This is a genomic window from Nitrosopumilus cobalaminigenes (assembly GCF_013407145.1).
GTDB classification, from domain to species: domain Archaea; phylum Thermoproteota; class Nitrososphaeria; order Nitrososphaerales; family Nitrosopumilaceae; genus Nitrosopumilus; species Nitrosopumilus cobalaminigenes.
In genome coordinates, this window is sequence record NZ_CP026993.1 from 569,012 (window position 1) to 626,682 (window position 57,671).

General features: G+C 33.3%; 63 protein-coding genes and 2 rRNA genes (2 of these 65 running past the window's edge). 37 read left to right on the forward strand and 28 right to left on the reverse strand.

The genetic code is table 11. From position 1 onward, the window contains the following. The 4 genes in view from C5F47_RS03425 to C5F47_RS03440 are tightly spaced (at most 59 nt apart) and all read right to left on the reverse strand, a layout consistent with a single transcriptional unit that may run on beyond the window. Nucleotides 1-18, reverse strand: partial view of a DnaJ domain-containing protein gene (locus tag C5F47_RS03425; protein WP_246271173.1) — the 5' portion only. The gene continues 660 nt to the left of window position 1, outside the view; the window shows 18 of its 678 coding nt (coding positions 1-18); it begins with the start codon at nt 16-18; its stop codon lies off the left edge, out of view. Between the two features lie 59 nt (nt 19-77). Continuing rightward, entirely contained in the window at nt 78-440 is a 363-nt protein-coding gene (locus C5F47_RS03430) for a cupin domain-containing protein (protein WP_179361503.1), read from the reverse strand. 5 nt (nt 441-445) lie between these two features. Further along, the gene (locus tag C5F47_RS03435; RefSeq protein ID WP_179361504.1) at nt 446-901 is read right to left on the reverse strand and encodes a cupin domain-containing protein; all 456 of its coding nucleotides are present in this window, start codon (nt 899-901) and stop codon (nt 446-448) included. A gap of 1 nt (nt 902) precedes the next feature. Then, entirely contained in the window at nt 903-1,268 is a 366-nt protein-coding gene (locus tag C5F47_RS03440) for an SHOCT domain-containing protein (RefSeq protein ID WP_179361505.1), read from the reverse strand. A gap of 77 nt (nt 1,269-1,345) precedes the next feature. On the opposite strand from C5F47_RS03440, the gene C5F47_RS03445 reads away from it, so the two are divergent. Beyond that, nucleotides 1,346-2,053: a hypothetical protein gene (locus C5F47_RS03445; RefSeq protein WP_179361506.1), complete on the forward strand. Its 708-nt coding sequence runs from the start codon at nt 1,346-1,348 to the stop codon at nt 2,051-2,053. Nucleotides 2,054-2,067: 14 nt separating this feature from the next. Here the strand turns inward: C5F47_RS03445 and C5F47_RS03450 are convergent, their stop codons facing one another. Then, nucleotides 2,068-2,406 (reverse strand): hypothetical protein, encoded by a 339-nt coding sequence (locus tag C5F47_RS03450; protein WP_179361507.1) that lies wholly within the window; start codon nt 2,404-2,406, stop codon nt 2,068-2,070. A gap of 80 nt (nt 2,407-2,486) precedes the next feature. Here C5F47_RS03450 and C5F47_RS03455 point away from each other — a divergent pair, with 80 nt between their 5' ends. After that, nucleotides 2,487-3,122 carry an N-acetyltransferase gene (locus tag C5F47_RS03455; protein ID WP_179361508.1) on the forward strand — a complete coding sequence of 212 codons (636 nt, stop codon included), beginning with the start codon at nt 2,487-2,489 and terminating at the stop codon, nt 3,120-3,122. Here C5F47_RS03455 and C5F47_RS03460 read toward each other — a convergent pair. After that, on the reverse strand, nt 3,119-3,922 hold the full coding sequence (locus C5F47_RS03460; RefSeq protein ID WP_179361509.1) for a helix-turn-helix transcriptional regulator: 804 nt from the start codon (nt 3,920-3,922) through the stop codon (nt 3,119-3,121). The genes C5F47_RS03455 and C5F47_RS03460 overlap by 4 nt on opposite strands. Nucleotides 3,923-3,976: 54 nt before the next feature. Further along, nucleotides 3,977-4,252, reverse strand: a complete 276-nt coding sequence (locus C5F47_RS03465) for a hypothetical protein (RefSeq protein ID WP_179361510.1) — start codon at nt 4,250-4,252, stop codon at nt 3,977-3,979. 149 nt (nt 4,253-4,401) lie between these two features. Between C5F47_RS03465 and C5F47_RS03470 the strand changes: the two genes are divergently transcribed. From C5F47_RS03470 to C5F47_RS03485, 4 genes are all read left to right on the forward strand, one after another. Continuing rightward, nucleotides 4,402-5,256, forward strand: coding sequence for a hypothetical protein (locus tag C5F47_RS03470; protein ID WP_179361511.1), 855 nt, complete (start codon nt 4,402-4,404; stop codon nt 5,254-5,256). Nucleotides 5,257-5,393: 137 nt separating this feature from the next. After that, on the forward strand, nt 5,394-5,909 hold the full coding sequence (locus tag C5F47_RS03475; RefSeq protein WP_179361512.1) for a YkgJ family cysteine cluster protein: 516 nt from the start codon (nt 5,394-5,396) through the stop codon (nt 5,907-5,909). Further along, on the forward strand, nt 5,906-6,757 hold the full coding sequence (locus tag C5F47_RS03480) for a fatty acid desaturase (protein ID WP_179361513.1): 852 nt from the start codon (nt 5,906-5,908) through the stop codon (nt 6,755-6,757). The genes C5F47_RS03475 and C5F47_RS03480 overlap by 4 nt, the downstream gene beginning before the upstream one ends. Continuing rightward, the gene (locus C5F47_RS03485) at nt 6,754-7,473 is read left to right on the forward strand and encodes a tetratricopeptide repeat protein (protein WP_179361514.1); all 720 of its coding nucleotides are present in this window, start codon (nt 6,754-6,756) and stop codon (nt 7,471-7,473) included. The genes C5F47_RS03480 and C5F47_RS03485 overlap by 4 nt, the downstream gene beginning before the upstream one ends. Nucleotides 7,474-7,478: 5 nt before the next feature. Here the strand turns inward: C5F47_RS03485 and C5F47_RS03490 are convergent, their stop codons facing one another. Then, on the reverse strand, nt 7,479-8,660 hold the full coding sequence (locus C5F47_RS03490; protein WP_179361515.1) for an adenylate/guanylate cyclase domain-containing protein: 1,182 nt from the start codon (nt 8,658-8,660) through the stop codon (nt 7,479-7,481). Nucleotides 8,661-8,752: 92 nt separating this feature from the next. Between C5F47_RS03490 and C5F47_RS03495 the strand changes: the two genes are divergently transcribed. From C5F47_RS03495 to C5F47_RS03505, 3 genes are read left to right on the forward strand one after another with little or no spacing between them, the layout of a single operon-like run. Next, on the forward strand, nt 8,753-10,687 hold the full coding sequence (locus tag C5F47_RS03495; protein ID WP_246271175.1) for a flavin monoamine oxidase family protein: 1,935 nt from the start codon (nt 8,753-8,755) through the stop codon (nt 10,685-10,687). Continuing rightward, entirely contained in the window at nt 10,684-11,298 is a 615-nt protein-coding gene (locus C5F47_RS03500) for a hypothetical protein (RefSeq protein WP_179361517.1), read from the forward strand. Before C5F47_RS03495 ends, C5F47_RS03500 begins: the two co-directional genes overlap by 4 nt. A 6-nt stretch (nt 11,299-11,304) precedes the next feature. Then, nucleotides 11,305-12,465, forward strand: coding sequence for a hypothetical protein (locus tag C5F47_RS03505; protein WP_179361518.1), 1,161 nt, complete (start codon nt 11,305-11,307; stop codon nt 12,463-12,465). 30 nt (nt 12,466-12,495) lie between these two features. Here C5F47_RS03505 and C5F47_RS03510 read toward each other — a convergent pair whose 3' ends face one another. Next, the gene (locus C5F47_RS03510; protein ID WP_179361519.1) at nt 12,496-13,317 is read right to left on the reverse strand and encodes a tetratricopeptide repeat protein; all 822 of its coding nucleotides are present in this window, start codon (nt 13,315-13,317) and stop codon (nt 12,496-12,498) included. 294 nt (nt 13,318-13,611) lie between these two features. On the opposite strand from C5F47_RS03510, the gene C5F47_RS03515 reads away from it, so the two are divergent. Both C5F47_RS03515 and C5F47_RS03520 read left to right on the forward strand, forming a co-directional pair. After that, on the forward strand, nt 13,612-14,637 hold the full coding sequence (locus tag C5F47_RS03515) for a ligand-gated ion channel (protein ID WP_179361520.1): 1,026 nt from the start codon (nt 13,612-13,614) through the stop codon (nt 14,635-14,637). A gap of 41 nt (nt 14,638-14,678) precedes the next feature. Continuing rightward, on the forward strand, nt 14,679-15,029 hold the full coding sequence (locus tag C5F47_RS03520) for a hypothetical protein (RefSeq protein WP_179361521.1): 351 nt from the start codon (nt 14,679-14,681) through the stop codon (nt 15,027-15,029). Here C5F47_RS03520 and C5F47_RS03525 read toward each other — a convergent pair. Next, nucleotides 15,026-16,324: a hypothetical protein gene (locus tag C5F47_RS03525; RefSeq protein ID WP_179361522.1), complete on the reverse strand. Its 1,299-nt coding sequence runs from the start codon at nt 16,322-16,324 to the stop codon at nt 15,026-15,028. The genes C5F47_RS03520 and C5F47_RS03525 overlap by 4 nt on opposite strands. 96 nt (nt 16,325-16,420) lie before the next feature. Between C5F47_RS03525 and C5F47_RS09865 the strand changes: the two genes are divergently transcribed. Both C5F47_RS09865 and C5F47_RS03535 read left to right on the forward strand, forming a co-directional pair. Then, entirely contained in the window at nt 16,421-18,283 is a 1,863-nt protein-coding gene (locus C5F47_RS09865) for a tetratricopeptide repeat protein (protein ID WP_179361523.1), read from the forward strand. A 37-nt stretch (nt 18,284-18,320) separates the two neighbouring features. Beyond that, on the forward strand, nt 18,321-19,394 hold the full coding sequence (locus tag C5F47_RS03535; protein ID WP_179361524.1) for a tetratricopeptide repeat protein: 1,074 nt from the start codon (nt 18,321-18,323) through the stop codon (nt 19,392-19,394). Here the strand turns inward: C5F47_RS03535 and C5F47_RS03540 are convergent. After that, nucleotides 19,375-20,673 carry an aspartate aminotransferase family protein gene (locus tag C5F47_RS03540; RefSeq protein WP_179361525.1) on the reverse strand — a complete coding sequence of 433 codons (1,299 nt, stop codon included), beginning with the start codon at nt 20,671-20,673 and terminating at the stop codon, nt 19,375-19,377. The genes C5F47_RS03535 and C5F47_RS03540 overlap by 20 nt on opposite strands. Nucleotides 20,674-21,035: 362 nt before the next feature. On the opposite strand from C5F47_RS03540, the gene C5F47_RS03545 reads away from it, so the two are divergent. Beyond that, nucleotides 21,036-22,506, forward strand: a 16S ribosomal RNA gene (locus C5F47_RS03545). A gap of 149 nt (nt 22,507-22,655) precedes the next feature. After that, nucleotides 22,656-25,652: ribosomal RNA gene (locus tag C5F47_RS03550) — 23S ribosomal RNA — on the forward strand. The 16S and 23S rRNA genes sit together here, the layout of an rRNA operon. A gap of 256 nt (nt 25,653-25,908) precedes the next feature. On the opposite strand, the gene C5F47_RS03555 is transcribed toward C5F47_RS03550, so the two are convergent. Continuing rightward, on the reverse strand, nt 25,909-27,771 hold the full coding sequence (locus C5F47_RS03555; RefSeq protein WP_179361526.1) for a fibronectin type III domain-containing protein: 1,863 nt from the start codon (nt 27,769-27,771) through the stop codon (nt 25,909-25,911). A gap of 291 nt (nt 27,772-28,062) precedes the next feature. Between C5F47_RS03555 and C5F47_RS09655 the strand changes: the two genes are divergently transcribed. Then, a complete protein-coding gene (locus tag C5F47_RS09655) occupies nt 28,063-29,193 on the forward strand; it encodes a two-component system sensor histidine kinase NtrB (protein WP_246271177.1) in 1,131 nt (376 codons plus the stop codon). Between the two features lie 157 nt (nt 29,194-29,350). Here the strand turns inward: C5F47_RS09655 and C5F47_RS03570 are convergent, their stop codons facing one another. Beyond that, entirely contained in the window at nt 29,351-29,836 is a 486-nt protein-coding gene (locus tag C5F47_RS03570; RefSeq protein ID WP_246271179.1) for an RDD family protein, read from the reverse strand. Nucleotides 29,837-29,933: 97 nt separating this feature from the next. On the opposite strand from C5F47_RS03570, the gene C5F47_RS09735 reads away from it, so the two are divergent. Continuing rightward, nucleotides 29,934-30,065: a hypothetical protein gene (locus C5F47_RS09735; RefSeq protein WP_281361092.1), complete on the forward strand. Its 132-nt coding sequence runs from the start codon at nt 29,934-29,936 to the stop codon at nt 30,063-30,065. A gap of 40 nt (nt 30,066-30,105) precedes the next feature. Further along, nucleotides 30,106-30,939 (forward strand): class I SAM-dependent methyltransferase, encoded by an 834-nt coding sequence (locus C5F47_RS03575; protein ID WP_246271180.1) that lies wholly within the window; start codon nt 30,106-30,108, stop codon nt 30,937-30,939. On the opposite strand, the gene C5F47_RS03580 is transcribed toward C5F47_RS03575, so the two are convergent. After that, nucleotides 30,940-32,064 (reverse strand): hypothetical protein, encoded by a 1,125-nt coding sequence (locus C5F47_RS03580; RefSeq protein ID WP_246271181.1) that lies wholly within the window; start codon nt 32,062-32,064, stop codon nt 30,940-30,942. It abuts the gene before it with no gap. A 154-nt stretch (nt 32,065-32,218) separates the two neighbouring features. Here C5F47_RS03580 and C5F47_RS03585 point away from each other — a divergent pair, with 154 nt between their 5' ends. The 3 genes from C5F47_RS03585 to msrA are packed head-to-tail and all read left to right on the forward strand — an operon-like array spanning nt 32,219 to nt 34,187. Next, nucleotides 32,219-32,596 (forward strand): DUF6659 family protein, encoded by a 378-nt coding sequence (locus tag C5F47_RS03585; RefSeq protein ID WP_179361527.1) that lies wholly within the window; start codon nt 32,219-32,221, stop codon nt 32,594-32,596. 57 nt (nt 32,597-32,653) lie between these two features. Further along, the gene (locus C5F47_RS03590; RefSeq protein WP_179361528.1) at nt 32,654-33,685 is read left to right on the forward strand and encodes a hypothetical protein; all 1,032 of its coding nucleotides are present in this window, start codon (nt 32,654-32,656) and stop codon (nt 33,683-33,685) included. A 46-nt stretch (nt 33,686-33,731) separates the two neighbouring features. After that, nucleotides 33,732-34,187 (forward strand): peptide-methionine (S)-S-oxide reductase MsrA, encoded by a 456-nt coding sequence (gene msrA, locus C5F47_RS03595; protein ID WP_179361529.1) that lies wholly within the window; start codon nt 33,732-33,734, stop codon nt 34,185-34,187. A 1-nt stretch (nt 34,188) separates the two neighbouring features. Here msrA and C5F47_RS03600 read toward each other — a convergent pair whose 3' ends face one another. Continuing rightward, entirely contained in the window at nt 34,189-34,620 is a 432-nt protein-coding gene (locus tag C5F47_RS03600) for a universal stress protein (protein ID WP_179361530.1), read from the reverse strand. Between the two features lie 109 nt (nt 34,621-34,729). Between C5F47_RS03600 and C5F47_RS03605 the strand changes: the two genes are divergently transcribed. Genes C5F47_RS03605 through C5F47_RS03615 form a run of 3 tightly spaced genes read left to right on the forward strand, consistent with a single transcriptional unit; the run spans nt 34,730 to nt 36,428 of the window. After that, nucleotides 34,730-35,542, forward strand: coding sequence for an alpha/beta fold hydrolase (locus C5F47_RS03605; RefSeq protein ID WP_179361769.1), 813 nt, complete (start codon nt 34,730-34,732; stop codon nt 35,540-35,542). 35 nt (nt 35,543-35,577) lie between these two features. Beyond that, entirely contained in the window at nt 35,578-36,003 is a 426-nt protein-coding gene (locus C5F47_RS03610) for an AbrB/MazE/SpoVT family DNA-binding domain-containing protein (protein WP_179361531.1), read from the forward strand. Continuing rightward, on the forward strand, nt 36,000-36,428 hold the full coding sequence (locus C5F47_RS03615; RefSeq protein WP_179361532.1) for a hypothetical protein: 429 nt from the start codon (nt 36,000-36,002) through the stop codon (nt 36,426-36,428). The genes C5F47_RS03610 and C5F47_RS03615 overlap by 4 nt, the downstream gene beginning before the upstream one ends. A gap of 31 nt (nt 36,429-36,459) precedes the next feature. On the opposite strand, the gene phaC is transcribed toward C5F47_RS03615, so the two are convergent. Beyond that, nucleotides 36,460-37,524 (reverse strand): class III poly(R)-hydroxyalkanoic acid synthase subunit PhaC, encoded by a 1,065-nt coding sequence (gene phaC, locus C5F47_RS03620; protein ID WP_179361533.1) that lies wholly within the window; start codon nt 37,522-37,524, stop codon nt 36,460-36,462. After that, a complete protein-coding gene (locus C5F47_RS03625; RefSeq protein WP_179361534.1) occupies nt 37,517-38,092 on the reverse strand; it encodes a poly(R)-hydroxyalkanoic acid synthase subunit PhaE in 576 nt (191 codons plus the stop codon). Before C5F47_RS03625 ends, phaC begins: the two co-directional genes overlap by 8 nt. A 53-nt stretch (nt 38,093-38,145) precedes the next feature. Here C5F47_RS03625 and C5F47_RS03630 point away from each other — a divergent pair, with 53 nt between their 5' ends. Beyond that, nucleotides 38,146-38,538 carry a DUF6659 family protein gene (locus C5F47_RS03630; RefSeq protein WP_179361535.1) on the forward strand — a complete coding sequence of 131 codons (393 nt, stop codon included), beginning with the start codon at nt 38,146-38,148 and terminating at the stop codon, nt 38,536-38,538. Between the two features lie 37 nt (nt 38,539-38,575). Further along, nucleotides 38,576-38,986: a phosphoribosyltransferase gene (locus tag C5F47_RS03635; protein WP_179361536.1), complete on the forward strand. Its 411-nt coding sequence runs from the start codon at nt 38,576-38,578 to the stop codon at nt 38,984-38,986. A gap of 7 nt (nt 38,987-38,993) precedes the next feature. Here C5F47_RS03635 and C5F47_RS03640 read toward each other — a convergent pair whose 3' ends face one another. Both C5F47_RS03640 and C5F47_RS03645 read right to left on the reverse strand, forming a co-directional pair. Further along, nucleotides 38,994-39,905, reverse strand: coding sequence for a transcription initiation factor IIB (locus C5F47_RS03640; RefSeq protein ID WP_179361537.1), 912 nt, complete (start codon nt 39,903-39,905; stop codon nt 38,994-38,996). Nucleotides 39,906-40,025: 120 nt separating this feature from the next. Beyond that, nucleotides 40,026-41,462, reverse strand: a complete 1,437-nt coding sequence (locus tag C5F47_RS03645) for a M57 family metalloprotease (protein WP_179361538.1) — start codon at nt 41,460-41,462, stop codon at nt 40,026-40,028. Nucleotides 41,463-41,589: 127 nt separating this feature from the next. On the opposite strand from C5F47_RS03645, the gene C5F47_RS03650 reads away from it, so the two are divergent. Then, nucleotides 41,590-41,931, forward strand: a complete 342-nt coding sequence (locus tag C5F47_RS03650) for a hypothetical protein (protein ID WP_179361539.1) — start codon at nt 41,590-41,592, stop codon at nt 41,929-41,931. Nucleotides 41,932-41,933: 2 nt separating this feature from the next. Here the strand turns inward: C5F47_RS03650 and C5F47_RS03655 are convergent, their stop codons facing one another. After that, the gene (locus C5F47_RS03655) at nt 41,934-42,941 is read right to left on the reverse strand and encodes a biotin--[acetyl-CoA-carboxylase] ligase (RefSeq protein ID WP_179361540.1); all 1,008 of its coding nucleotides are present in this window, start codon (nt 42,939-42,941) and stop codon (nt 41,934-41,936) included. A 36-nt stretch (nt 42,942-42,977) separates the two neighbouring features. Then, nucleotides 42,978-43,484 (reverse strand): winged helix-turn-helix transcriptional regulator, encoded by a 507-nt coding sequence (locus C5F47_RS03660; protein ID WP_179361541.1) that lies wholly within the window; start codon nt 43,482-43,484, stop codon nt 42,978-42,980. 87 nt (nt 43,485-43,571) lie between these two features. Here C5F47_RS03660 and C5F47_RS03665 point away from each other — a divergent pair, with 87 nt between their 5' ends. Genes C5F47_RS03665 through ychF form a run of 3 tightly spaced genes read left to right on the forward strand, consistent with a single transcriptional unit; the run spans nt 43,572 to nt 45,593 of the window. Next, entirely contained in the window at nt 43,572-43,985 is a 414-nt protein-coding gene (locus C5F47_RS03665) for a CoA-binding protein (protein ID WP_179361542.1), read from the forward strand. Further along, nucleotides 43,982-44,347 (forward strand): hypothetical protein, encoded by a 366-nt coding sequence (locus tag C5F47_RS03670; RefSeq protein WP_179361543.1) that lies wholly within the window; start codon nt 43,982-43,984, stop codon nt 44,345-44,347. Before C5F47_RS03665 ends, C5F47_RS03670 begins: the two co-directional genes overlap by 4 nt. A gap of 34 nt (nt 44,348-44,381) precedes the next feature. Beyond that, a complete protein-coding gene (gene ychF / locus C5F47_RS03675; RefSeq protein ID WP_179361544.1) occupies nt 44,382-45,593 on the forward strand; it encodes a YchF-related putative GTPase in 1,212 nt (403 codons plus the stop codon). A 178-nt stretch (nt 45,594-45,771) separates the two neighbouring features. On the opposite strand, the gene C5F47_RS03680 is transcribed toward ychF, so the two are convergent. After that, nucleotides 45,772-46,683 (reverse strand): transcription initiation factor IIB, encoded by a 912-nt coding sequence (locus C5F47_RS03680; protein WP_179361545.1) that lies wholly within the window; start codon nt 46,681-46,683, stop codon nt 45,772-45,774. 150 nt (nt 46,684-46,833) lie between these two features. On the opposite strand from C5F47_RS03680, the gene C5F47_RS03685 reads away from it, so the two are divergent. The 3 genes from C5F47_RS03685 to C5F47_RS03695 are packed head-to-tail and all read left to right on the forward strand — an operon-like array spanning nt 46,834 to nt 49,046. Then, nucleotides 46,834-47,193: a hypothetical protein gene (locus C5F47_RS03685; RefSeq protein WP_179361546.1), complete on the forward strand. Its 360-nt coding sequence runs from the start codon at nt 46,834-46,836 to the stop codon at nt 47,191-47,193. Between the two features lie 26 nt (nt 47,194-47,219). Next, nucleotides 47,220-47,645 carry a hypothetical protein gene (locus tag C5F47_RS03690; RefSeq protein ID WP_246271184.1) on the forward strand — a complete coding sequence of 142 codons (426 nt, stop codon included), beginning with the start codon at nt 47,220-47,222 and terminating at the stop codon, nt 47,643-47,645. A 54-nt stretch (nt 47,646-47,699) separates the two neighbouring features. Next, nucleotides 47,700-49,046, forward strand: a complete 1,347-nt coding sequence (locus C5F47_RS03695) for an FAD-dependent oxidoreductase (RefSeq protein ID WP_179361548.1) — start codon at nt 47,700-47,702, stop codon at nt 49,044-49,046. On the opposite strand, the gene C5F47_RS03700 is transcribed toward C5F47_RS03695, so the two are convergent. Then, nucleotides 49,047-49,889, reverse strand: coding sequence for a cobalamin B12-binding domain-containing protein (locus C5F47_RS03700; protein WP_179361549.1), 843 nt, complete (start codon nt 49,887-49,889; stop codon nt 49,047-49,049). It lies immediately after the preceding gene. Nucleotides 49,890-50,109: 220 nt separating this feature from the next. Next, nucleotides 50,110-51,045 (reverse strand): cobalamin-binding protein, encoded by a 936-nt coding sequence (locus C5F47_RS03705; protein ID WP_179361550.1) that lies wholly within the window; start codon nt 51,043-51,045, stop codon nt 50,110-50,112. A 98-nt stretch (nt 51,046-51,143) separates the two neighbouring features. Between C5F47_RS03705 and C5F47_RS03710 the strand changes: the two genes are divergently transcribed. Further along, nucleotides 51,144-52,301 carry a hypothetical protein gene (locus tag C5F47_RS03710; protein ID WP_179361551.1) on the forward strand — a complete coding sequence of 386 codons (1,158 nt, stop codon included), beginning with the start codon at nt 51,144-51,146 and terminating at the stop codon, nt 52,299-52,301. Here the strand turns inward: C5F47_RS03710 and C5F47_RS03715 are convergent. After that, nucleotides 52,298-52,840 (reverse strand): DUF1722 domain-containing protein, encoded by a 543-nt coding sequence (locus tag C5F47_RS03715; RefSeq protein ID WP_179361552.1) that lies wholly within the window; start codon nt 52,838-52,840, stop codon nt 52,298-52,300. The two genes, C5F47_RS03710 and C5F47_RS03715, sit on opposite strands and share 4 nt — an antisense overlap. A 143-nt stretch (nt 52,841-52,983) precedes the next feature. Here C5F47_RS03715 and C5F47_RS03720 point away from each other — a divergent pair, with 143 nt between their 5' ends. From C5F47_RS03720 to C5F47_RS03730, 3 genes are all read left to right on the forward strand, one after another. Continuing rightward, nucleotides 52,984-53,886 carry a peptidase gene (locus C5F47_RS03720; RefSeq protein WP_179361553.1) on the forward strand — a complete coding sequence of 301 codons (903 nt, stop codon included), beginning with the start codon at nt 52,984-52,986 and terminating at the stop codon, nt 53,884-53,886. 82 nt (nt 53,887-53,968) lie between these two features. Next, the gene (locus C5F47_RS03725) at nt 53,969-54,724 is read left to right on the forward strand and encodes a DUF432 domain-containing protein (protein ID WP_179361554.1); all 756 of its coding nucleotides are present in this window, start codon (nt 53,969-53,971) and stop codon (nt 54,722-54,724) included. Nucleotide 54,725: 1 nt separating this feature from the next. After that, nucleotides 54,726-55,550 carry a mechanosensitive ion channel family protein gene (locus tag C5F47_RS03730; RefSeq protein WP_179361555.1) on the forward strand — a complete coding sequence of 275 codons (825 nt, stop codon included), beginning with the start codon at nt 54,726-54,728 and terminating at the stop codon, nt 55,548-55,550. Here C5F47_RS03730 and C5F47_RS03735 read toward each other — a convergent pair whose 3' ends face one another. The 3 genes from C5F47_RS03735 to C5F47_RS03745 form a co-directional block, all read right to left on the reverse strand. After that, complete coding sequence (locus C5F47_RS03735; RefSeq protein ID WP_179361556.1) at nt 55,551-55,832, reverse strand: hypothetical protein; 282 nt, start codon at nt 55,830-55,832, stop codon at nt 55,551-55,553. Between the two features lie 129 nt (nt 55,833-55,961). Further along, nucleotides 55,962-57,338 (reverse strand): NAD-dependent epimerase/dehydratase family protein, encoded by a 1,377-nt coding sequence (locus C5F47_RS03740; protein ID WP_179361557.1) that lies wholly within the window; start codon nt 57,336-57,338, stop codon nt 55,962-55,964. Further along, nucleotides 57,319-57,671 carry the 3' portion of a hypothetical protein gene (locus C5F47_RS03745; RefSeq protein WP_246271185.1) on the reverse strand. Its footprint extends 328 nt past the window's final position, so only the last 353 of its 681 coding nucleotides appear in the window; its start codon lies off the right edge, out of view; its stop codon occupies nt 57,319-57,321. The genes C5F47_RS03740 and C5F47_RS03745 overlap by 20 nt, the downstream gene beginning before the upstream one ends.

Genomic DNA, 57,671 nt, shown 5'->3' on the forward strand with positions numbered 1-57,671 from the left:
TGCTTGGTAAGTATTCACTAGCATTAGAGATTTGTCATATGTTAAAAATAATTGCATCTGATTTTGAGTTTATTTGATTATTCTAGTATGGTTTCATCATCTGCTTTCCATGCTGGTTCTACAATACACAAAAATCTCAAATCCACATCTCCTGTGTTTTCAATATGTTGTTTAGAATTTGGTGGAACATATGCTGAATCATTTTTTCCTAGAAAATGTACTTCTTCGTTTATTGTGAGATTGCCTGTGCCTTCCAAAATATAATATATTTCAGACGATTTTATTTGATGAAGTTTTGATTTTTTTCCAGGCTCCAGTGTAAATTGTGCTAAACTATAGTTAATCCCATTTAGGGTGTTATGTGGATGAAAATATTGTTTAATTTTAGTACCTTCATCACCATCAATAGAATCTATTTCAGAATTTTTTCGTAATGACATCTTTTCTAAATGATTTTTGAAACTATTGTTTTAAAATCAGATTCATACCATTCTGTTTTGTAAACTGCCTTTTTTCTTGGCAGAATATTTATTGCAATATGTGAAAATTCTTTTTTCTTGTCTACAGAACCGTGCGTGTGAAGGGTTTTTGCTGGAATGTGTACAATGTCTCCTTCATTGAGGCTAATTTTTTCAATTTTTTTAATTTTGAAATTATTTTTACTCGTGCCATATTTTCTAAAAATCTCTAAACTTCCTTTTCCCTTCACTCCGATTAATACTTGATTTCCGTTATGTTGATGAAGTTTTGTTCTGGATCCTTTTTCAAAATGAACGTGATAGATGTCTTGATCTTTTGCTTTTATTTTCTCTGAAAGAACTTTCATCCATGTCTTACCTGTAAACCAATCATGATTTACGTTTCTCTTATCTCCTGTACCTGAAATATTGGATTTGTTCATTTTAAATCCTAGCAAGTATTTTCTTTTTCTTCTCTTGAAATTCTTTTTCAGTTATAACTCCTGCTTTTCGTAGTTTTCCAAGTTTCTCAAGTGTTGCTAAATCTTCTTCTTTTTTACTTGTCGCATTTTTTGCAACAGCAATTCCATCGTTAATTTTTTTAACTCCTCTTGATTTTATTTGCTCTTTTTCTTTTAATGCTTTTTTAGTCAACTCTTCGCTAGTTTTTTTTGCTTGAGATGCTGCCATTTCACCAAATTCCACTGCGTCTTCTAGTGCTTCGTCCGCTTTTTTGATTCCTTCATCAATTGCTTTGTCTGCTTTTTTTAGAAATCTCTCAATGTATCCTGCTTTCTTTTTTCCTGCCATACTATCTTTACTGGTTTCTATTATTTAATTCCTAGTCGAATTGATTTAATAGATAGAATTGCGTAATCAGAATAGTTTTGGTTCAATCTTCTTATGATGTAAAGACTATAGTCCTGAGAAAAAATATTAATGAATCTGAGGCAATGCGTATTGTTGAAGAAAAGAAGACAAGTCCTTTCAAATCTTTACTTTCTCGTCCAAAAAAAGAAGATGTTCATGTACATTCTCTAAAATTATACTATGAATGCATTCTAATGGTTTCAGGAAAATATGTTGCAGACTATTTTAGAAAAGCAACCCATTCAATTTCGGTTGATTCTAACGTATCTGAAGTTTTGTTGGGAGATGGATTATTTCCAGTACGCTCAAAATCAAGTATTACCAAGGCTTTTGTTGGAAAACGAGGAAAAAATAAAATTGATTTCAAATTAGATGAGCATGTATTTGTTGAAGAAGAGGATGAATTAACCTTTGATCATCATGGCAGGGATATTAAATTTCCATTTAAAATTAATTCAAAGACTGTTGAAAATTATCCAAAACAATTACTAGACAAAAATGAGTCAAATGTAAAAAAACCTGAGATGACTTATGATGCTGCAATTGATAAACTAAAAACTCAACTAAAAAAACCAATGGAGACAGACGTTAAAAACCTCAATGAGGAATTTACATTACGTGAAATTTCTGAAATTTATATTCCTATTTTTGAAGCAAGGCTAATTGGTCCAAAAAAGAAAGTTGGAATTATTAGGATTGATTCAGTACGCAAGAAAATACTTTAGTTTAATATTTTATGTTAATTTTTGCTTTCTTTTATTGCAGCTAAAATCCCTTGTTGAAACTGAAATCTTCTTCGTGCAATAATTTTGTTTATTTCGTCAATTTGACATTTGGATGGGAATTGATCATATACTTTTTGAAACGATTGAATGTAGTTTGTTTCACACATGCCTACTAGAAATCCTTCCAAAAATCCTTCCAATTCTGGAGTATTCCAATATTTTAAAAATTGGTCTTCCTTATTTTTTAAGTAGTCTGGTATAGTTTTTGCAACTAGATTTAAATCTGTTTCAATTCTATTTTTGAATTTTTCTGGTAACATAGAAATCTCTTTTATCGAAAGTGTGTTATTCATCAATGTCCTATTGAGTTTTTAATTAATATAATTTTTCTACTCATAGGATCTTTTTTATTCAATTTCAGTTATAGTTTGTCATGTCTGATGAAATCATTATCAGAAATACGACAAAAAATGATGCTTCCTCAATAGTAAAATTGCAAAATGAAACATTTTTTGATTTACCTGAACATGCAAGATGGAAAAAAGAACATATCTTTGCACATGTAGATAAATTTCCTCAGGGTCAATTTTGTGCAATTTCAAATAATGAAATTGTAGGTTCTTGTAGTAGTTTTCTAACTCTAAGATCTATTATTTTAAAACCTCATACGTGGATTGAGGCTTGTGGTGATTTTTATTTTAAAAATCACATTGTATCTGGTGATATCCTTTATGATGCTGATATCTCAGTTCATCCTGATTTCCAACGAATGGGAATTGCAAATTCTATGAATGACGCGAGAAAAATGTTGGTATCTAAATTATCTATTCGGAGTTTTTTTTCAGGGAGCCGTTTATCAAATTATGGGAAGTACAGTGATCAATTTACTCCTGATGAATACGCTCAAAAAGTTATTGATAATAGCATAAGTGATCGTGTTCTATCTTTTCATTTATCTTGTGATTTTAAATTTGTAAAACTTTTGCCAAATTACCTTGATGATCTAAATTCTAAAAATAATGGTGTTTTAGTTGAATGGATTAATCCTAATTATAAAAACAATCCTTAATTTATAATATCTTCTCGAAATCTCTTTCCTTCAAATAAACAATATCTGAAATAATCTAAGCACCATTGATGAAAATTCTCATCAGAACTGTAAAACCCTTTACTAAGATCTATTTCCCCGTTTGTAAAAGGAAAACAAACCACTGCTTGTTTTTCATTCATTGTGATGCTGATTTTTGTATTTTTAGTCATTTTCTTTTCTAAAGTGTCGTTTTTGATATATTTGTCAAAATCATATTTTTTTAATATTTTTTTTCTGTCTTTAGGTACAATTACATTTTCTGAAAATATACTTTTTATTTTAATATTTTTTTTTAATTTTGTTTCAATAATGTCCATCATTTCAATAGAATATGGAGCATCGATTAAAATATTGTAAATATATTCTTCAGATTCTCTATAAATGGAATCCCACTTTTCAATAATTCTAGAATATCCGTTAATTGAATTACTGTTGTTTAGAGCTCCAATTCGCTGAATGAACTTTAATGGTAAATTTCCAAAATCGTGCTCTTTAAAATATCTCTCATTTTTTGAAATAAATCCTATTGATGGTGTTTGCATACATATCATTTTTCCAAATGTGGATAAACTGTATAGTCTGTCTTGTTGCTTATCAATTAACCCTGTTTTCTCTAATCTGCCAAAATTTCTTGACACTTCTTGAATTGTGGCCTCTAATTGTTTTGCAATTTCACTAATTGATGATTGTTTTTTAAATAGGGCATAAATTATTTCTAATCTTTGGGTACTTGCCAATTCTAAAAAATATTTGGCAGTTAGTTCTTCATTTTCACTCATGCGATTTTCTTAGGAATCTTCTTCCATAAAAATAAAAAAAGAAACATTGTAATTTTAGATTTTTACTGCTTTTGTACCTTTATTGATTACAATGTATCCATGATACTCTTTTGGTTTTCTTGCTTTTGGGGCATCACTCATTTTAAATGACTTTGTACCCTTGACAGACAAAACCATTAGATCTCCTGCCAATTCTAATCTTTCAAGTTCTTCAGTCTTGAATGATTCTCCATTCCAACTGAGAGGGTCTGGTGTTGGACCAATGAGAACATCAGTTCCTTTGCCTACACTTCGCCTCACACTTGTTGGTTCGATATGTGTTGTAGCCATACACTAGATGTGGTAAAATCCTTCATATGATCTGCTGAGCTCTATTGTTGATTAGTAAGCTTTGATTAGTAATTGCATCTTTTGGTGACTACATTCACTATGTTTTTTGAAATTCTTTATTAAGATAATATTTTAATGATATTTTATCCTTGTCTGAAACTTCTATTAAAAAACCCTCTGGTAAAATCAACTATCTTTTTTTGATTAGCTTGTTTGTAGGGATTATTATTTATGGATATTACAATTCTATTGAACCTGACATAGATGCTGAAATTGATCTTTTTGAATGGCTTTTGTTGGCTGTTCATGTTGTTGCAACTACGATGGCTTTTATCATTGCAAAACAATTTTGGCATACTGGTCAAAAAGTTCTTCAAAATGCATATTTGGCTTTGGCCATTGGTATGTTGGGTAATCTTTTAGGTTGGGCTGGTTGGTTTTCTCTTGAAACTATGGGGGTTGAGAATCCCTATCCTGCTCCAAATGATCTTGGCTTTTTAGTTTGGCATGCTGGTGCATTAATTCACTTACGTTTAACAACACATAGATTTCAACCAAAACTTACGATAAAACAATTGTTTGTGTTATTTGTCATACCAACTTTTTTCCTTGTCTTCTATATCATGTCGTATAGTGGCGAAGCAATTTTTGTTGATGAAGAACATGGTTTTCAATTTAAGCCTGATAAAATCTATATTGAATTTTATGATGAATGTAATGAATTATGTTTCTATACTTCTATTACTTTTGTTTTTCTTAATCCTCTCATGCTTTCATATGCCTTAGTAGGATTTTCAGTTTTTAGAAAAGGCATTCTAGGTCCTGCTTGGATGTTGTTAATTATAGGAATTGGGTTGACCATATTTGCAGATATTCCATATTATTTCATGGAGCTTTATGGTGGTTTTGATAGAACTCATTGGTATACCATGTTTTATTTTGTCAGTCCATTAATCATAACTTATGCATTGTACAAACATAGAGATTTAATTCATTCTGAATAATTCTTTATAGATCTTTAAATAACATGTGAATTTAAAGCCATATGAAAATATGACAATGTATAATATTTTCAAGAATATGGGTGTGGGGGAAATTGGAGAAAAAATTATCGAAGAACGATAATTTCAGCTATCAGTCATTGTGCTCCACGTGTACAGAGTCCTGTTGCTATAGTGTTGACTGTCCTCCATTATTTCCAAATGATTTAAAAAAATTAGATAAGATTGGAAAGAATAATGGTGATTATGTCCAAATTCTAAAATTAAATGAAACTCAGCAATTAAAACAAATTAAAAGAAAACCAAATACAAATGAATGTGTTTTTTTTGATAAAGAAAAAAATGGTTGTGGCATTTATGAACATAGGCCTCTTGACTGTGAAATATACCCATTTGATATAGATGTAATTGATGGAGTGGCTTGGTGGGTGGTATATTCTTGTAATCCTCACTCTGATTGGAAATGGGCAGAATCATACTTGGAAAAATTTGAATGCCGATCAGAACTAATTGAATTGTTAAATTGTTCTGATATTTACCAAACATATCTTGCTATGGGATTTACTGATAAATCTAAACCAAAAATAACTATTCGTAAAGTAAAACTTCCGACTAACTTATTGAATACTCATTTAAATAATAAAAAAATAAAATGACTCCTCAAGATTTTGTTGAACGTAGTGATTTAAGGGGGTTCCTTGCTTTAGGACGAGATTGGGGTGCAATTATTGCAACAATTTTGTTTAGTGTTTGGGCAAATAATTTTTTTGTATATTTGGCATCTGTTTGGGTGATTGGAACTTTTCAATATGCTATTGGTGAGGTTTTGCTACATGAGGCATCTCACTATAATCTTTTCAAGAGTAAAAAAATAAATGAATTCTCAAAAATATTTTATGCATTCCCCTTTCTTGTTTTAATGTCTGCATATCGAACAGAACATCGAGATCATCATTATAAAATGAATACCAAATTTGATCATATTGTTGGGGATTATGAAATTATAGGATTGAATAATCCTAAGAAAAATATGTTTTGGATATGGTTTATCAAACCTATAATTGGGTATAGTGGGTATTTCTTTCTCTATGATTTACGATACACAAAAATTGAAAAGAATCATCTACAACTTATCTTTTTTTGGATTGCGATAATTGGCATTTTTGCCTATTTTGATAGATTGGATATTCTACTTTACTATTGGATAATCCCACTTTTTTGGGTTTTTTCAACTCAACGTTATTGGTCTGAAATTGCAAAACACTACAACACAAAAAACACTACTCGTTCTGATATTGGGTGGAAAAATCATATTTTTCATAATGCCGGATATCATTTTACTCATCATAAATACCCCTCAATTCCATGGTACAAATTATCTCAAGCTCATAATGCCCTTTGTGCAGATTCAGTTGATATTTCTAGTGGATTTCTTGATACATATAGAAAATTAACAGAAAATCTTAATTCTGAGAAAAAATCTTCTGATATAGATTCAGTATGAAAGATAGTGCCTCAAGTTTTTGGAAAAAACGTTCAGATAAACTAAAAAAAGAAAACCGATTCGAAGAATCAATTGAAGCATATGATAAATTTATTGAAAAAGATGACAAATACAAAAAGAAAGATTATTGGTACAAAAAAGGTCGTGATTTTTTTGAAATTTTAAATTGGGATGAAGCAATAACTTGTTTTGAAAATGATCTTCAGCATAATGAAGTAACTTTTGATTCGTTGTTTTACAAAGGTGTTTCATTATACAAATTGGAAAAATATTTTGAAGCTATTGAATGCTTTAACAAAGCTTGGGAATCTAGGTGTGGTCTTTATATGAAATATGTTGATCAAAGTAAAACTCTTACAAAATTTAAAGAATTTGAACAGGCAATTGAGTATGGAAATAAAGCTTCTCAGGTTGATCTTCCTCCTGGTGATTTCTGGTTAGTCAAAGGTGTTTGTCTTTACAAAATTGCAAAATATGATGAATCAAAACTGTGTTTTGATAATGGTTTAGAAGAAGATCCACAAAATTCTACAATGCAGTATTTTCTGGCAAAATGTAATTTAAAATTAGAAAACCCTGATGAATGCATTTCAATATTAAAAAAATGTGCTAAAAATAATAAATCACTAAGCAAAATGTTAATGGTTGACGATGACTTTAATGAACTTAATAACAATCCTGACTTTGCAATATTTTTAGATAATCCTCTTCTTTGATATTTTTATTCCCAAATTAATTCTATTTCATCCCCAATTGAAATATCCTTAATTGTGTCCCAATACACTTGAGTAAAAATACCTCTTTTGATATTTGGTTCAATATTGATCTGTTTTTCTGTTTCATTTTGAATTAATTTAGCTTTTGGATTTTTAATTTTTAAATTACTAGAATAAGAAAAAATTAAATCAAATTTTTTTGCATTTATTAAAAATTTATTATTAAATTCATTTTTTGCTGCCTCTGATGCATATGTGATAGTGAATTCCATATCTTCATTTTCAAAAACTGGATGTTCAAATTTAATAGTAAATTCTTTGATAAAATCTGTATCTACATTGATACTTTTTATTTGTAGTTCCACGTCATCATTAAATGCCTTGACATCTAGATCATAAAATGATTTTTTTACACTGGTAATAATCCCTGTGGTAATTTCATATATTGGATCTTCGAAATGATTTGTAATTTTATAGGTTCGTCTGTGAAAAATTCTATTATCTGAATCTTGTAATCTTAATTCAAATTTTACATGTTCAAATGTAATTTTTTGATTTTGTTCTAGAGTTTTTTCATTAATGATGCTTTTTTCTATCAATCCTTTTTTAGGACTACTTTTATTCCCGAATGATTCTCCGTGAGCAGAATAAATCAATATTTTTTGATCATGTTTTATTTCATAATCGTGTAGTGGATACAATATTTCTTTATATCTTAATGATACTTCAAGTAGACTTTCTGCCATTGTTGATGTCAACAAAATATGCCAATCATCTCCAACATCCATGGTTCTTCTTGCCAGAATAATTCCTTGACCCCAAAAATTTAGGTTTCCTAAAATATCTTTCACAAGAAATACTGGCCCTACATGACAACCAATTCTTACTAAAATTTTATCAATCTTCGTTTTATTTTCATTATATTTTTTCAATTTTTTATGAAATTCTATGGCTAAATCTAATGGTTGTTCTAACCCATCTTTGAATCCGATTGCCATACCATCTCCTGTTGGCAAAACAAACATTTCATTTTCCTTTGTTTTTTTATACGTGTTACATTCTTGTATCATTTGATTTAATCCTTGAATTTTTGCTGTTTGTGTTTCAGTAGACATTATTGGATCTGATAATCCTACGATATCTGTAAAGAAAAATGCTGCATGAACCAAATTATTTGGAATCTTCATACTATTTTGCCTGGTACTCTTGAATAAAATTTCTTTCATTTATTATCATGTTTAAAAAAAGACTTTTCAACTATCTTATTTTCATATGTTTGATGGGTTACAAATTTTTTCTTTTGGGGATTTTATGCGTATTATTTGTTGGCGAACTAGTTGATTTTTCTTATGGACAATACAATAAGGAATTCTATGATGTAGTGGTAATTGGTGCTGGCATTTCTGGATTATCTGCTGCTGAATCACTACGTCAAATGGGATTGGATGTGGTTGTTCTTGAAGCTAGAGATCGTGTTGGTGGCAGGTTGTGGACTGATAATTCCACTGGTACTCCATTAGATTTAGGAGCGTCTTGGATTCATGGAGTAAAATATAGTCCAATTTATGAACTGACTAAAAGACATGATATAGAAACTATTCCCACTTTAGATTATTCCCATAAGGAAGCGTTAATTTACTATGACTCCTCTGGCAATCCTCTTTCTGATGCAGATGAAAAAGCTCTTGATAATATGTATGAAGATTTTCTTAGATTTGCATATGAAAAATATGAATATCATTCAGACCATCCATTAAAAGAAAAACTTTTTGATCAATACGTTGAATATCCAAAAAATTCTGAAAAATCTATTCAGTATCTCTTAGACACATATATTCAATTAAATGATCTTGGTCATCTTGAAGATGAATTTAGACATCTGACAAATTTACATTTTGAACATGAATGGCCTGCACCTATTAACAACACTAGTGCTCGACATCATAATACGTATCTGGGGTTTGCAGGCCATGAGGTAATTTTCCCTGGTGGGTATGATCAAATTACTGACAAACTTGCCGAACAATTAGATATCCGATTAAACCACATTGTATATTCTGTAGATTATAGTTCAAAAAATCCTGATTCATTAGTTTTCACTACTGCAAATTCTGTTTCTTCTGGGGAAGTTATTTTTAAATCTAGATATGTTATCAGTACTCTGCCTCTTGGGGTGATGAAAGATAGTGTGCAAAAAGACAATGTATCAAATTATGGTGATTTTCAATCCTCACCAATATTAGATACCGATGTTGGTAAAGTTACTTTTATTCCATCACTTCCAAATGAAAAAATAAAATCGATAGAAAAAATGGGAATGGGAGTAATGAATAAAGTGTATTTAGAATTTGAAAAACCTTTTTGGCCTGATGAACAATGGCTTTCATTTTTACATGAAGGTGACAATATAGGTAAATGGGCAATTTTTCTTAATGTTCATAAGGTTCTAAAAGATTCAGGAAATGAAAATGCTCCTGCTATTTTAATGGCATTTAATTCTGCTCAATATGGCAAAGAAATTGAAAAAAAATCTCATGAAGAAATTAAACAAGAGGCAATTAAAGTACTTAATCAAGCGTATGGGACTGAATCCAATCCAATCTTGGTCAGTCATTTGATTTCAGACCCTCTGATTACAAAATGGGGTTCGGATCCTTTTTCTCGTGGATCTTATTCTTATCCCTCAATCCATTCTAGTCCTGCTGACTATGAACAACTTGCAAAAAAAGTAGACGGAAAGTTATTTTTTGCTGGTGAGGCTACTACTCCTTCTTTCATGGGGGTAGTTGATGGTGCTTTTCTATCTGGTGTAAGATCTGCTGAAGAAGTATATTTTGAATATCAATGGGATACAAAACACGTCAAAATTTTTTATGTTCTGTTGGGTATAACATCTGTTTTTGTTGTTGCGTGGATTGCATTTCTTAAATATAGGCAACACAGGCAAATTGCTTTAGATTTATTGAATCGAAGTAAAGAAGTTGCATGGAAAACAAGTATTTTGGTAGTTTTTTCAATGATTTTTGTTACGGTTGTATATCTTTGGGCTGATACCCAGGTGGGAATTATACCTGACATTTTTGATTATGCTACTGTTTTAGAAGATGATTGTATTATTCTTTCTGAATTATTGAAAGTATTGCCTTATCTGGATCTTTCTCCTCAAGACGAAGAAGTTTACTATAACCAATTCAATAGGTGTTTGTATCAATGACTTCTGAGAAAAAACTCACTATAGATGAATTACATGAAGAAATTTTGAGATTACATGAAATAGTTAAAACTAATCAAGAATCTATAAAAAAAATTGTTGAAAGTAATAATGCTTTATTGACAAAAGATTTACTCGCAAAACTTGAATCTTTGAATAACAAAAAGAAAACATATGATCCATATGATCAATTAACTGAATGGAGCCACAATGCTATTAATCAAATTAAAAAAGATATTTCTGAATCAATTGAAAATAATGATGCAAAAAAAGAGAAAAAAGCTCAAAGACAAGCAGACAATGTGGATAAACTACTCAACAAAGTTGTTGGATTGATTGAAAAAATAAAAAAGGATGATTTACTTATTGAGAAAGATAATCCTTTTTATCCTCCAAGCAAAACGTTTTCTCTTCGTCGAAAATACCGTGGTGCCAGAAATTCTCTCAGCTTATTGATGGCTGGTATTGGACTGATAGTTTTATCTAGTGGAGTTTGGGAAGCTAGTGGAGAATTGTTGAGTATACAAGGACGATTAATTCTTGGCATTTTGATGGTATCGATGACTGCGTGGCTGGAAAGACGTAAAGTTTTTGCGTTGTTTGGACAAGAGTGATATTATATGTTTGAGTCTATACGTGCTTTTTTCAGACCTCCTCTTGATGAAGAATACCTTTACACTGTTTCTGAATCATCAAATGATGCAGAATATGATAATTTTGACGAACTTGTTACAGCTTTTTATAAAGAAAATCGCCGTTTAACATACAAACTGTGTAAACCCATTGTTTCTCTGCATGATGATATTTTTTATTGTGGTGTGGGAAAAATGCCTGGGAAATGGATTGCTAGTGCAATACAACACAAAGACAAATCTTTCTTGGTAGGAAAAAAACCTATCAAATCACTTTCACTTGGTAGTAATATTTGGGATTCTAAAATTTACAGTAGACAGCAACATTTGGTTGAATCTTCCACTAGGCATTTAATGAGAAGGGAATTGGAACATTTTCTAGGTAATTGTAAGTACGCGTTAACCCATTATGAACAAATGGTGAGAATCTCAATTCCATATGATGAACAAATTATGATTTTTGTTAATGCTAAAAATGATATGATTGCTTCATGGAAATCACCTGTAATTGATATTGTCAATCATGTGAAAAATGGCAAATTAATCAAAGATAAAAATACCTTAAAACAAAAAATATGTTTTGAATCTGATGAACAAATTTCAAAAGATGAAACTACTGACCAAATTTCTGGAATGATTTCTTTATGTCAAAATATAATGAACGATTTGGCCACTGATCCTCAGAAAAAACATGTTTTCATTAAACGATTTTTTGATGTAAATGATGCTAATGATCTTGAAGATATTTTAGATGATACCTTCAATCCTGATAAACACACTGATAAAGAATTTTTGAAAAAAGTTAGGTATGCATCAATTGTAAGTAAGGAATGTTATCCTCTAGCTCGGTATGTTAGAGACCAAGACAATATGATATTGACAAGTTATGATGAATTAGAGCACTTGGTTGAGTCTGTCTCTAGACAAAGAATGAGGAGAAAAACTATTCAGTATTTTGGACCAGTCAAATTCACATTTTCAGTATATGAAAAAATTGAACGACTAAGCATTCCTCTCAAGGATGATTATATTTTATTCTTAACCCTAGATCACGATTCTGAAAATCGTGAGAATTTTATTCCCAATCATCTTGATGTTGTTTTTAAATTTCTTGAAAAATTTGATCCTAAAATTTTAAGAACAAATTAATTTTTTTAAAATATGTGTTGTCTAAAATTTTTATAATTTTACCAATTTTCTAAATTGTTCATTACTATGTAATTTTTCAAAAATTGGCTCTTCTTTTGCCCACACTCGAATAATTTTTGGATTTTTAGCAATTGCTTGTTTTAATAATTCTAATGCTTCAGGATATTTTTTTAATGCTGCTTTACTACGTGATTTTGCATATATCACATTTACGTTTTCTTTAAATTTTATCAAAATCTCATCAAAAACATCTAGCGCTTTTTCATGTTGATTTAATTCTGCTAACTGTACTCCTTTTTGGAAAAATGCATCTTGATTATTTGGATATTTTTTACAAACATTTTGAAAACAATTCAAAGCTTCTTCATGTCTTTTCATTTTACCTAATACAATTCCTTTGTAAATCATAACATTTGGCTTTCTTGAATCCACCGAAATTGCTTTATCCAAAATAGATAAAGCTTCTTCATGTTCTTGTAATTTATCTAATAATACTCCTTTGTTAAACAGTGCTGATGCATTTTTTTGGTCTACTTCTATTGCTTTATCATAACATTCTGCTGCAGATTGAATGTTTCCATTTTCAGCCATTGAAATCCCTTTGTTATTCCATGCTTGGGAATCTTTTGGGTTAATCTCAATTACCATATCAAAACATGTGATTGCATCACTGTATTTTTTTATTTGATTTAATGCTAAACCCTTGTTAAACAATGCTGATGCATTTTTTGATTCTTGTTTTAAGATTTTGTTAAATAATGATATGGCTCCTTTTGGTTGATTCTTTTCCATTAATGACATTGCATTATACATTAAATCTTCCACATTTTCTTTTGACCCGAATAACCCCATAATTTCTCAAAAATTATATTGCTAATGAAAGTTTGGTTTATTCTAATGATTTGAATTTTTTAATTGCTTCTTTTGCCATATTTTCTTGTTCTTCTGCTGATGTGTTGGTAGGGTCTTCTGTAGCATATGCTTCTTTATTTTCCTCTTTCTTTTTCATACTTTTTTGATGTAACAATTTTATAAAAATTTAATTTTCAAAATTTTTACTTATTAAGTATTAAACAAAGTTTTTCATTGATTATGGAGATATACCATAATGTGCATCTACATTTTTTGCTTATTTTTTTAGTTGTAATGTTGATATTTCCATTTTATCTAAATCCTGTTTTTTCATCTACTGCAATCCATACTGAATCTGAAAAATGCTTTGAATATGCTAAAAATCGCAATCCTGAAAGTACTCCGCATAAGCATTCTATAGATATACAATTAGTTCGAATTGGTAATGTTGATACTAAATCTGGCGCATTCGATGCTGATTTTTGGATTTGGATAACTCCACTTGATAATGATGTTCTTTCTTTCCAAAATATGATATTATCTTCTGAAAAGAAACCATTGCCTCCTAGTAGTTGGTTGGATTTTCCAAATGCTGGAAACATCAAATTTTCTTCTGTTAAATTTACTGAAAGTCGAAATGAAATATTATTTAGAGTTACAGGAACTTTTTATAGTCAATTTGATTTAAAGAATTTCCCGTTTGAAGTTTTAAAAATGAACATTTATGCTGAATCTGTGGATCGTAATATTTTTGATTTTGTTTTTGTTGAAGGAGAAAATTCAATCATTGAAACTGCAATAATGTCTGACATTTATGTTGATAATCCTCTTGCAACTATTACGGTTCATAATTATGATGATTATGATAGTGAGTATGCTCAGAGTGAACTCATTAGTTTATCTGATACTTTTTGTCGATTTACTGCAACTTATGTTGAAGAAAATAATTCTGCGGTCATTAAATATCTATTACCATTATTTTTGATCACTGCACTTGGATTGATGCCTTTATGGATGGGAAAAGAATATGCTACACGTGTTGTTCTTTCCACTTTTCTTTTTGGTGGTTTGATTGTATTCGTAAATTCTATACTTTCACAATTACCTGAAGTGTCTTATTTGACAATTTTTGATAAAATCTACATGACTGTTTATGCATTATTTACTCTCAGTATATCTTCATCTGTTATTCAACAGCGTATTTCAAGCTCTGATGAAAATTCTCCAAAAATTCAAAAAATTCGTAATTTTTCTCGTTTATTAATCCCAATTATCGTCTTAATTGGAATCATTTCAATTGTTATTTTTAAAGATCTATAATATGCGATATGTTTAATTTTATAAAAAAATGATTTAGTGTTATGCCTAATTTTGAATTAAAATTTTTAGCTGATAAAGTATATGTTCATCGATGGCCACAAGATTCTCTTGCTTGGGGCGATTCTATTCAAAAACAATTAGATGAAACAATCAACAAGAATCCTGAAAAAAAACAAGTGATAATAAATTCTAAATTAATTAATATCCAATCTATGGAATTTCATTCTTTAAAAAAAATTGGAATAACTGTGCCTCCTTTTAAAGATGAATGTACTCTAATTTTTGAAGGTAAGTTTGGTGGATTTTCCTCACATGTCCATATCACTATAAAATGTGACAATTATCTTGAAGTTTTTAATAATTTAATTTCTTGGAGAACACAATTTTTTTAATATTTGGCTGTACTTTTAGATGATTTTTCAGTATCAAATAATTCTTCAACTGATTTTTCAATATGTTTCCAAAGATCTCCTCTGAATTTTGCATTTGCTGCCATTCCTATTCCTGCACTAACTCCCCAAGTTAATAATGCAGTTCCTGTAGCAATTGCCATATTTTTGCCCCATTCTCCAGTTGTCATCTCTACTTTGAATCGTTCAGGTTTTCCTTGAATTAGAATGTGGATTGCTTTTCGTGTACCTGCTAATGTACTGCCAATTCCCCCTTTCCTTGCTTTGACAATAAACCATTTTTTTCCAGAGTCTTCTTCTAACAAAATATCTTTGAATTTATTTTTTGAGAAAAACTGCTCCATTTTTCCTGCGAGCATCTTTAAATCAACATTTTTGTTTTTGAATGTTTTTTGTTTTCCTAAAAGTTTGTCAAGCTTACCTACCGTTAATTCTTTATTCTTTTTGGCAATTTCATTTTCAGGATCAACTTCCAACACTTTATCATAGAGTGCAGATGCTCCATCAAAATTGCCCACATGATAATCAAAATTCGCCTCTGAAATTGTCAAATTTACATCTACTTCTGGCTTTTGTCCTAACTCTTCTAATTTTTCATGCAAGTCTTCTTTTTCTTCCCGAATTTGTTCAATCTGCGTAACTATTTCTTGAGTGATTTCAGGAACTTCTTTTTCCTTGATAATTTTAGGCTCAATGTGGATTTGTTGCAGTGTTTGTTGTTCTTTTCCTATTAGTATGACTAGTTGCTGTTTTATCACATCGATATCATTTTGCATTGATTCTTGACCTTTGAGTATTACTTCTTGACTCTCTTTGATTTCAGTTACATTGGTATTGATTTCAGTAATTCCCATTTGCAATTCTACTAATTTTTGATCAATTTTACTACTAGAACTAATCAGAATGTCTTTGAGGTTTTCTACTGTTTCTTCTTTTGCAGAAATTTGTTTTAGATCTTGAACGTTTACTAATACTGCATCTAATTTTGTCGCAACTTCTTCATAATGTTTTTCTCCTTTATTTTTAAGATAATTGAAATAATTCATTACCTCATTTGATTTTTCTTTGGGTGTTCCATCAAACGAATTGTAAATATTCCCTGCAACAATGCTAAATGGGGGCGGAATTGCAAGAGTGATGGCTGATTGAATAGCCTTGTTTAATGTAGGATGGTTTTCTTTAAACTTTGCAATTTTTTCATTTTGCTGTAATGCTGCAGCCTTTTTTTCAAACAGTAATAATTTCTCATTAAATTCTGACCATGATGGTAGTCTCAATCTAAACCCTCCAACCTATAATTGATGTTTTTTTAGATAGTTAAACTATATCATTTGATTGAACTTATTTACTTGATATATTATGACTATGTGGGCATGGTGAAGTTACTAATTTCATTATTTGTTATTTTAACCATTCTTACAATTGGTCCTACAGCATTTGCCGATGAAATAGATGATAATTTTGATAATGGATTAGACTTACACGAACAAGCTTTTGATTCAAAAAATCAAGCCCTATATGATGATGCACTGTCTCAACATAAATCTGCAATTACTTTTTTTGATATGGTTTTAGATGAAGATCCGACAGACATTGATGCGTTAATATTCAAAGGAATTTCCCTACATGAAATCGCTGATATCACTGACAATCCTAATTATTATGAAGATTCAATTCTTGTTTATGATATTCTTTTGAATCTAGAACCCAATTTGGCAGCAGCTTTAACCGGTAAAGGAAATTCAATGATTTATGCAGGCTATATTTATGGTGATGATCATCCGTACATACAAGAAGGTTTAGCATTACAAAAACAAGCATTTCAAATTGATCCTGATGATTTTTATGTTTTAAATGAATACGCCAATAATTTGGCACAACTTGGAAAATATGGTGCAGCAATTGCTCTTTATGATAAAATGCTTGAACTTGATCCAAATGATATTGATGCTCTTAACAACAAAGGAGTTGCACTGTTAGACCAAGGACATTATGAAGAAGCAATCCCTTATTTTGAAAAAGCATTAGAACAAGATCCTTTAGATTTTCTTCCATTACTAAATTTAGGATTGACGTTATCTTATCTTGAAAAATATTCTGAGGCAGTTCCAATTTTTAAGGATGTTCTTAAAAGAGATCCTGCAAACATTGATGCTTTAGTAAATGTTGGAATTGCATATTTGGCAAACGGAATGTATGATAAATCAATCACTTCCTTTGATAAAGTACTTGAAGACGAACCTGATAATTTTGATGCTTTAAAAAATAAAGCAACTGCACTTAGTTATGTTGGAGAATATGAGGATGCATTGGAAATTTTTAACGATATTTTATTAGAATCTCCAAACGATATTGAGTTATTAGAAAATAAAGCATGGACACATTATCAATTAAATCAATATGATGAATCTTTAACTATTCTTGAAAAGTTATTGAAAATTGATCCTACAAATTCTAATGCATTACTTGCAAAAAGTACTGTATTGGCTGAAACTGGTAAAACAGAAGATGCAAAAACTGTTCTTTCTCAAGCCTCTGAAAACTCTTCCATCAATGTATCTGAAAAAGAAATCATTGCTGTGAACAATTTGATTGAAACAGTAGAGAAAGGTGGGGACATCCAAGTTGCAAAATGTAAGGTAAACAATGATCTGAATCTTTTAGATTTTACACCTATTGGACAAATAATTAAAATTATTTCTCCCCCTCCAAAACAAATAGATTGTTCAAAAGCATATGCTGAATCAACACCGCAATCAACACCGCAATCAACACCGCAATCAACACCGCAATCAACACCGCAATCAACACCGCAATCAACACCGCAATCAACACAGCCACGTGGCAATGATGACGGCGGTTGTCTTATTGCAACTGCAACATATGGTACAGAACTAGCGCCTCAAGTACAATTACTAAGAGAAATCAGAGACAACACACTATTCAGTACAACCTCTGGAACATCATTCATGTCCGGATTTAACACAATATACTATTCATTTGCACCAACTGTTGCAGATTGGGAAAGAGAAAGTCCGTTATTCAAAGAAACAGTAAAGACGCTCATCACTCCAATGTTATCAACACTATCCATAATGTCATTAGCTGAAGATGGTTCAGAAGAACAAGTGTTAGGACTAGGGATTTCAGTCATTGCATTAAACTTGGGAATGTACATTGCAGCACCTGCAATGATTGGTTTGCAAGTTAGAAAAATCATTAAAAAATCCTTTTAGATCATTTAATTACTTTGTAAATTATTTCATTATGGTTATGTTAAAGCTAACACTTTCATTGTTTTTGATATTTGTTTTAATTCTTGTAACTGTACCGAATTCATTTGCTGAACAAAGTGCTGAAGAATTATTTGAAATTGGTGTGGACTACTATTTTGAATTTTTTGATGACAGTGTTCAAGACTCAGGTTATAAAGCAATAGAATATTTTGATAAAGCTTTAGAGATTGACCCCGAACATCTTCAGGCACTTATTCATAAAGCAGAGATCCTTCATGGATTTGACGGTAATTTTGAAGAAACTATGGCACTTTTCGATAAAGCTTTAGAGATTGATCCTACTGAACCTTACGCATTAGTCAATAAAGGTTCTGTACTTGCAAACAATGGTAATCTTGAAGAATCTATGGCACTTTATGAAACTGCCTTAGAACATAATCCCGACTTCTTTCAAGCAAAGTTGAACATAGCGATTATACTTTATTCACAAGAAAAATATTCTGAGGCAATTCCACTTCTTCAAGAATATCTAGAAGAAACTGATGAGAATTTTGACATTGCAGAAATGCTATTAAAAAATGCTCAAGAAAATAGACCAGTCACTCAAGAAGAGTACAAAGAACTTGAGGAAAAATGGGATCCTACAAATTTAATTCCTATAACACTTTTAATAAAAGTAGTAGTGGCTTACGCAGAAACGGACAATGAAGAAATTAGTAATGATGACGGCGGTTGTCTTATTGCAACTGCAACATATGGTACAGAACTAGCGCCTCAAGTACAATTACTAAGAGAAATCAGAGACAACACACTATTCAGTACAACCTCTGGAACATCATTCATGTCCGGATTTAACACAATATACTATTCATTTGCACCAACTGTTGCAGATTGGGAAAGAGAAAGTCCGTTATTCAAAGAAACAGTAAAGACGCTCATCACTCCAATGTTATCAACACTATCCATAATGTCATTAGCTGAAGATGGTTCAGAAGAACAAGTGTTAGGACTAGGGATTTCAGTCATTGCATTAAACTTGGGAATGTACATTGCAGCACCTGCAATGATTGGTTTGCAAGTTAGAAAAATCATTAAATTTCAAAATTACTAGATGCTAAAACCATTTTCCTGATATCTTCTTTAGTATGGGCGTCTGAAATTGCACCCAATTTTCCTGGCAAAAAGAATATGCCATCATGGGCTATCATCTTAAAATGATATTTTGCAAGCATTTGGGAATCACACATTGCGACATGTGATGAATTTGTTATTTCCTCTACACCGTCTTTGAGAAAATGAGTCATGAACAATGAGCCCTTACCTGTAATTGCCACTTTTCCATCAAATGCCTTTCCTATCTCTTTTCTTGCAAATTCTCCAAGTGAATTGATTTTTGAGTATGTTGATTTTTTTGATTTTAATAGGCTCAGAGTTGCATGGCCTGAAGTCATTGATGCAGGATTTGCAGAAAATGTACCTCCTCCTACATAGGAGCGCTCTGATTTCTTTTTTCCTGTAGTATCTGCCTGCTCCATGATTTCTTTTTTACCGCACATTACTCCAATTGCCATTCCTCCCCCGACAATTTTTCCTAATGTTACAATGTCTGGATTAAGTTTCATTGTGGGATATAGACATCCATATCTAAATCTAAACCCTGTAACAATTTCATCTAATATGAATAATGAATTATTTTTATGAACAAACTCTTGAATCCCTTTGAGATATTCTGGAGTTGCTGGAATGCATCCTCCTCCACCTAACACTGGTTCAATAATCACACCAGCTAAATCTTTTGAATGTTTTTTTAGAATTTTTAATGAACCTTCTAAATCATTATATGGAATTGAAACAATTTTTTCTTCATTTACTACTCCACTACTTTCAGATTCATTAAATGGCCAATTGACACTTTTTAGTAAATCCGATGTATATCCGTGCCATCCTCCATCTATCTTTGCAATTATTTTTTTCCTTGTAACTGAACGAGCTAATCTAACTGCATACATTGTAGCTTCAGTACCTGATGTAACATAACGAATTTTCTCTGCAACTGGAACTGCTTTTGAAATCATTTCAGATAATCTTACTGTCTGTTCATTTACAGTTCCATACATCCAACTCTTCTCAATTTGTTTTTGTAATGCATCTTTAACATTTTTTTTACCATGTCCAAATATCAAAGACCAATGGCCCATCCAATAATCTGTAAACTTGTTATTATCTACATCGACAAGGTTTGTTCCTTTAGATGATTTGACAACAAATGGATAAGGTTCATAAAATCGTATGTTATGAGAAACACCATTTACGTGAAGTTTGGATGACTTTGCAAATATTTTCGCTGAAGTCTTTGTCTTCTTTTTGTATTCTGAAATATAATTACTCAAAAGCAATTTTCAAACTAAGATCTGACATTTTAACTATTGATACGTGAAAATCTACCTTAAGCGAAATCAGCCCCAAAAAACATGTAATTTTTACAATATTTTGGCCCGATCAGGCATAATTTCACGTATGGTTTATATGGATTCTGGCTTTGTTGGCTTCTGCATACGTAACGCAATAGGCGGCGCTCGTGATGAAGTATGGCAAGATGCCACTTTGTGATTCATGGGCCTCCAGTTACGCATACAAAAATGAGGATTTGATCAACAGATCAATATCTGAAATGTGAAGATTATGTGCATCCGTCAATTCCAATTAAAGTACAAATGTACTTCAATAATCAAAATACAAAATAATAATTCAGAATCCGGTTGATCCTGCCGGACCTGACTGCTATCGGATTGATACTAAGCCATGCGAGTCATTGTAGCAATACAAGGCAGACGGCTCAGTAACGCGTAGTCAACCTAACCTATGGACGGGAATAACCTCGGGAAACTGAGAATAATGCCCGATAGAACACTATACCTGGAATGGTTTGTGTTCCAAATGATTTATCGCCGTAGGATGGGACTGCGGCCTATCAGTTTGTTGGTGAGGTAATGGCCCACCAAGACTATTACAGGTACGGGCTCTGAGAGGAGTAGCCCGGAGATGGGTACTGAGACACGGACCCAGGCCCTATGGGGCGCAGCAGGCGAGAAAACTTTGCAATGTGCGAAAGCACGACAAGGTTAATCCGAGTGGTTTGTGCTAAACGAACCTTTTGTCGGTCCTAGAAACACCGATGAATAAGGGGTGGGCAAGTTCTGGTGTCAGCCGCCGCGGTAAAACCAGCACCTCAAGTGGTCAGGATGATTATTGGGCCTAAAGCATCCGTAGCCGGCTCTGTAAGTTTTCGGTTAAATCTGTACGCTCAACGTACAGGCTGCCGGGAATACTGCAGAGCTAGGGAGTGGGAGAGGTAGACGGTACTCGGTAGGAAGGGGTAAAATCCTTTGATCTATTGATGACCACCTGTGGCGAAGGCGGTCTACCAGAACACGTCCGACGGTGAGGGATGAAAGCTGGGGGAGCAAACCGGATTAGATACCCGGGTAGTCCCAGCTGTAAACTATGCAAACTCAGTGATGCATTGGCTTGTGGCCAATGCAGTGCTGCAGGGAAGCCGTTAAGTTTGCCGCCTGGGAAGTACGTACGCAAGTATGAAACTTAAAGGAATTGGCGGGGGAGCACCACAAGGGGTGAAGCCTGCGGTTCAATTGGAGTCAACGCCAGAAATCTTACCCGGAGAGACAGCAGAATGAAGGTCAAGCTGAAGACTTTACCAGACAAGCTGAGAGGTGGTGCATGGCCGTCGCCAGCTCGTGCCGTGAGATGTCCTGTTAAGTCAGGTAACGAGCGAGATCCCTGCCTCTAGTTGCCACCATTACTCTCAGGAGTAGTGGGGCGAATTAGCGGGACCGCCGCAGTTAATGCGGAGGAAGGAAGGGGCCACGGCAGGTCAGTATGCCCCGAAACTCTGGGGCCACACGCGGGCTGCAATGGTAACGACAATGGGTTTCAAATCCGAAAGGATGAGGTAATCCTCAAACGTTACCACAGTTATGACTGAGGGCTGCAACTCGCCCTCACGAATATGGAATCCCTAGTAACTGCGTGTCATTATCGCGCGGTGAATACGTCCCTGCTCCTTGCACACACCGCCCGTCGTTTCATTGAAGTGAGCTCTTAGCGAGGTGACGTCTGATTGGCGTTATCGAACTTGGGGTTCGTGACAAGGGAAAAGTCGTAACAAGGTGACCGTAGGGGAACCTGCGGTCGGATCACCTCCTTAGACATGGAAAGTGTACGGGTGTACATAATCTTCATATTGAATCATCGATGCAATGCATCACCAAAAGTGATGTATGAAGGATGTAGTGGGTCCCTGCCAGGGGACTTGCAATGATCGTCGTGCATAGTCGTGTAATATGTGGCTGAATATGCCGGTGTAAAGACGGTAATAGGTGGATTGCTAGGCTTGAGAAGAGATGAAGGACGTGGCAAGCTGCGATAAGCTCGGGGTAGGCGCACGCATCCTATGATCCCGAGATGTCCGAATGAGAATCTTGTGCTTATGCACATTCCAGTACACAAGTATTGGAAGTCGAACCGTGGGAATTGAAGCATCTTAGTACCACGTGGAAAAGAAATCAATTGAGATTTCCCAAGTAGTGGCGAACGAAAAGGAAAGAGCCCAAACTGAATCCTTCGGGAGATGTGGTGTTTTGGTATGATAATATGGAATCTTGGAACACAGCTGAAATGATCTGAAAAGTTCTGGCAAAGAGGGTGATACCCCCTTAAGCGAAGTGGGAAGAGTCCTATTCATACCCGAGTAGTTGTCCTTGGTAGTGGGCAATGAATATGGGTGAAAGTAGCATCCGAGGCTAAATATTTCTCAAGACCGATAGTGGACTAGTACCGTGAGGGAAAGCTGAAAAGTACCCCGGAAGGGGGGCGAAAAGTGCATGAAACCTATTACTTACAGACGTGCGTGGCATGGAAGGTGATTTTTTCAGATTAGAGATTCTAGCAATAGAGTTGAAGATTTGATGTTCAAATCATCAGTGTTACGCGTTCCGTCTCGAAACACGGACCAAGGAGCTAACTGTCATGGCAAGCTTAAACTTTCAAAGTGTAGGCGAAGGGAAACCGAGTTCTCGCAGCTTCGCAAGAAGTCAGGAGAAGCGTGTGAAAGTGCGTAGAGTCATGGCGGCTAGGCTAGAAGCCAGTCGATCTATTCCTGAGCTAGATGAAGGCGGGCGAAAGCCCGCTGGAGGTCTTAAGACGTTCTGACGTGCAAATCGTTGTTGTGACTTGGGAATAGGGGTCAAAAACCAATCTAGACTGGCGCTCGCTAGTTCCAACCGAAGCGTCTCGCAGGGCGTGGTTTGTGGAGATAGTGTTTCCGGTAGAGCACTGATAGAGGGGCGCGGGGGAGAAATCCCTCACCCCTCATTCAAACTCCGAACGGATACACATCGTAGAAGCAAGCACACGGGCTCATGTGGCGTAAGGCTCATGGCCGAAAGGGGTTTAACCCAGACTGAAGTTAAGGTCCCCAAATCTTTGCTAAGTGTCAAGCGAAAGAGCGTGTTCTCGCCAAGACAGCAGGGAGGTAAGCTCAGAAGCAGCTATCCTTTAAAAAGTGTGTAACAACTTACCTGCCGAGGGGGGATGCCTCAAAAACGGACGGGGCTAAAGCAAAGTACCGATACTTTAGATAATCATCAGTGGATGATTCGTGGTAGGTTGGCGTAGTGATTGGGTCGAAGCAGGGCGATGACGTCCTGTGGACCGATTTCTATTGCAGATCTTGGTGGCAGTAACAGCATAGTATAGTGAGAATCTATACCACCGTAAGCGCAAGGGTTTCCAGGCAATGCGTTATCAGCCTGGAGGTAGTCGATCCTAAGATGTACCTCAACAGAGTACACCGAATGGGAAACTAGTTAATATTCTAGTACCTTGTATCAAGCGTTTGAGCTATATGGTTCGCTTCCGGATAGGGGTTGTACAACCATCGTTGTATCTAACTATTCGAGGGAGAAGGAGTGTCGTAATGACGAGAACTCTCCCGAGGTAGGAATGGCTTCGCGTTAGCGAAGTTTCCTCAATTCCAGGAGACCATGAAAGATTGTGTAGTTAGTAAGATACAAGTTCGTACCCAGAACCGACACAGGTGCGCTGGCTTAGAAAGCTAAGGTGCTACGGGTATACCGTATGGCGAGGGAATTCGGCAAATTAGTCCTGTAGCTTAGGTATAAGGGATGCCTGCGGTCTTCATGAGGAATGGGGATCGCAGGTTGCAATGACAAGGGGGTTTCGACTGTTTAATAAAAACACAGGCGACTGCTAGTCCGAAAGGATTTGTATAGTCGCTGAATCCTGGCCGGTGCCGGTACCTAAAACTTGGGTTCAACCGAGCTAAGGGCCGGTTAACGCCGGGAGTAACTCTGACTCTCTTAAGGTAGCCAAATGCCTTGTCGGGTAAGTTCCGACGCGCATGAATGGAACAACGAGAGCCCCACTGTCCCCGCCTACAACCCGGTGAAGCCACATAAGGTGGACGAACAGTCCATCAACTTCCATTGGGGAGAGAAGACCCCGTGGAGTTTTACTGCAGCTTGTGCTTGTGGTATAGTAAGAATTGCACAGGGTATCTGGGAGCTATGCCTAACATTCCCCGGGATGTTAGTGAAGCAACGATGTAACACCAGACTCTTTTTGCAGTACCACTTATCCAGTGAAGACCGGAGACACGTGCAGGTGGGCAGTTCGGCTGGGGCGGCACCCCTTTGAAAAGATATCAAAGGGGCCCAAAGTTGAGTTCAAACGGGGCAGAAATCCGTTGAAGAGGGCAAAGCCAAAAACTCGACTGAATGGATTTCCAAACGCACGGAATTCATAGACGAAAGTCTGGCTTAGCGATCCTTCGTGTGCCCACTATTGGGGCCCGGAGGTGACAGAAAAATTACCCCAGGGATAACAGGCTCGTCGCGGGCGAGAGCTCCTATCGACCCCGCGGTTTGGTACCTCGATGTCGGCTTTTCCTATCCTGGTCCTGCAGCAGGGGCCAAGGGTGAGGCTGCTCGCCTATTAAAAGGGAACATGAGCTGGGTTTAGACCGTCGTGAGACAGGTCGGTCTCTGCCTAATGGAAGCGTGAATAACTGAGGGGAAGTTGCTCCGAGTACGAGAGGAACAGAGCAGCGTGGCCACTGGTTTACCGGTTGTCTGATAAGGCAGGCCGGGCAGCTAAGCCGTTTGGGCTAAGTGCTGAAAGCATCTAAGCACGAATCCCATCCCGAGACAAGTTATTCTTTCGTAAGATGAAGGTCGGCAGCAAAATACTGCGTTGATAGGAAGGTGGTGTAGATCACAAGCTTCGGCGAGTGGTGAGCCAGCCTTTACTAATAGACCAACACATCGGTTCAGCCACTTACATAGAGACTATGCGCGATGATCATATTCATATCATCAAGTGGAAATAACATATACACGACTTGTACGATGATTTCATTTTAAATCACACATAGCGTTAGCTATGCATTTTTGATTTGACAATTATTCCCTAGCGTAAGCTAGGATTTTCAATTGTTTGAAATTCCCTAGTGAAAACTATACACGAAAATATTTGGATCAAAAAATTGCGATTAAAATAATTTCCAAAGAAATTTTTTTGATTAAATTTTATTTTACTGTTAATGTATAGCTTTTAGGCGGATACATGGCTGTAGGGTTATCAATGCTTTCCCAAACGAAAAAAGTTAAATCATATTCTCCCTGTTCTTCTGGAATCCAACCAATTTCAAAATATTCTATTTCTCCAGGAATTAAGTTTACCATATATGGAGTAAGATTCTTTGTAACTCCATTTTCATTTTGCATTTGTATTAACATAGCAGCAGAGTGTTCTGTATTCATATTTGTAGTGATATCTCCTGCAAATTTTACATATTCTCCTACATCAATTTGTTGAATGGGATTGTTAAAAGTATCAAACAGTCCATCACTGCATATAGCTATTCTTTCTAATGGGGGGGGATTTTCTGATACTCCGTCGTATATTTTTATCGCCACTTGATCTTCTCCAATTAATCCTACATCATCAATGACAGTCAACGTGACTATGATTACCTCATTAGTAAACGTCTTATGAGTTACGGCCTCCCCTGATTTTGATATTCCACAAAAATCCCAATTGTATGTGATTATTTCACCATCTTCATCATCTGATTCTGATGCTGAAAAAGCAATATTTTGTCCAGTAATGAAAGTATTGGAGGATAAGCTTATTTTTGCTATTGGACTGATAAAGGATTCAATTTCAGAAGAAATAATTTCAGATTTTATTCCTTGCCCTATTTCATTAACGGCTGAAACTTGAAAATAATATAATACATTTTTTGCTAAACCGTTTAACAAAACCACTGTTGAAGATCCCCCACCATTGTTGTAAATACTGAAGGACTCATCAGAGCTTCTTTTGTATTCTATTATGTAGTCCGTAATTGGTGAACCCCCGTCATATGGAGCTGCCCATGATAATGAAATTTGTCCATTTTCGGAAATAGCATTGAGATTGCTTATTTTGTGAGGTTTAGTTAATGGTGTCATATCTGTAATGTCTGAATTGGGGCCCTGTCCTAACTTGTTTACAGCCGTGACTTTAAAATCATAAGAAACTCCGTTTTCTAAACCGGATAACATGGAATTTGTTTTATTATTTTTACCATCGTTGTAAATACTAAATGTGCTATCGGAGCTTCTTTTGTATTCTATTATGTAGTCCGTAATTGGCGAACCCCCGTCATATGGAGCTGCCCATGATAATGAAATTTGTCCATTTTCAGTTAAAAGTGCTCTTACATTTCTTATTTTATCTGGCTGTCCTTCTAGAATTGTAGAAACTATTTTTGATTCTGGACTTTGCCCTACTTCATTTTCTGCCATTACTATAAAGTCATATGATGAACCTTTTGTCAATCCAGTTAAAGTAGCACCAGTTGAAGATCCAACCCCGTCGTTGTAAATACTAAATGTGCTATCGGAGCTTCTTTTGTATTCTATTATGTAGTCCGTAATTGGTGAACCCCCGTCATATGGAGCTGCCCATGATAAGAAAACATTTGTACTGTCTGATGATATTTGTAAAGTGGTAATTTTAAATGGAATAACCATGGGAATTGTAGAAACTATTTTTGATTCTGGACTTTGCCCTACTTCATTTTCTGCCATTACTCTAAAGTCATATGATGAACCTTTTGTCAATCCAGTTAAAGTTACACTAGTTGAAGATCCAACCCCGTCGTTGTAAATACTAAATGTGCTATCGGAGCTTCTTTTGTATTCTATTATGTAGTCCGTAATTGGTGAACCTCCATCTGATGCTGGTGATTGCCATGTTATTCTAATTTCTCCCTTGTTATTGATTGCACTTAGATTGGAAATAGGATCTGGCTCTTCAGGTAAATTTGTTAAAATTACATTTGCTGCAACTGTAAGACCTACAACAATACCTATGATGGTTCCCATGGTTTGGAGTTTATTCAAAAATCATCACGTGTAAGAAAATAATATGTTCTTAGCATTTGAACTTGTCGATTTTAGAGATTTCAGAAAGTTCAAAAGATTCAAGTGTCTAAATTGGAGTGACGAATTGTTTTGAAGATTCTTTTAAATGATTAGCTGAATTTCAAAGTTTAAGCAATCCTCTTTAATTTTCAAATTTGTACCTAATTTTGACTAATATCACAACTTTCAATGTTTATTATACACGACTATTTACTCTGTTATTGAAAATAACATACAACCGCTTGTATTATATCAAATGAGAAATCTAGTATGACAATGGGTATTTCATCTTCTTTCAAAAAACTAAATCTTGATATTTCAAACTTTGATGAAATTTTCTCTGATCATTCTATTGTTGCAGTTACAGATCCTCAAGGTACTATAATTTATGCAAATAAAAAATTCTGTGAATTATCAAAATATACTGAAGATGAACTTTTGGGACAAAACCATAGAATTTTAAAATCTGATGAACACTCTGATGAATTCTTTACAAAAATGTGGGATGTTATATCTTCTGGAAAAGTTTGGGAAGGTGAAATTAAAAACCGTGCAAAGGATGGTTCATTTTATTGGTTAAAATCTACAATTATCCCTGTTAATGATTCCAATGGAAACATACAAAATTTTGTTGCAATAAGAACTGATATTACAAAAGAAAAAGAAATTCAAACAAAACTCTTGGAAATGGAAGAACAACTAGTAAAACAAAATGAAGATTTGGTATCTAAAGTAGAAAGTAAAAGTAATGATTTGGTAAAATCTGAACGATTGGCAACAATCGGTACCATGGCAAGTAGAGTAGCACATGATTTAAAAAATCCTTTAACAATAATGCATACTTATGCTGAAATGCTAACTCCTGAAATCCTTTCAAAACTAGAATCCAAAGATAAAGAAAAATGGTTTAGAATGCAAAATTCTATTTTTGATATGAATAGAATTATTGAAGATGTTTTAGATTTTGCAAGAACTACTGAAATCAAAAAGAAGTCCACTTCATTTTTGAGTGTATTGAAATTGGCTATGAATCATGTAAAATCATCATATGGAATCACCATTAACTTGCCTGAAAAAGATTTCACCATTAACTGTGATCCGAGAAAAATTGAAGGTGTATTGTCTAATATCATCAATAATGCAGTTCAAGCTTTAGATGGACAAGGGGAAATTGATATTGAAATCTCCTCAGACTCTGAATTCCTAACTGTTCAAATCAAAGATTCTGGGCCTGGCATATCTGAGGATAATTTGGGAAAAATCTTTGAACCTATGTTCACTACTAAAACTACTGGTACCGGTTTAGGACTGGTTATCTGTAAAAGTATTATCGAACAACATGGTGGTATAATATCAGTAAGCAACAAGCCTACCACTTTTACGATTACCTTGCCTTTCTAGTAATTATTCTTCTACTTCGATGTCATTTTGCAGTTCTTTTGGTAATCCTACCCACCATTCTTTTTGGTTTTCAGACATTACCTAAAAAGATCTAAAGTTGCTAATAGATCTGTTGATAAATTATTCATAGCAAGTATTCAAGAAAATCTGACAAAATCTAATCTTTTAGATATGTTGAGCCTGAATTTTCTTCTGTTTCTTTAATTTTGATAATTATGGTGTCTCCTAATTTGTTGAATACTCTTTGACGTTTTTGATTAGTCAAGACCCATCCCATAATCACATCAATTGGCAATAGGAAAGATTTACCAAAACTGCTTAATAGAATTCCTTTCAAACTAGGTTTTTCTCCGTCCATGTTTTTAACTCTCAAATTTAGAATTTTTTTCCCAACGGTTTGGCCTGTTTTGTATTCTAGAACAGTCCAATAAATAAAAAATAAAATGCTTGCAGGAATGTATTGTGTGTTTTCTGCCCAGAGTCCTTCATCATCAACCTCGTAGTATATTGTTCCAAATGAAAGAAAAATTATTGTCGTTGAAATAGTTGAAACAATAATAAAATCAATTAACCATGCAAGAAATCTATCTGTCCATTTTGCTAAAATTATCTTTGAATTTATTTCAGAATTTGGATTGTCCACTATATTCCTAACAATTTTGAACTAATAAAATGTGTTAATCATTGGTTAACACTGATTGCAACACAGTCCATTTATTCAAGGATGTTGAAAATAATACATGAAAGCAAAATTTGCAACTTCTTGTGTTTCATGTGGGGATAAAATCCAACCTGGAAAAGAGATTTCAAAAAATAAAGACGAGGTTTGGGTTCATAAACACTGTGTTGAAGACTCTGAAGGTTTACCTTAGAAATTAATAGTCTGATCTGTAAACAATCTTAGAATTATTTTTGGTAACAATAAACCCTATAGATCTATTTTTGTGGACATTTCGTAGAAATGAAAAAGATGTCGTGAATCTGTACTCTTCATTATCTCCTGTGATGCAATTAGCTACTGGAGGGTCAATGCTGAATTTTGGTTATTGGTCAAAAGACAATTCAGATCCGATCTCGGCACAAAATAATCTATGTATGATTTTTGCAGAAATGGCTGAATTATCATCAGCACAACAAGTTGTCGATGTTGGTAGTGGTTTATCTGCACCATCAAAGCTTTGGAGAGATAAATATCCTCAAATCAAACTGTATGATGTAAATATAAATTTCAAACAATTGAGTTTTTCTGGAACTGAAAAAAATATTGAGTTTCTTAATTCTACTTCAACAAAATTACCTTTTGCAGATAATTCTGTGGATAGGGTTTTAGCATTGGAATCTGCACAACATTTCAAACCTTTGTCTGATTTTATTTCTGAGTCTAAGAGAGTTTTAAAAAAATCGGGATTACTTGTTATGGCAGTTCCAGTTACTACTGAAAATTCTTCTATTGGGAAATTAGGATTGTTGAAATTTACTTGGTCTTCTGAACATTACACTATAGATTTTCTGAAAAGTTTGATTACATCTTCAGGATTTTCTATCTCAGAAGAGAAACTGATTGGTTCTAATGTTTATGATCCTTTAACTGATTATTATTTAGCAAATCGCGAAGAACTTAAAACTTCTATTTTAAAAAATTATTCTCCATATGTTGAAAAAATTCTATTCAAATCTCTACAAAAAATGAAAAAAGCATCTGAAGGAAAAATTATTGATTATATTTTATTGAAATGTAATTTGTAATCATACTGTGAGAATATTTCGAGAAATAATATTTTCTAGTGCCCGTAAATACTCTGATTCAGAAATTCTTTCTTCTAACAGCCAATATGTTGTGGTTTTCCACCATTCTGGAATTACTACTTGATGTGTTCCCATATTGTATTTTGTATCAAAGAAATTTGTATCTTTTATTTTAGTTTCTTCTCCTACTGTTAATACTTCGGTCTCATGAAATTCATAGGAAAAAATCAGTCCTGTTTTTTTATCAATGATTTTGACATTTTGTCCTGTTGAATCACTAGCAAGCCATGCTGGTCTAATTTCATTATCAAATGTATGGGTAGTTTCTGCAATGATTTTTATATTTTCTGAAATTGAATCTCCTAGTTTTATTGGAAGTGGGATGACAAATTCATAATTTTTACAGCATTCGCCAGTTTTGATAACTCCTTCTCTGTTTACTATGATTTCTTCTTTTGTAATTCCTTCTTTAGATATTTTTTCAACTTCAACTGTAATTTTACTATCTTTTACTGTAATTTGACTATCGTTTACTGAAAAATTAGTGTCTTCAATTGATTTGAAAGTATGTTTGATAGATATGTTGTTTCCATATTTATCAAAATGAGCATATTTGATGAAATCATTTTCTTTTACACAAATTTCATTTTCAATACATTTCCTTTCATTATGATCTAATGTGATAACTCCAGCTTCTAACAAAGTTCTAATGCCGTATGCAAATCCAATATCTTGGTTTTCATTATTGACCCACAATTGAGCTTCTCTTTTAATCCAGTCTGGCATGACATCTGAATATTCTATGTGTCTTTCTCTAATGTAACTAGAGTCTCCTAAATATTTGTCAATTTCTGCAATTAACACCAAATCTCTAGCTTGATGTGTACTATTCCATGCAACATGATTATACAATATCACACAAGCTCTGAGATTTGGAAAATTAGAGTGCTGTTGAACTAGATCATCCACCCCCAGTAATTCATATTCTTCATAAAAAAAATCACAAAATTTCAAAATATCTTCTGAAGAACTTACTTCGAAATCTGGGTTATGTCCAAAAGAATTTTGAATATTGAAACTTCCCATTACTACAAGTAGTAAAATCCCAAAAATGATAATTTTCAATTAATTTCTAATTGATTTTTTTGTTTATTAATTTCATGTAAAAACATCGCATATTTCGTAACCAATTTGGAATAATCTCTTTGAAACACATTCCATTCTCCCCTCACTTGAAATTGACTAGGTTTTTATTTTTGATGTGGTGAATGAAATTAGTATGTCTGGTACAGGCTTGGAACTATATGGTAAAAAATGTGATCAATTATTGAGCGAATCTGAGATCCGATTTGCTGGAATTGTTGACAAAGATGGTCAATTAATTGCTGGTGGATTTAAGGAAGGTCTGGTGCCTCATGAAGGTGATGAGACACGCTTACAATCTTTTCTAGAATTTGTTTCTAAAGCTTCTATTAGAAAAGAATATGATGAAAGTTTAGGTCCAATTAATTATCTTGCTGCCAGAAGGGATAAAGCAGTTTTAGTTAGTTTTCCGTTTCCCATAACCCAAATTCTATTATTGATTTCAGCAGAACCTACTGCAAATATTGAAAGTTTGGCAAAAAAAGTCGTAGAAATTTTTACCGATGTTAATTAAACCTGTTTGAACAATCTGGCGAATTCTTTATTTATGCAAAAAATTAATTTTCAGAAAATGACTATTTTTCCAATTGTTTTCTTGCTTTTATTGATACCAAGTATGATTTTTTCTGCATTTGCTTTGGTAGATGATTTTACTACTGACAAATCATTGTATCATTCTGGTGATCAATTAACAATATCTGGAACTGTTTCATATGATTCAGATGTTCCTTTTGTAACTATTCAGATATTTACTCCTGGAAAATCAAACTTTGCAGATTTTAACACAATTCCTGCAAATCCTGATGGTAGTTTTTCTGCCACATTTAATGTCGGTGGTCCTACATGGACTTCTGATGGGATTTATCCTATCAAAATTACTTATGATGGGAATTTAGAAAAATCTATTGAGTATCAAGAATTTTTAGAATCTTCTCCTCCTGCACCTAAAACTGAATCAACACCTGAACCAACACCAGAAATAACATCTGAATCTACTCCAGATGTTTCAGATGATCCAGAACCTGTTTCTACTTTTAGTACTCTGAAGCTTTCTATTCCAAATTTCCCTGCACTTGATAAATCTCCGCAATATTATATTGATAGATACAATGATGAATCAAGTTACAAATCTTGGTTTGATTCACAATTCCCAAATGATTCTATTGCTGATGTTGTAGGATATCAATTAACACACATAGATAATTTCCCTGCACTTGATAAATCTCCGCAATATTATATTGATAGATACAATGATGAATCAAGTTACAAATCTTGGTTTGATTCACAATTCCCAAATGATTCAATTTACAATGTTTTGGGATATGAAGATCCAGTTTCTGTACCTAGTTGGATTCGTAACAATGCTGAATGGTGGGCAACCGGTAAAATCAACGACTCTGCATTTGTTTCTGGGATTGAATTCATGTTAGAACATAATATCATTATGGTTTCAACTAATCCTTCTGGAAATATCTCTGATGAAGACATACCTGATTGGATTAGAAATAATGCCCATTGGTGGTCTCAAGACTTGATATCTGAAGATGAATTTGTAAATTCTTTGGAATATCTTATACGTGAAGGTATAATTTCTGTAAATTAGAATTTGACAGATAGTTTTAATTTGGTATTGTAATATTGAAATTAAAATGAAAGCAACATTTGGTGCAGGATGTTTTTGGCATGTTGAGGATTTACTCAATAAGACTAAGGGTGTGAAATCAACTGCAGTTGGATACATTGGTGGCCAACACCCAAATCCTACGTATGAAGAAGTTTGTACTGACAAAACTGGTCATGCGGAGGCTGTCGAGGTAGATTATGATCCTAATGAAATTTCATTTGAAGAATTACTAGATGTATTTTGGTCTAATCATAATCCTACAACATTAAATCGACAAGGTCCTGATGTGGGAATACAATATAGATCATCTATTTTTTATCATGATGAAAAACAAAAAGAAATTGCTGAGAAATCCAAGCAATCTCTTGAACAATCAGGTAAATATGATAATCCGATTGTTACTGAAATTGTTCCAGCTCCCACTTTCTACAAAGCTGAAGAATACCATCAAAAATATTTCAAGAAACACGGATTCTCTTAGATTATTTTACAATTACAACTGGAATCTTTGATGTGTGGATAACATAATTTGAAACACTTCCAAAGAACATTTCTTTGGCAGAACTTCGACCCCGTGATCCCATGACAATCATGTCAAAATTGCCTTTTCCGTGAGCAAATTTGATGATATTATATCCAATTTCACCTCTGGCTATTTTTTCATTAAATACGATACCATTTTTGGCAGCCAAAACTTTCGCATCAGCCATGAATTTTTTTACTTGTACATTTAGTGATTTTTCTACAGATCCTACCCCTCTAAATTCTGAATGCGGTGGTGCGTAAATAGAGTAAATTCCGGTGATTGTTGCTTGACAACTTCTAGCCAACGTAATTGCTGTTTCTAGACCTCTAATGGAGTTTTTAGATCCATCTATTGGAACTAATATTTTTGAAATTTTCTTTTTAATCACAAATTGTGTCTATTATTGATACTAAAAAACATACTTCTAATTTTACTAATTCAAAACTTGTATTGTTGATGTTTGCTTGATCGCATAATTCACTAAAACTTATCTATTGATGATAATTCTAGCTAAAATAGTGGAAGAGAAATTTCTTCAAATCGATGGACATAAAATCCGATATTTAGAAGCAGGTGATTCCAAAAAGACTCTTGTTTTACTTCATGGGTTGGGGGCCTCAGCTGAGAGATGGTTAAATGTAATTCCACTTTTCTCAAAGGATTATCGTGTCATTGTTCCTGATTTGATAGGATTTGGATTAAGTGACAAACCTCATGTTGATTATACTCCTGATTATTTTTCAGATTTTTTAGAAAAATTTTTTGCACAAACTGGCATCAATCGTCCAAATCTGATTGGCTCTTCTTTAGGAGGACAAATAGCTGCTAATTACACATCATCTCATACTAAAGAAATCGAAAAATTAGTTCTTGTTTCTCCTGCAGGTGCCATGACACAATCAACTCCAGCACTTGATGCATATGTCATGGCCGCATTATATCCTAATGAACAAACTGCCAAAAATGCATTTGAACTAATGGAAGCTTCTGGAGAGGAAGTTCCACAAGAAATTATTACTGGTTTTGTTGAGAGGATGCAATTACCTAATGCAAAACTTGCATTCATGTCTACTGTTTTGGGATTAAAAAATTCTAAACTTATTACAACAAAACTTGGTTCTATCATAACGCCCACGTTAATTATTTGGGGTTCTGATGATCCTGTGATCCCTATTGATTATTCTGATAGTTTTATTTCTGCAATCCAAGATTGTCGTTTTTTTAGAATGGATGGATGTGGCCACACACCATATGTTCAAGATCCTGATACATTTGCTTCAAAAGTGCTAGAATTCCTAAACGGTATTTAGATCCATTTAAATAGATATTATTCCACTTATTACCTATGAGTGGTAATCAAAACCTATACGACCCTTCTGAGATGTTTAAATCTTGGATTCAAAAAAGTGGACGTGCCCAAGCAGAATTTATGAAAAACTTTGGTTCCTTAATGGGGAATCAAACTAGTCAAACATTCAATCCTTTAGAAACATTGAAAGGAGTTTCTGAAAATGCACGACAAACTCAATCTAATATGATGGATAACATGTCAACCATGCAAAGTAAAAGTATGGATACTATGTTTAGCATCGGCCAAATGCTTCCTTCCTTTATGAATTGGGGTGCTTACAAAACTACTATCAGTAGTAATGGAAGAATCTCTATCCCTGAAGCAGAACGAAATGCACTAGGTTTAGGAGATGGTGATTTAGTCCAAGTCATTATTCTACCAATAGCAAAAAAATCAAAAAATAAGGAGGTGAAACAATGAGTAAAAACGAAACAACACAAGTAAATTCTAAAGATGTATTTTCTGCATATCAAGAAAATGTTGACAAACTCTTCAATGGTATTAAACAATCAGTACCACAATATCATCAATCAATTACAAATGTACAACAGGAATACCTCCAAGCATATGAAAACATGGTAGATTCAACTATCTCTCTACAAAAAGAATATGTAAAGAAAGCAGGTATCAAATCAGACATTCCTGAAGCAACACTAAAAGTAATTCATGATACGACTGAAGAATATGTAAAGGCAGCTTCAATACAAAACCAAATAGTACTTGCAACTATCGATGCAACACAACAAAATATCAAAACTTTCAACGATAATGCAAAATCATTTGCTGACCTAAACAGAAACATTCTACAATCTTGGATTTCTGTATTCACTACAAAAACAAACTAGTGAAAAATTTATTTTTTTAATTTTTTCTTTTTTATGATCTTTCAGCTAACCATTTTCCTAGCTCTGGTAACACCTTTTTCTGAGATAGGGAACTAGCTATCATTCCTACATGCCCCGTTGGATACATTCTCAATGTTTTATCTTCGCTGCCAATTGCATAATGTAGTGGCATACTACATTCCGGTGACACTAGGTGATCTCCTACGGCAATTTGGGTAAATGTTGGCATGTCTATTTTTTTCAAATCTATATGCTCTCCTCCAACATACATTTTATTTTGAATTAACAGGTTATCTTGATAGATATCTTTTATCCATTGTTTGAATAATTCTCCTGGTATTGGCGGTGTATCTCCCAACCATTTCTCCACTCTGAGGAAATTATCTACAAATTTTTTGTTATCTATATTTTTGAAAAATTTCACATATTTTTCAATTCCTTGTTCAAATGGTTTCAAGACTGAGAAACAATAGTACATGAATTCTGGAGGCATATTCCCAATGGTGTCGACCATTTTCTCTACATCCATATGTTTGGCGAGATTGCTGATCACTGTAGTATCACGCCATCCATCAATGACTGGTGCGGTTGCAATGTAGTTTTTTACACTTTCTGGATGTAATGCGGTATATGCTGTTGCAATGGTTGCTCCAGTACAATATCCTTGCAATGAAATTTTTTCAGTTGATGATTCATTTTTGATATGTTCTACAGCAGAATCCAAATATCCATTTACATAATCATCGAAATCCAAATACTTGTCCATACTAGTTGGCGTTCCCCAATCTAACATGTACAAATCAAATCCTTGTTCGAGTAGATTTCTTACCCAACTTTTTTCAGGTTGGATGTCTAGTATATGGTATCTGTTTATCAATGCATATGAAATTAACAATGGTGTTTTGTGTTGTTTTTCTGTAAGTGGTCTATAATGAAGTAATCTTGTTTTATCTAGCTCGTGAACTGTATCATGTGGTGTCACTTCTAAGCTAATCTCATCTGGTGCAGAAACTAATTTTGGAGCTTCAATTACATTCTTGCTGAATTTCAAAACCTCTTCAATTATCTTTGGATCAATTTTAGATTCACTATGCATTTTTCTTTATTTCCTTTTTCTTTAACTCCAATTCTAATTTCCCAACCCGTTTTTTCAAAGAATGAAGTTCTTTGTATACTTCATCAATCTCTTCTTTACTGGGAAGGTTAACTGATTGCAAAACTACATTTGTAATGTTATTCCAATGCTTTGTTAGCTCTAATTCCTTTGAAACTAGTTTTCCATAATTTTCTCCAAAATCTTTGGAATCGAACAATTCTGTAAAATCATTATCGAAAATATCTATCCATATTCTTTTGAATGCTTCAATTTGTTCAACATCTTGAGGTACTTCGGGTGCTTTCAAATTGACTTTTTTTTGTGCGACTTCCCATGCGTTTGATAGTTGTTTATAATATTCTGTGAGGTATTGGTTGAAACCCATCAGATCTTCATTGATTTCTATTAATTCTGTAGTTACTTTTTTTGAATTTGCAGCAAATGCTCTCATTGGTCCTGTGGATGCTAATGCCTGAGGTTTACTGGACATTAAATGCATAATGTCTGTCCAAAATAATGACAAATGCTTGTAGTAATCCATTGTATTTTTTGAAGAATCTGACTGCACAGATATCTATTATTACAGATCGCAATAAATAGTTCGATTACTAAATTAGACTAATGGATAACGTTGATGAGCTTGAAAAAATGTGTCAGACTATTATAGCATTAGACCCAAAAATGCGTTCAGCTAGGCTCATCAATAATAGAGGCCATCTTACCGCCGGTGGAATGAAAGATGGTTTGCTTTCTCTTGAAGCACAAAAACAAGATGAAATGATGTTCATGGAACTTGCATTACGTGTTAGAATGCGACATGAATTTGATGCAGAGTTTGGTGAAGTACATTTTTCAATGTCCTACAGAGACAAAGTCATCGTCATGAGTTTTCCTTTGAATAATGATGATGTGTTGCTGTTATCCTGTGAAAAGGACATCGATTTTGGGAAACTACCATTCAAAGTTCTAAAAATCATAGAACCTTTAAAAAAATCTCCCATGAAAACTTTCTAATCACAACAACTTAATTCTACTTTTCAGATTTCGAATTGTGGCTTTAGAACAATATGTTGAGTGGTCTGAAATTGACTCAATTATAGGAAGACTTTCAGATGTTATTTCAAACTCTTCCAGAAAATTTTCAAGTATTAGCACTTTGAGTAGAGGTGGATTAGTTCCCTCTCGTCTATTGGCAGATCATTTGGGAATTAAAAAAATACTTGTTGATGAGGAACGTATTTCTTACAATTCTTTATTTGTAGATGATATTTTTGATTCTGGTAAAACTTTTGAAAGAGTTATTTCTCAAGTTGATAATTCTTCAAAATTATTCTATATTACACTATTTGCTAGACGTGGAAAAACACATCCTTCACAATTAATCTATGGGAAAGAAACTGATAATGATGCGTATGTAGTATTCCCTTGGGATAAATTGGAATTTGAACGGTCTAAAAAATAATTAATCTTTAATCTTTTAGCATTTGTCTTAGCCCTGCACATCTATTTCTAATCGTTACTTCTGTAACTCCTGATGCGATGGAAATGTCTTTTTGTGATTTGACTTCCCCTGTACTAATACATGCAAGATACAATGCTGCTGCTGCAATTCCCATTGGATCTTTTCCTGCAACCATGCCGATGTCTTTGGCTTGATTTAAAATTGCAATTGCTTTTCTCTTACTTTTTTCACTGAGCTGTGCAATACTTGCAATTCTTGAAACTCCTTTAACTGGATCAACAACTGGCATTTTTAATTCCAATTCTCTGAAAATCAACCTATAACATCTGGCTACATCTTTTCTTCTAATGTTGATTCCTTTTGCGATATCATCTAAAGTTCTAGGTGTTTCTGTATTTCTACATGATGCATAGAGGCATGCTGCTACTAATCCTTGAATGGAGCGACCTCTAACTAATTTCTTCTCCATCGCTTTTCTGTAAATGTAAGCTGCTTTCTCAATTACTGCATCGGTTAGCGCAAGTTTGTCTTTTAATTTGTCCATTTCATTTAGAGCTTGTCTCAAGTTTCTATCTGCAGAAGAATGTGCTTGACTTCTACTGTCCCAAGTTCTTAATCTTTCAATTGAACTTTTGACACTTGCAGATAGTGGCTTTCCTGTTGCATCTTTATTTGCTGCACCAATGACTGTTGATAATCCCATGTCGTGCATTGTGAGGGATGTACCTGCCCCTGTTCTGGCTTTGTTTCCTTCATCATTTGAAAATGACCGCCATTCAGCACCTGTATCTGCAATTTTATCTGTTACAACTAATCCACATTTACTACAGAATAATTCTCCTGTGTTCTGATCTGTGACCATTTTTTTATCACCGCATGATGGGCATTTTGGCCCCGACATCATTGTATTTTTAAGCATAATACTTGTAATTGTGAAAATAGCTTATTATCCATTTTACCAAATATCTGCAGGTTAATTGTGTGTAGGTTGAGCTAACACTTGTTCTAGTTTTTTAGAATATGATCTGATATTTCAAATTTAACTTAGCAGACAATATGCGTATGATGGAGTAAATGATGGATACATGATATTGCTTTTTTCACTTACATGCTTTAATCCGATTGAATGGCCTAATTCATGAGTCATGATGGTTTCAACGCTGTTTACATCATATAATTGAAAACTTCCATCACAATTGTAATCTCCTAGTGTAACTTCTACTACTCCTTTACCAAGATGTGCGTGTCCTAAAACACCATCTCCTATGTTTCTAACTACCCATGTGACCCAAACATTTGCTTCATGTTTTAAATTTGTAATTTCAAATACTATTTTTGCACTTTGTCCATCTGTTGTTAATTCTTGTTTTTCCCAAAATTCAAAACTGTTTGCTAATGTACTAACATGATCTAATGGAAGTCCGGTTGGCTGGTCATTTATGAATACTTTGTAATTAATTATGTACATGCCATCTTGAATTTGATATGTTGGGTCTGGGAATTTTTCTGAAGCTTTTTGTACTTCTGCTTCGAAATTCCATTTTACATAATCTCTAAGGAATTTTTTTATGACATCTTGACTTGGATTTGGATATTCTATGTATCTTTTCTCCTTTGAAATATTATTTGAAACGTCTCTTAGATATTTTTCAAACAAATAAAATTCATGATCTAACTCTTCTTGAGATTTTTGTGGTTCATTTTCTATGGTGACAACGATTATTCCATTTTCAATTAAATATTGGATTCCTGAAACAAATGCATCATCATCAATTTGTTTATCTGACCACCAACCTGCATTGTTTTTTACCCATTCTGGAATTTCTTTACTTGATTGATTCAGCGTCTCTACGGGTGGAATTTTGATAATTTTGTTTTCAATAAGATACATCAAGGCAGAATTAAATTCAGAATCTTCAATACTCCCTTCTGACCACCATTTGGCAATTGGTCTGACCCATTCTGGAATTGATGTAATTTGTTTTTGCTCTGATTCTTTAGGTTTTTCAGTGGGGGTGTATGGATATTTTGAAATTACATTGTTGATGAATTCTTTGTAATTGTTAATCACTACGCTGTCTGGTTTTTCAATTGATGCTTTTTCAAAGTATGTGATTGATTCTTGATATTCCCCTAAATTTCCAAATCCGACTCCCATGCCCGTCAATGATATGACATCATCGGGTTTGTACTGTAAAACTTTGAAAAATTGTTTCAATGAACTGGTGTGTTGATCTAGATTGCTTTCGGCAATTCCTTTCATTTTTAGGGTTGAAATATTATTTGGAGCAATTTCTAAAATGTCGTCATAAATTGCAATTGCTTCTTTGTATTCTCCATTAACAAAATGGTCTTTAGCCATATTGAACATTATTTCAGGATCTTCACTTTGAGCAAATACTGATTCAGAAATAATTGGTAAACTAAATAAAATTGCAATTAAAAAATAAATAACTCTCATCTTGTATTTTTTCATATTTTTGATTTTGTTTATAGTTTATTTCCAATTTGTTCATACCTTGTGCTTGTTTTTTCATGAATGTGTGAAATCTTCAAAATTCTTTCGAAAATCTTTAATTCATTAATGATTACGTGTTTTAGTATTGGCAAATATTGGTGCAGGTGAAATCATTTATGATTTACGTAAAAAAATTCAAGAAATTCAAGTCAGTTTGAAAGAGTTGGGTGACCCTGTGGGAGATATGCCTGAAATGATTGAAACTGCTAATTTATTGCGCTCAAATGATTATCTCTCAAAGGCAAATGAGAAGAAAACTGAATTGTTAGATGCATATGAACAATATTCTTCTGCTCTAGAAGAACTATTGTTATCCGTATTTGATATTCAAAAAGATCTAAAAGAAATTCTTAAGGATCAGTCTTCACTAATTTCAGAATCTCCCAAAAAACGTTTAAAACCTAAAACTAAATCTAAGAAAAAATAATGTTACTTTGATAAATGTACAATATCGCCTGCAATGATTTTGTGGGTTTTATTGTTGTCTGATACTATTAATGCTCCATCTTCGTCTACTTTGACTGCTTTTCCTTTGATTTTCCCATCAACTGTGTTTAGTTCAACATTTTTTCCTATGGTTGATGATCTTTGAGTCCATTCTGAAATAATTTTTTTAGTTTGTTTAGCACTAAGAGATTTGTATATTTTTTCCAATTCTAACAAAAATGTTTGAACTAGTTGAATTGGTTTCACTTTTTGATTTTGTTCACTAAGTGATGCCACTCCATAAAAATTTGGAGTTCCTTTAAGTGATTTTTCTATTTGTTTAACATTCACATCAAAATTTATTCCAACTCCTAACACTAAATTCTCAATTTTGTTTGATTCTAATGATACGTCGACTAACATTCCTGCAAGTTTTTTACCTTTTATTGTCAAATCATTTGGCCATTTCAATTCTGGTTTAATCAAAAATGTTTTTTCAATTGCAAGTGACAATGCAAGTGCAGATGCAATAGGAAACAGCGTTGTTATAGAAATATCAAATTCTGGTTGTAGTATGATGGAAATCCAAATACCTCCCTTTGGTGAAACCCATTTTCTGCCAGATCTTCCTCGTCCTCCTGTTTGTCTTGCTGCAATAATTACTGCCCCTTCATTTGCAGGATCTTCTGCCATTTTTAGTGCCTGATTTTGAGTGGAATCTATTGAATCAAAATAATATGCTTGTTGTCCTATTTTCTTTGTTTTTAGATTTGAAGTAATTTCCCACGGTAGCAATAATTCTGAATTTGAAATTAGTTTGTATCCTAGTTTTTGTTTTGATTCTACAGTATATCCTAACTCTTGAATTTTTTTGATATGTTTCCACACTGCAACTCTGCTAATTCTTAAAACATCACTCAAATCTTGCCCTGATAGATATTCTGTATTGTGAGTTTGCAAAAATGTCAATACTTTGACTAACCCTGGATTATCAAAAGAATTGTAAATCAACTATGCTTTGTTTTTGTTTCAAGTATAAAATACAAACTAGAATCCGATATCAAAATCAAATCCGCCATCATCCATTCCTGCATCATCCATGCCTCCATCTCCTGTATCTGGCATATTTTCAGGGGCAACATAATCTGTCATTGCCATCCCCATCATACTGAACATCATTGAAAACATCATCATATCCATTATTCCAAAGAACATCATTGAAGGGATGAAAGATTTGTTGTTTTCCATTTCTTGTTTTAATTTCTCTTTATCGCCAGATTTGTACAAAACTGACATTTGTTCCCATTTTGTTTGTAATTCGTGTACTCTTTCATCTACTTCTCTCTCCCCTTTTTCTGTAGGTGTAATCTCCACTTTCATCCCAAACCATCCTTTCTTCTCTTTGGCTTGGATGAATCCTCTTTTTTCTAATTCTTCTAAAATCGAATTTAATTCCTCAGGTTCAATCTGAGTCATTTTTTGAATTTTATCAAATTTTTTAACTCCATGCTTTATTGCTCCTAACACGATTAGATCTTTTGGCTCTGTTTCCACATTTTTACATATTTGTAACTGGTAAAAAATTCTTTGTTTGTTGGATACGAATTCAAAAATTATATTCTGCATTTCTAGTTGTCTAATATGGAACAAGATCCTTCTTCCGATGAACGAATTCGTGAGATTTTATCCTTAAACAAAGTGGTGGTTATTGGAATGTCTAAAAATTCTTCAAAAGCTGCTCATTATGTGCCCAAATACCTTTCTGATAATGGCTATGACATAACTCCTGTCAATCCTACAACTGATGAGATTTTGGGAAAAAAATGCTACAGTTCAATTTCTGAAATAGATGGAGAAATTGACATTGTTGATGTCTTTAGACCCTCTGATCAGGTATTGCCTGTAATTCAAGAAGCAATAAAGAAAAAACCTAAAGTGATTTGGCTCCAAGAAGGCATTCATAATTCAGAAGCTGAAGATCTTGCAAAGAAGGCAGGAATCCAAGTTGTTTTCAATCGATGCATGTTAGCAGAACATCAGAGATTATCACAATGACTGATTTTGAAAATTTTTATCATGATTTGTTAGATTTTGTTAAAAAATATGAAAACCAAAACATTCCTTTGAAAGTAGAAAAAGATCTTGATAATGATATTGTAAAAATATTTGGTGAAAAAATTACTTCCTTAGCTAGGGCACAAAATGGTCTCAATGATGTAACTGAACTTGCATATACAACTGCAGAACACCATCCTTACTGGAATCTGATTTACAATTGCTCTGAAATAACAAACAGTGTATTGGACAAATGGAAATCATCTCTTTCAGATGAGGATATTTCTGATATTGAGTGGGCTATTCAAGAGTTAAACCAAACATTAGAAAAAATCAAAAAGAAAAAACCCTCTCCTTGCTAGGCAGAGATAAATATTCTTAACTGTTAACCCTTTCATGCCTATCAAGATTGGATTAATTGGTAAAACCAATACTGGTAAAACCACTTTCTTTAATTCAGCTACACTGTCATCTGAGGAAATTTCATCTTATCCTTTTACTACAAAATCTCCTGTATCTGGAATTGCACATGCAATTTCATTATGTGTTCATCCGGAATTCAAAATTCAAGACAATCCAAATAATTCTAAATGCCTTGATGGTTGGAGATACATTCCTATTGAATTAATTGACTTACCTGGATTGATAAAAGATGCCTGGAAGGGTAAGGGATTGGGGAATCAATTCCTGTCAATTGCTGCTCAATCTGATGCTTTGCTTCATGTAGTTGATGCTTCTGGAGGGATAGATTCATCAGGACAAATTACCGAATCTGGTACTGGTGATCCCATTTCTGATTTTGCAGATATAGAAGAGGAATTAATTATGTGGTATCATAAAATTTTAGAAGGAAATAGAGACAAAGTTTCTAAATTAATTAAAACTGGTTCGGATGTTTTAGATGCCATTACTGATCTTTATCGTGGCATTGGCGTAACTAAAACACATGTCAAAGAAACTTTTCATGCAACAAATCTCGAAGACAAAGACTTTGATGATTTTGATATGACAGATACAAAAAAATTTGCATCACATCTTAGAAAAATCTCAAAACCTACATTGATTGTTGCAAACAAAGTCGATGTTGAGGGTGCAGACAAAAATTTTGTTCGATTAAGAGAGCGATACAATGATTCTATAGTAATTCCTGTTAGTGGTGATAGTGAGTTTGTACTTCGTCGAGCTGAACAAAAAGGCTTGATAAAATATTCCCCTGGTTCTGAAACCTTTGAAATTCTAAAATCAGATGAACTTAATGAAAAACAAAACAATGCTCTGAATTTTATTAAAAAAGGCATTATGGGTGAATACATGAGAACTGGAGTTCAATTTGCAATTAATGTTGCAGTATTCAAATTACTCAAGATGAATTCAATTTATCCTGTGGCTGATGATAAAAATTTGGCAGATAAAAAAGGTAGAGTATTGCCAGATCTTATTTTACTACAAGATGGTGCCACAATTAGTGACCTTGCAAAAGAAATTCACTCCGATTTAACAAAAGGACTTCTATATGCAAAAGATTTGAGATATAATCTGAGATTGCCTACTGACTACCAACTACGAGATAGAGATGTAGTCTCTCTAGTCAGTGCAGCAAAAAAATAGTCACTCTCGTTTTTTACTTCTCGGCTTTGTTCTTAATACTGCCTTACAGCAAATACATCGTGTATCATCTACTTTCAAAAATATGCCGCAAAAAGTACATCTTTTTTGTCCAATTTCGTACCTAATTTTGTTTGGAACTGGTTCTGCCTTGTGCATTTGACAAATGCCTCTACATGTTCTACCCATTGATTTCACCCCCTACTTTTTCTTTGATTTCTTTGGAGCGGTCTCTGATTGTTACTGCACTAATTCCTGATGCTTTAGAAATTTTCAATTGAGTGATTTTTTCATGATTTATCACTGATGCTAAATTAATTGCAGCTGCTGCCATTGCCATTGGGTTTTTACTAGTTGAGACTTTTTTCTTTGATGCATGCCCTAGAATTTTAAATGCCAGTCTTTCTGTTTTCTCTGTTAGTCCAACTGCCTTTGAGACTCTTGTAACAAATTCATTTGGGTTATATGCATCTGGGTGCAAATCTAATTCATTTACTAGGAATCTGTAGATTCTTTGTAGGTTTTTCTTCTTAATGTTTCCTGCATTTGCAACGTCTTGTAATGTCCTTGGGGTATCTGTTAGTCTACATGTGATGTAAACTGTAGCACAAAGCATTGCATTTGTTGATCTCCCTGCAAGTATTTTTTTAGCAGCTATTTTTCTAAACAAGTATGCTGTCTCTTCCACAACAGATTCAGGCAAACCTAATTTTGAGCTAATCCCATCTAACAATGTAAATGCTTTTTGAAATGATTTAACGGAAATTGCAGAACGACTGTTTCTATCCCACATTCTTAAACGATAAAACATTCTTCGATTTTCATTTGATAGTGATTTACCTGTGGCGTCTTTATCTTGTGCTTGCATGATTGTTGATAGTCCTCTATCTGCCATCTTCAATGATGTCTTCATCCCTACTCTGGAATTACTTTGATATTCTTCTCCACTGAGTCCTGTTGTTTCTGAACTAATGTCGATTGACTTTTCATTTGAAACTGCTCCGCAGTTACTACATGCAATTTCTCCTGTATAACCATCTGTTATCATCAGATTTTTTTTACAGTCTTTTTGATGTACTAATTCTGCTATCATGACTAAACTGTGGTTTTAAATTATTTAAGGCGGAAAGATATTCTAATCTAGTGCTAATCTGAACTTAATTCATTATTATAAATAGAATTTTTAGCACTAGTCAATTTTTCAATCTTTTTTTAAATATAATATTTGAATAATATCATTCAAATGCCTCATATTGTAATCGATAAAAAAATCAATTTGTTTGATTTTGCAAGTAGTTTTGCTCCTATTTTTCAAAAATCCCCCCTAATCAAAATTTCAACAATTTATGTTGAAAAGAATGCCTTGACTGCTTTGTTACCTGTGGTTGTAATTGATGAAAATCATCAGGAGTTCTTTATACAAATTTCTACAACTTTGAAAAAATCTACTATTCGTTTGCTTCCTTTAACAGATCCGATAAAAACTGATACCGTAAAATCCACCTTGGCTTTAGTTTATTATCAAATAAAAAAATGGGATAAAGACATAACTGTTACGAAAACAAATCTATCTGAATATTTGAAGGCAGTTGTTGAAATATGAAATCATTTTATTTATGCAGACACAGTATGTTGGACCGGAATGATCTTTTTGAAATTAGTACTAATGTAGATAATTTTCATAATGTGATGCCAAATTATTTTAAATCTATGGATGTAATTGAGGATAATACTTCTGAAAAAATTGTTTTAGAAAAAATATCTTTTCTAGGAAAAACTCTTGATGTGAAAACAAAGCATATTGTTTTACCGCCAAATCTTCATGGGGTTTTTATCTTATCTGGCCCGCTGAGTGGTACTTCATTTATTGAAAATTATGAATCTGATGACATGGGCACAAAAATTATTATTCAAGTCAGTTTGCAAATTAATGGATTTTTAAAATTTGTTCCTTTAATTGAAAAACTTATTTCAAAAAAAATGAACAATGTTATGAATGAGTTTATCATTTCTGCAGAAAGTTTCTCTCAAAGACACTTATTTTATAAAAGTTAGCACTATTACGATATATTGGCACCTGTATAAATAATCCTTTTTAGAAAATTATTCATGTCTGAGCCTGTTGTAATCGTTGGAGCTGGGGTTGGAGGATTAACTACTTCTGCATTACTGTCTCAAAATGGCTATAAAGTAATGATTCTTGAAAAATCTGCACAGTTGGGTGGGAGAACTGCATCTATGGTATTCAGAAACCATGTTTTGGATAATGGGTTCCATATTATGCCTTTTTATAAAAAATCTGCAATTTTTGAAATTTTAAAAAAATTAAAAATTGATTCAAAATTGAAACTTGCAAAAGTTGATGACATTGCATTTTATTCTGATGATGGATTTCATGTGTATCCTAAAGGAATGTTAGATTTATTGAAGCTTTCATTATTGCCTCTAAAAAGTAGACTCAAACTTTTAAAGATTCTTCTTCCTTTGGCGTTTACCTCAATTTCTAAGAGTGAATCTTGGGATGATACTCCATTAACAAAAATCACAAAAAATTTAGATTCTGATACAAATGCTTTTTTTGAGGCAATTTGCATGTTAGCTTTTGCAGATACTGCAGATCACATTTCTTTAGGTGAATTTACTAGAACTATTATTCGAGCTAATCCTTTCAAAGGGGGAACTAGTGAATTTGCATATCCTGATAATGGTGGTTATGATTCAATTTGTAATGTCTTATCTGATTATATTTTAGAAAATAATGGGGAAATTCATACAAAACAATCTGTCAATAAAGTAATTGTTGAAAATTCAAAAGTGAAGGGTGTGTTTATAACAAATCCAAATGGTGAAGACACGTTTATCTCTACAAAATGTGTTGTTATTTCATATCCCGCATATTCTGCATTAAATCAACTTTTTGATAAAAACATCATCTCTTCAGATTTTATTAAAAAAATTAATCAATTGAATAAAACTACTTCTGTGGTAGAAGTTCATTTTGCATTAAAATCTAAAATTGATTCACGTCAAGTTGTTTTTCCTGTGGGCAAGCATTATACTACTAAAGGGATTTTTTTTATTTCAAATATTACCCCCTCTGTATCTCCAAAAGGGGAACATTTGATTATTGCAGGAACTCCTGTATTGCCTGAAGATACTGAAAATCCACTAAAAATTAAAGAAATTGTTACACGAATGAAACAAGAAATTTCTTCAATTTATTCTCAGTTTGAACCTTCATTAATTTGGGAACGTCCGATGGCATGGAAATTGGTAGAATCTGTAGTTAAAGAGCCTGGAAAAGTGTGGAAATCAAAAATGCCTCATCACATTCCTGGGATTGATGGTTTGTTCTTTGTAGGAGATTCTACAATTAGTTATGGGATAGGCACTGATTCAGCTGCCCACAGTTCAATCCTATGTTATCCTAAAATTGAATCTTTTTTGAAAAATTGATTATGCAGTTCTAATGATCTTTGGTAGTTCTTCTAAATTTGGGTCCGATACTATCTTAGCATCAAATTTTGGAATTTTTTCTGATTGCATTGCATAACCTCCAACTAAAATTGGAATGTTGCATTCATCTCTAATTTTTCTTACTAATCTTTGTCCTGCAGAAATATTATCTGGCAATGTAATTGAAACAAACACAATATCTGGATTATTATTTTCAATAAAATTCATTATTGATTCAGTTGGAAGTGATGTTCCCATATTGTATACTTTAAATCCTTTAATTGAAAGATATGTCTCTAACACATCACATCCTAAATGATGTTCTTCTCCTAGTGGTACGCATATCAAAATCTTTTTCTTATTTCCAGTACCTGATACTCTGTCCATAATTATTCTGACTAATGTTTGAGCGATATTGCTTGCAACATGTTCTGTTGCAATGCTGATTTTATTATTTGCCCAATGTTCTCCTATATCGTACATGACCGGTTTTAGGATTTTATCAAAGAAATCTGCAGCATTAAAAATTTTAACATATTCTTTGTATATTTTTACACACTCTTCAATATTACCTTCAGTTAATTTTTTGTATAATTGCTGTTTGGATTTTTTTGAAGCTTCTTCTCTTTTTTTAATATCTTTAGGATTAAAAGAAGCAAGAACTGACAACACTTTTGGATCACTTCTATATTCTATTGGAATATCGTCTTTTACAACATCAGACGCTTTGCCCAGATATTTTACAATTTCTTGCTTTGATGTGCTCTTTTTTGAATCCCAGACACTTTTGACTAGGTATAGATATTGATCAGATTTTACTTTTTTAGCTCTAATGTACACCATGTGATTATTTTTCCAAAATGAGTATATAACTAATGCTAACTATGATTTATAGTGCTAATTACTGAATCTCTTTTTTTAATTTATCCATCACATCATTTGTCATTTTTAGCAAATTATTGATGTGTGTGTCTCCTGCAAAGTTTCTTGTCATGCTATATTATTTCCAAAATTGGACATAACAGGTAGTATGTTATCCTGTATGACAGTCAAATTTTTGAGCCTATGAATACTCATTCCCAATGAGGGCAAATGCGTGTTTTGAAACTCTCAAATTGCCAAACTTTTCAGGCTGAATTATCTTTGCTAAGATTTCAACTCCTTCAACTGTTCTGATGCTTGGTTTACTAAAAAATGAGTTTGCGTCTACAGCAAAAACTTTGTTGTTTTTTACCGCGTTTAATGAATTCCAAGATTCATTATTTTTGAGAATTTCAAAATATTCTTTGATTGTTCTTTTTGTATCAAAACCACATGGCATCAAAATAATGATATCTGGATTTGATTCTATTATTTCCTTGATTTCTAATCGTCTTGAATGTTCACCTGTTTTACTAATCATGTTTTTACCTCCTGCAATTTCAACCATTTCTGGAACCCAATGACCTGCAGTAAAGAATGGTTCAATCCATTCTATTGCCAGCACTTTTGGTTTATCATTTGTATTATTTTGTCTGATGCGTGAGATTCTTTTTTCTAGTGATTCTGTGATGTTTTTTGCTTTTTGATTGCATTCTAGAATTTCCCCTATTTTCATTACTGATTCTATGATCTCTTTCATGTTGTGGGGATCCATTGAATGAATAATTGGTTTTGTTTCCAAAATTTTTACTGCTTTATTGACTTGGTTGGTATATGCAGCACAAACTTCACACGTTTCTTGTGAAATTATCAAATCTGGATTGGCTTTTTTCAAATTTTCTTCGTCTAAAATAAAAACATCTTTACCTTCACTTAGTAATTTACAAGTTGTAGTGTCAATTTCTTTACTAGTTAATTTTTCAGAATCAACAACCGTGTTGATAACTTTGGGTTTTAAACATGCATCTTGTGGATATTTACATTCATGTGTTACTCCAAACAGTTTATCTTGTAACTCTAATTCATATATCAATTCAGTGGCGCTAGGCAAAAATGAAACAATTCTATTTACTGTCATGATTTATTTTGGAATTGATCCTTTAAACACCATACGTTAACTAACCATCAATTTTTCTTATACGGCAAGTTAATAGGCACATTTCAGGCACAAAAATCATGTCTTCTGATTCTCAAACCATTCGAAAAGCAATTTTGTCAAAGTGGCATGAGTCTCTTTCCAAACATGGTAATTTGTTTTCATCAGATTCTATTAGTGGTTCTAGTCCTCCATCAGTTTTTGTTGGCTCTTATGATTATCCCAAAGTCTTTGTTGGTCCTATGGTTCCCCCAATACATGGAGATACTAGTCTTCTTGATAGTCCTGAAAAATGGAAAGGAAAATCTTTAGAAGATATTGTAAACTTTAGACTAAATTTAGTTAGAGGCATTCAAAAAATCCCTATTGATCAAACTGGAGGCCGATATATTGAAAACCTTCAAGAAGTTGCAATGTCATCAAAACCCATTGACTCTGATTTAATTTTTCAAAAATCAACTGGTCCAAACATTGCACTAGATGGTGAAAGTGCACCTTTTGGTCCTATTGGAGAAATCAAATCTGCAAAATTCACTGGAACTACCTCTGTAAAGTCTATCGAAAAAACATACTATGATAAAGATTTGAAAGCACAAGATGCTGTTTTGAATTTATATAATTCTGGAATTGAAATTTCAAAAATTCAAAAATGTTTCAGTATTGGAATGTTGGGACAAAAAAGAAAATTGGTTCCTACTAAATGGAGTATAATTGCAACTGATGATATAATTTGCAAATCCCTTATTGATGATATACTTGATTATAGTTTAATTGATTCCCACAAAGTTTTTTCATATGAACATTTAGGAAATATTTTCACTATTGTACTATTTCCACACAGGTGGGTTTATGAAATGATTGAAGCTTGGTATTCTAACGGTGTATTGGGATTTGGGTCTGATTATGAGGATGCTCGTGGAATTGATCATCCTCCAGCAATTGCTGGTGCCTATTTTGCAGCAAAATTGGGTGTTTTAGAATATTTGAAAAAGAATAAGATTCAAGCAGGAGTTGTTATTTTCCGAGAAATTCGTCCAGAATATGCTATACCTGTTGGTGTCTGGCAAGTTAGAGAGGGGATTCGTGAGGCAATGAATCAAAACTGTCTAGTTGCTGATAATTTTGAACATGCTTTATCTTTAGCATCAAATAAAATGAGTATCAGTAAATCTGAATGGCTCTCTCATGGAAATATTGTTGAATTGATAAGACAGAAAACTATCTCTGATTTTTTTTAATATAACTTCTTTGATAACAGTTTAAACAAATTTCCTGGATGTGGGTTTGAATACAATAGAAAATAAGTTTGGCTTGCAAGATATGTGTCATTAAATCGATAAATTATTGGTTCAATCTCTGCCAAAATTTCGCCCACCGAAATTCTCTTGTTTTTAAATTTATCAAGTAAATCAAAAAATTTTTCTTTTTCTTGTTGATTGAAATTATTTGAGAAATGTCCAAAAATATGCAATATGACATTACTATGTTTTTTTATTGTGGGTTCACTTTCTAAAGATTTTTTCAGATGCATCTCGTATTCTGTGAGAATTTTATTGAAATCTACTTTTTTATTACTTGCAACTAAGTTGCCCAATATTTTTAATTCCTCCTGATTATGTGCCATGATCATGTATTTGTTGATGGCCTGAAACGAAACTAAATTATTTATTTTCTTATTTTTTTTAACATCTTCAAATCGTTCAATCACATAATCTATGACATCTTTTTCAGTAATTGTTTGAGTTTCTATGCTGAATATATCTTGTTTCTCACTCACTTTTCAAGTTCTTTTCAATTTACATATAAGCAAAATCTTGTTTTAGACTGATTACCACTAGCTTTTTCATCTAATTCTGGTAAAATTACCACTAGTCTATCATTTAGCACCAGCTTAAATATAATGAGTGAAAAAAATCATCAATGAAAACCGCAATAACTACAATTGCAGCAATTCTGATAATTGCCTCTACCGTTTCTACTGCTTATGCAGAAGTTCCTGGTTGGGTAAAAAACAATGCAGGTTGGTGGGCTGATGGAACCATTTCCGAATCTGAATTCCTAACTGGAATCTCATTTTTGATAGAAGATGGAATAATAGAAGTACCTCCAACATCTGTATCTTCAGAAACTTCTGAGGGTGTACCAGCTTGGGTAAAAAACAATGCAGGTTGGTGGGCTGATGGAACCATTTCTGATACTGAATTTGTAAATGGGATTCAACACTTGATAAAATCTGGATTCATTTCCATTTCTCTTACTTCTGAATCAATACCAATGGAATCAACTGTTACAGACAACAGTGATTCAGAATTAACATCTCTTCAAAGTGAATTGGAAGCATGTTCAGAAATCAAAGTCGGATACAAAAGACTAGATTGTGAAAAACCCCTCAAAAAGGCAATAGCTCTGTATGAATACAAATCTAATGCAGAAACATTCACAATTGGACCAATCAACTATTATTGGTATGGAATAGGTTCTGAAGGAAATGAATTTGAAGTTCGTCCATCAGGACAACCTATTTTGAGCATCCGAATGTTGGCTGAAAATACTAGCTCAGAAATAACTGCATTACATTGTACAAGTCCTTCAATATGTGCTTATGATGTTTGGGATGGCTCAAAGGCCTACAAATATTCTGGAATGGACTTTACAAGTGGGGAAATAGTACTTAATCCAGGTGATTCAAGAGAATTCAATATTCTATTTGGACCTAATATTGGATATGGTGGAACTGAGTTTGAATATGATCCTTCAAAATCATACATATTCCGAATCAATGAGCCTTATGGAAGTATGAACATCCCTCTAGATTTGGAGTAATACTCCTTTCTTTTTTATTATAATTAATGGTGTTAATTGTAAAAACGATAGAATAAATCCAAGGTTGTTATAAATTGAAAATATGAGTGAATCTGGAATGGACTCTGCCTTTTCAAATTATGGCGTTTATTCTATTGATGATCAAATGGATTTTACTTTTCCAAATATTACTGTAAAAATCAAGAAAATAGGAAAAAATGTTTTTTCCTATACTAGGAAGGACTCTGAAGATAATCTCTTAGAAAAAATAATCCCGACATCTTCTTCTGAGATAACTCTTGAAATTGCTCCTATTCGATCCTTGAATTACCCTGCACGTCGTTCTGAGTATATGTATCTGGAGCTTGAATCTCCTATTTTCCTATCAAAAGATTCATCAGCCGTAGTTTTAGTAAATTGTCCTATTGAAATTGGTGTTTTTTTGATTCATGGTGAAAGTAAAGAATCTCTGGATTGGTTTACTTGTGACCCTTTAAACTCTAGATTTTGTCTTTATGGTACTCCTGAATCTGGAACCCTCTGTAAATATGCCCTTTCAAATATCGTTGAATCATATGATGACTCTATCCCTTTTTTCAATGCAGTGATGGAAATTAATTTTAAAAATGATCTAAACAAAGGATTGACAATATCCAAAATTGTTTTTCCCATTTCCGAAAATTCAATATATTATAAAGATTCTAAAGCAATAGTTGATTCTTTGTCTGCGGTATTAAAGAAAAAACTCACTTTGGAAATACTGGATGTTGATCCAATTCCTATTCAAACCGAATGGACAAAATCTCCAACTTATGAAAGAATTGAACATGTTAAACGAATAGACATGGGAGTTGATTAGGTTGGTTTTTGAATTTTTACAATCTCTTGCTGATGTTGAACTTACTGAAGGATTCACTCTTCTTTCATTATTTTTAGGTGGAATAATTATGAGTGTTGGAATTATTGTTGCACGAACTGTGAGACTTATTTTTTCAAAATACTATGCCCCTAAATTACCTCAAGACTCTGCGAAAAACTTTGGAAAATTAATTTATTTTGGGATTATTATCTTATCGTTCCTAGTTTTTACTTCCACAACAAATGTTGATTTCTCTGGATTGCTTGTTGCAGGAGGCATATTTGGTATTGTTATTGGTTTTGCAACTCAATCTGTAGTATCTAATTTAATTTCTGGAATTTTCTTGATGATAGAAAAACCTGTAAAACAGGGTGACAAAATAGAAATTCCAAGTTCTGGGGTGGTTGGAACTTTATTAGATATCAGCACTTTTTCTGTTCGTGTAAGGAAATTTGATGGAACTATTATTAGAATTCCTAATGAATCCTTTTTCACTTCTAACATTCGTTCATTAAGTTCTACTCCTGTTAGGCGGTCTGAAGCAATAATTGGAATTGCTTACAAAGAAGATATTGAAGGTGCAGTATCGGTGCTTGAAAAATCTATTCGCCGCTCATTACCTTTTGTTTTGACTCTGCCAAAACCTGAATTTAGGATAAAGGAGTTGGCTGATTCTAGTGTAAATATTGAAATTTTGGTATGGCATCCTAGAGATGATTGGGATGCAGTAGGTCCTCATTTACTTAAAGTTGCCAAAAATGCTCTTGACGCAGCTGGAATTGAAATTCCATTCCCTCAACGTGTTATTTGGAAAGCAAAAGAGTAACTATGCAGTTTGCTTGATTTGATTTTTTTGTGCTCTTTTCTTTTTGATTAAACTAAACATTATCATTCCAACATTGATGATTGAAATGATTTCAATAAGATCTACTCCATACAAGAACCAATCAATTACTGGGTGAACTCTCGACACAATTCCTGCTTCCAACATAATGTCTGCATTCCACACCATATGTGGAATTTGAATGAATTGTATAATTGCAATTAATATTACACTGCCTAGAATTTTACTCTCATACCAATTCCAAAATTTATTCCATGCGTTCATGCACTGTATTGTTTTTTTATTCTATTAAACACAATGAAAATTAGATACTCCTAATTAGACTGTCCTAATTTTTTTACGCTTGAAAATTATTAGTTTACACTAATTAGTTTGTACTAATTTTTAATTTTCTCAAATTTCTTTTCCTTTATACTGATAATCAATTATTTTGTGGAATGTGTTATGAGATCCAATTACAGCTAGAATTGATATTGCTGCCCAAATAAAATTCCTAATTGTAACCAACTCATTTGGTTTTTCAATAATCAACGAGGTATCAAATAAAATATAAAAATTATCAAATAGCCAAAATGCTAATGTTGCCCATGATATTAGTCCTGCAATAAGAAATCCTAATCTAGTTTTATTTTTGACAAAAATTATTGCAGCAAAAATCGCAATGTACCAAAACACTCCTGCAATTATCCAAGCTGGCTGAAAAATTTCTACTCTGTCATCAAGCCAATAATATGTAGTGCCAACTAATACCATTGCAATCAATGATCCAAGTAATAATTTTTGATTAATTTTGAATCCTGTGTGTTCTTCTCTTGTAGGAGAACTTGGTGGATTTTCCCTCATCTCTATTGTTGCAATATTGATTGCATCTAGAACTGATTTGAGCTTTAAAGGAATTATTTTTGTAATTGAATTATCTGAAACTATCGTATCGTGAACCAAACTGTCTATGAGTGGTCTTGCCAATGATGCCTTTACAGGTGTGACTAAATCAACCCAATACGAAGAAAGACGTGTAGTCAGAAATGGAATATGTATGATGTAGAGATTTTTTTTCAGATATTTTGAGTATATTCGCATGAGTTGTTCGTAAGTCATCTTCTGACTGCCCCCGATTTCATAGATTTCCCCAATAGTTTCCGAATGCTCTAAACAACCTGCAAGATATTCAATCACATCATCTACTGCTATGGGTTGTGCAAGTGAATTTACCCAAGAAGGACATACCATGACTGGTAGCCTTTCTACCAAATATCTTAACATGGCATAAGAGCCCCCTTGAGCTCCGATAATTATTGATGCGCGAAGTTCAGTAACTGGAATATTCCCTGATGCCAGAATCTCTCCAACTTCTTTTCTACTTTTCATATGGGGGGATAAATCTAGACTGTCATCAACTAATCCTCCAAGATAGATTATTCTTTTCACTCCTGTCTTTGTTGCTGCTTGCAGAAAATTTTGAGCTTGAATTTTCTCTCGTGATGCAAACTTTTTCCACTCTTCTTTTCTCCCCTCCATTGAGTGAAGCAAATAATATGCTGTTTCAATTCCTTTTAGTGATTCTTCAAGCTGATTTTGATCAAAAACATCTGCTTGAACATATTTTACATTTTCAGTATCCGAAATATTTCTTCTTGACATTCCTTTGACTTTATACCCTTTCTTTGAAAGATGGGAAATCAATCTAGAACCAATAAAGCCTGTAGCTCCTGTTACGAGAATATTGTATGGTGCATTTTCCATGTTGTTCTTACTTGATTGTTGAGACATTTCCATTTATCCTTTTAATTTTATGTTTCCTGATAATGTACAATGTTGGAATTCCAATAATCACAACTAGTACCGTAAAGAAAATTACAATTGCTGAGTAATCCTTTACAAATAATTTTGTATCGAACCATGCTTTTGGTAAAATTGTAAAAAAGTCTCCTCCTGAAAAGTCCTCGATGGTGCCGATTGCAAAAGAATATTTTCCTATTTGATTTTTCTCATCCATTACAACAATGTAATATGTACCATCAGTTGGAATTTCCGATGTTATTTCCTGTCTTTCCCAATATGTTACCTGTCCAAATGGCTCGTAAAATTCTATTCCTGGAAAGT

Bases quoted from the DNA above. Each gene is read 5' to 3' on its own strand.
- C5F47_RS03585 (WP_179361527.1), top strand. From the start codon at position 32,219: ATGTCTGGTACAGGCTTGGAACTATATGGTAAAAAATGTGATCAATTA.
- C5F47_RS03535 (WP_179361524.1), top strand. From the start codon at position 18,321: ATGTTAAAGCTAACACTTTCATTGTTTTTGATATTTGTTTTAATTCTT.
- C5F47_RS03460 (WP_179361509.1), bottom strand. From the start codon at position 3,922: ATGAGTGAAAATGAAGAACTAACTGCCAAATATTTTTTAGAATTGGCA.
- C5F47_RS03680 (WP_179361545.1), bottom strand. From the start codon at position 46,683: ATGATAGCAGAATTAGTACATCAAAAAGACTGTAAAAAAAATCTGATG.
- C5F47_RS03640 (WP_179361537.1), bottom strand. From the start codon at position 39,905: ATGCTTAAAAATACAATGATGTCGGGGCCAAAATGCCCATCATGCGGT.
- C5F47_RS03520 (WP_179361521.1), top strand. From the start codon at position 14,679: ATGCCTAATTTTGAATTAAAATTTTTAGCTGATAAAGTATATGTTCAT.
- C5F47_RS09865 (WP_179361523.1), top strand. From the start codon at position 16,421: ATGGTGAAGTTACTAATTTCATTATTTGTTATTTTAACCATTCTTACA.
- phaC (WP_179361533.1), bottom strand. From the start codon at position 37,524: ATGCATAGTGAATCTAAAATTGATCCAAAGATAATTGAAGAGGTTTTG.
- C5F47_RS03720 (WP_179361553.1), top strand. From the start codon at position 52,984: ATGAAAACCGCAATAACTACAATTGCAGCAATTCTGATAATTGCCTCT.
- C5F47_RS03740 (WP_179361557.1), bottom strand. From the start codon at position 57,338: ATGTCTCAACAATCAAGTAAGAACAACATGGAAAATGCACCATACAAT.
- C5F47_RS03610 (WP_179361531.1), top strand. From the start codon at position 35,578: ATGAGTGGTAATCAAAACCTATACGACCCTTCTGAGATGTTTAAATCT.
- C5F47_RS09735 (WP_281361092.1), top strand. From the start codon at position 29,934: ATGAAAGCAAAATTTGCAACTTCTTGTGTTTCATGTGGGGATAAAATC.
- C5F47_RS03705 (WP_179361550.1), bottom strand. From the start codon at position 51,045: ATGACAGTAAATAGAATTGTTTCATTTTTGCCTAGCGCCACTGAATTG.
- C5F47_RS03645 (WP_179361538.1), bottom strand. From the start codon at position 41,462: ATGAAAAAATACAAGATGAGAGTTATTTATTTTTTAATTGCAATTTTA.
- C5F47_RS09655 (WP_246271177.1), top strand. From the start codon at position 28,063: ATGACAATGGGTATTTCATCTTCTTTCAAAAAACTAAATCTTGATATT.
- C5F47_RS03700 (WP_179361549.1), bottom strand. From the start codon at position 49,889: ATGGTGTACATTAGAGCTAAAAAAGTAAAATCTGATCAATATCTATAC.
- C5F47_RS03665 (WP_179361542.1), top strand. From the start codon at position 43,572: ATGGAACAAGATCCTTCTTCCGATGAACGAATTCGTGAGATTTTATCC.
- ychF (WP_179361544.1), top strand. From the start codon at position 44,382: ATGCCTATCAAGATTGGATTAATTGGTAAAACCAATACTGGTAAAACC.
- C5F47_RS03430 (WP_179361503.1), bottom strand. From the start codon at position 440: ATGTCATTACGAAAAAATTCTGAAATAGATTCTATTGATGGTGATGAA.
- C5F47_RS03505 (WP_179361518.1), top strand. From the start codon at position 11,305: ATGTTTGAGTCTATACGTGCTTTTTTCAGACCTCCTCTTGATGAAGAA.
- C5F47_RS03455 (WP_179361508.1), top strand. From the start codon at position 2,487: ATGTCTGATGAAATCATTATCAGAAATACGACAAAAAATGATGCTTCC.
- C5F47_RS03435 (WP_179361504.1), bottom strand. From the start codon at position 901: ATGAACAAATCCAATATTTCAGGTACAGGAGATAAGAGAAACGTAAAT.
- C5F47_RS03515 (WP_179361520.1), top strand. From the start codon at position 13,612: ATGTTGATATTTCCATTTTATCTAAATCCTGTTTTTTCATCTACTGCA.
- C5F47_RS03605 (WP_179361769.1), top strand. From the start codon at position 34,730: ATGATAATTCTAGCTAAAATAGTGGAAGAGAAATTTCTTCAAATCGAT.
- msrA (WP_179361529.1), top strand. From the start codon at position 33,732: ATGAAAGCAACATTTGGTGCAGGATGTTTTTGGCATGTTGAGGATTTA.
- C5F47_RS03510 (WP_179361519.1), bottom strand. From the start codon at position 13,317: ATGGGGTTATTCGGGTCAAAAGAAAATGTGGAAGATTTAATGTATAAT.
- C5F47_RS03450 (WP_179361507.1), bottom strand. From the start codon at position 2,406: ATGAATAACACACTTTCGATAAAAGAGATTTCTATGTTACCAGAAAAA.
- C5F47_RS03590 (WP_179361528.1), top strand. From the start codon at position 32,654: ATGACTATTTTTCCAATTGTTTTCTTGCTTTTATTGATACCAAGTATG.
- C5F47_RS03630 (WP_179361535.1), top strand. From the start codon at position 38,146: ATGGATAACGTTGATGAGCTTGAAAAAATGTGTCAGACTATTATAGCA.
- C5F47_RS03690 (WP_246271184.1), top strand. From the start codon at position 47,220: ATGTTGGACCGGAATGATCTTTTTGAAATTAGTACTAATGTAGATAAT.
- C5F47_RS03725 (WP_179361554.1), top strand. From the start codon at position 53,969: ATGAGTGAATCTGGAATGGACTCTGCCTTTTCAAATTATGGCGTTTAT.
- C5F47_RS03615 (WP_179361532.1), top strand. From the start codon at position 36,000: ATGAGTAAAAACGAAACAACACAAGTAAATTCTAAAGATGTATTTTCT.
- C5F47_RS03695 (WP_179361548.1), top strand. From the start codon at position 47,700: ATGTCTGAGCCTGTTGTAATCGTTGGAGCTGGGGTTGGAGGATTAACT.
- C5F47_RS03495 (WP_246271175.1), top strand. From the start codon at position 8,753: ATGGGTTACAAATTTTTTCTTTTGGGGATTTTATGCGTATTATTTGTT.
- C5F47_RS03685 (WP_179361546.1), top strand. From the start codon at position 46,834: ATGCCTCATATTGTAATCGATAAAAAAATCAATTTGTTTGATTTTGCA.
- C5F47_RS03710 (WP_179361551.1), top strand. From the start codon at position 51,144: ATGTCTTCTGATTCTCAAACCATTCGAAAAGCAATTTTGTCAAAGTGG.
- C5F47_RS03440 (WP_179361505.1), bottom strand. From the start codon at position 1,268: ATGGCAGGAAAAAAGAAAGCAGGATACATTGAGAGATTTCTAAAAAAA.
- C5F47_RS03465 (WP_179361510.1), bottom strand. From the start codon at position 4,252: ATGGCTACAACACATATCGAACCAACAAGTGTGAGGCGAAGTGTAGGC.
- C5F47_RS03670 (WP_179361543.1), top strand. From the start codon at position 43,982: ATGACTGATTTTGAAAATTTTTATCATGATTTGTTAGATTTTGTTAAA.
- C5F47_RS03500 (WP_179361517.1), top strand. From the start codon at position 10,684: ATGACTTCTGAGAAAAAACTCACTATAGATGAATTACATGAAGAAATT.
- C5F47_RS03480 (WP_179361513.1), top strand. From the start codon at position 5,906: ATGACTCCTCAAGATTTTGTTGAACGTAGTGATTTAAGGGGGTTCCTT.
- C5F47_RS03490 (WP_179361515.1), bottom strand. From the start codon at position 8,660: ATGAAGATTCCAAATAATTTGGTTCATGCAGCATTTTTCTTTACAGAT.
- C5F47_RS03485 (WP_179361514.1), top strand. From the start codon at position 6,754: ATGAAAGATAGTGCCTCAAGTTTTTGGAAAAAACGTTCAGATAAACTA.
- C5F47_RS03735 (WP_179361556.1), bottom strand. From the start codon at position 55,832: ATGAACGCATGGAATAAATTTTGGAATTGGTATGAGAGTAAAATTCTA.